Here is a 57,671-nt window from a genome sequence, read left to right as displayed (position 1 = left end):
GCTGTACGAGGACGAAGGCGCCCAGCAGCACGACGGCCGCGCCGAGCGCCCCGAGGATGACCGGGGAGTCCCAGCCCTCCGAACCGCCCTCGCCGAGGCCGTAGATGAGCGACAGCATGCCCGTCGTGGCGAGGATCGCGCCCGGGACGTCGAGCTTGGTGTCCGCGTTGCGCTCGGGGTTGACCAGGGCGAGGTAGCCGCCGATCAGGATCGCCGCGGCGAAGACGATGTTGATGTAGAAGCACCAGCGCCAGTCGAGGTAGTCGGTGAGCGCGCCGCCCAGGATGAGGCCGGTGGCGCCGCCGGACATCGAGATGGCGGTGAAGATGCCGAAGGCCTTGGCGCGTTCGGCGGGGACGGTGAAGGTGCTGCTGATGAGGGAGAGGGTGGACGGGGCGATCAGGGCGGCGAAGACGCCCTGTGCGGCGCGGGCGCCGATCAGCATCTCCGGCGTGGTCGACGCGCCGCCGAGGGCGGAGGCGAGCGAGAAGCCGATGACGCCGATCATGAGGGAGCGCTTGAGGCCCAGTACGTCGCCGATGCGCCCGCCGAGGAGCAGCAGGCCGCCGAAGGTGAGGGCGTAGGCCGTCACCGTCCACTGGCGGGAGGAGTCGGTGAGGCCGACGGCCTCCTGGGCGGAGGGCAGCGCGACGGCGACGATCGTGGCGTCCAGCCAGACCATCAGCTGGGCGAGCGAGATGATCACCAGCCCCCACCAGCGGGTGTCGCGCGCGCCGGACTTGGCGGCCGGGGCGCCGGCCAGGGTGTCGGTCACGTCTCGCTCGTCTCGGTGTAGGTGATGGCCCGCGAGGGGCACAGGTAGGACGCCTCGCGCAGGAGTGCGCGCTGGTCCGCGGGGACCTCGTCCTCCAGGACGATGACGGTGCCGTGGTCCTCCTGGTCGAAGAGGTCGGGTGCGGTCATGACGCACTGGCCGGCGCCGATGCAGACGGCGGTGTTCGCCGTGATGTGAAGGGTCATGGTGGGCTCCGTCACCAGGCCACGGGCAGTTCGGCGAGACCGAAGACCAGGCCCTGCTTGACCTCGATCTCCTCCATGGGGGAGGCGAGGCGCAGGGTGGGAATGCGGTCGAACAGCGTGCGCAGGGCGACGTCGAGTTCGACGCGGGCCAGGTTCTGGCCGATGCACTGGTGGATGCCGAAGCCGAAGCTGAGGTGGTTGCGGACGTTGCGGTGGATGTCGAGCTCGTTGGCGCGCTCGAACTGGGCCTCGTCGCGGTTGGCGGCCGGGTTGAGGAAGAGGATGCCGTCGCCCTCGCGGATGGTGACTCCGGCGATCTCGATGTCGGCGGTGGAGACGCGGGACAGCCCGCCGGTGAGGGACAGGAAGCGCAGCAGCTCCTCGACCGCGTTGCGCCACAGCTCCCCGTCGGCCTTGAGCTCGGCGAGCTGCTCGGGGTGTTCGAGGAGGGTGAGGACGCTGAGGGCGACGGTGTTGGCGGTGGTCTCCTGGCCGGCGATGACCAGTACCAGGGCGTAGCGGACGAGTTCGTCGCGCTCCAGGGTGCCTTCGAGGACCTGGGTGACGAGGTCGTCGAGGAGGCCCTGGCCGGGCTCGGTCTCCTTGGCGATCAGGAGCTTGCCGAGGTAGTCGGCGAGGTCGCTCATCGCGTCGACGACCTGCTCGGGGTCGAAGCGGCGGTAGGTGAGGTCCTCGAAGTAGTCGCGGTCCTCGTACGGGATGCCGAGGAGCTGCGAGAGCACCATGGCGATGAGCGGCTTGACGTAGACCTCGAGGAGGTCGGCTGAATTGCCGGAGGCAACCATCTCGTCGACGAGGGCGGCCGCGGTCCGCTCGATCTCGGGCTTGATGCCGGCGATCTTCTTGAGGGTGAAACTGGGCAGGACGTCGCGCCGCTGCTTGGTGTGCTGGGGCGGGTCGGTCCTGATGAGCGCTCCGATGGCCGCCGAGCGCGGGGTCTGGAGCTGGGTGAGCGCCGGGATCGGCATGGGGAAGTTGGGGTGGAACCGGTCGACCGACATGGCCGGGTGCGACATGAGTTCGCGGGTCTCGGCGTGTCCGGTCACGGCCCACAGCGGGCGGCCGTCCCACTGGCGCACGCGGGTGACCGGACCGATGGCGCGCAGGTCCTCGTACTCGGCCGGCGGGTGGTACGGGCACTTGCGGGTCATGGGCAGTTCGGGCAGCGCTTCCGTCGATTCGGACGCGAGCGTCTCCGTCATCGGGGGTTGTCTCCAGTCTGGGTGGGTCGGGGTCGGGTCGAGGGCGCGCGGCTCAGGGGGCCGGGGTCAGGAAGTGGCCGTCGACGCGGACGAGTTCGCCGGTGACGTTGCTGTTGGCCGCGGAGCCGAGGAAGACCACGGTGTTGGCGACGTCCTCCGGGGAGGTGTTCCGCTTGGTGGCGGCGGCTTCGGCCGTGAAGTTGAGCAGGCCCGGCGACATGGGCTTGTCGCCCGGGGTGAAGCCGGGCAGGACGGCGTTGGTGAGGATGCCGGCGCGGCCCAGTTCGCGGGACATGACGCGGGTCAGGCCGTGCAGGCCGGCCTTGGCGGCGGCGTAGGCGGAGCGGCCCGGGTAGCCGTCCTCGGCGAAGGTGGAGGAGATGTGCACGATGCGCCCCCACTCGTTGCGCCGCATGCCGCCGACGACGGCGCGGCTCAGCAGGTACGGACCGAGCAGGTTGGCCTGGAGGGAGGCCGCGAAACGCTCGGCGGGCTCGGTCTCGAAGAGTTCGCCGTGCCCGGGGAAGCCGGGCATGGCGACGGCGTTGTTGACGAGCACGTCGACGCTGCCCCACCGGTTTCCGACGGCGGTCAGGAAGCGCGTGATGGAGGCCTGGTCGCCCTGGTCGAGCTGCTCGGCGACGACCTCGCCGCCGGCGAGTCCGGCACGGCGCACGGTCTCCTGGGCCCCGCCGGGGTTGCTGTGGTAGGTCGCGACGACACGGGCGCCCTCGGCGGCGAAGGCCACGGCCGCGGCCCGGCCGATCCCGCCGCTCGCACCGGTGATCACGACGACCTTGTCCTTGAGTCCGAAATCCATGATTCTCCTTGTATTTGTACTTTTTGTTCTTTTAATCGGGACATGCGTGAGCCGCCGCGAAGGTCGCGGCGGCTCACGCCCGGGTTCAGCCCAGCCGGGAGCGGAGCTCCTGGCGGTCGGCGAGCTGGAGTTTGCGGTAGGTGCGGGTCAGGTGCTGCTCGACGGTGCTCACCGTCACCGACAGCTCGCGGGCGATCTTCTGGTTGGACACGCCCTTGGCGGCCAGCACGGCCACGCGCCGTTCGGAGGGGCTGAGCTGCTGGAGGCACACCGTGTTGCGGTCGTAGATCTTGTACCGCGGTACGTCGGCGTCCATCCCGGAGAGCAGTCCGCCGCTCTGCAGTCCTGCGGCGACCGCGGCCAGCCCCGGGGTGCCGATGGCCTCCCGCAGCTGCTCGAAGATCGCCTCGCGCGCGTCGAAGCGGCTCTCCCCCGCGTCGAGTCCGGCGATGAGCAGCCCGGGCCGGTCCAGCGCCTGCACGATGTACTCGACGGACTTGCTGTAGTCCCCCATGGCCATGTAGGCCGCGGCCACCGAGAGCCGCCAGGGAATCCGCCGGTCCTGGTCGAAGCCCCAGTCGGCCAGGATCCGCCCGCAGCGCAGGAAGTCCGCGAGGCCGAGCAGGTGGTCCCCGGTCGCCAGGTGGTGGTGGCCGCGCGCGTACAGGTAGCCGAGCCCGTACCGGGTCTCGAACATGGACTCCGGCAGCCGGCGCCGCAGCAGCACGGTCCCCTTCGCCGAGGTGCCGGCGAGCGTGTGCGCGTGCAGCAGCGTGCCCAGCGGTCCGCCGATCCGCACGCCCCAGCGGGACGCGGGCAGCATGCGCAGGGCGAGTGCCGCGTCCGTGACGGCCCCGGCGTGGTCGCCCGTACGCAGGGCCGCCTCCGCCCGCAGCGCGGTGAGCGACGCCCTCCACGGCATGGTCTGGCGGTCCGTGGTGTCGGCCAGGAACCGGTCGCACCAGGAGCGGGCCTGCTCGGGCCGTCCGCCGTACACGTGCGCCCAGAGGGCGGCGAGCGTGGCGGGCGCCATCTCGTCGGTGAAGATGCTGCGTTCGAGCGCCTGGTCGGCGAGCTGGGCCGCGTGCCCGGGCTCGGTGCGCCCGGTCAGCGTCCCGGCGAGGGACCAGGCGGCGGCGTACCGGGCCCCCTGGACCGAGGTGGTGTCGATCCGCGGGCGCGGGGCCCGCTCGTCCACGGCCTGGCGCAGCAGCCCGGGGAACTCGGCGGCGACCAGGAGCTTGCCGCCCTCCAGGTCCATCAGGCGCAGGTCCTCGCGGGCCGTCAGGTCGTGGATGCCCTGGTCGATGCTGCCCAGGATGTCGCGGGCGTCCCACAGGGTTTCGAGCCTGCGGCCGGAGATGCGGAAGTCCTCCCCGGCGCTGCGCTGCGGCGGCCGCGGCGGCACGGGGCCGTTGTGGAAGGACTCCAGCCACCGCGCGGCCTCTTCCGCGGAGGCCCCGTCGTCCTTGAGCGCCACGGCGGTCCGCTTGCCCAGGTTCACCCGGCGCCGGAGGGGCATGTCGCCGAGGACGGCGCCGCGCGCCACCTCGTGGCGGAACCCGCCGGCCGCGAGCAGGCCCGCCGCGACGAGTTCGCGCGTGGCCTCCTCGACGACGGCGATCTCGTTGCCCGAGATCACGGCGATCAGGCGCGCCGACTCGTGCTCCCCGGCGGCGGCGATGGCCTCCGCGATCTCCCGTATCTCGGGGTCGAGGCGGTGCAAGGTCTCCAGGACGGCGCGCGCGTACCCCGGGCCGACGGGGACCTGGGCGCTCCCGCCGACGGCCGGGTAGCGGTCCCGGTCCGCCGCGAGGTCGCGGAGCAGGGCGGTGGTGACGAGCATGTTGCCGTTGGAGAGCCGGAGCAGCCGGGAAGCGGTGTCCGCGTCGAGGCCGAGGCCGAACTCGGCCTCCGCCAGGGTGACGAGCTGCTCGGGCAGCAGCGAGGTGAGCGAGATCTTCCGGAACGTCGAACGGCCGGTCAGCTCCTGTGCGAGCCAGTGGTGGCCGTGCGGCGAACCGACCCGGTCCGTGGCCACGACCAGGACCGGACGATCGCCGATGGCCGAGGCCAGCCGCGACAGGAACCCGGCCGAGGCGGGGTGCGCGTGGCGCAGGTCGTCGACGCACACGAGCACGGTGCTCCTGTACGACAGCTCGACGATGTGCGCGATGGCCTCGTCGGCCTCCAGCTCCCGGTCCTCCGGAGCGAGATCGGAGTCGTCCGCGAGCTCGGTCTGCACCCCGAGCAGCTGCCGGGCCAGCCCCAGCGGGCCGGTCGGCGTGAAGCGCGAGCAGTCGGCCCGGAGCACCAGCACACCGCGCTGCGCGGCGTAATCGGCGAAGGAATGCAGAAGCGTCGTCTTGCCCGCGGCGACCGGACCGGTCACCAGAGCGGTTCTGCCGTACCCCGCGGTCGCGTCGGCAAGAATGTCGCGGAGCACTTTCCATCCGAATGCATTGTGGATGGAAGTCATCGTGTATATCCCCCAGTTTGCGTCATACAGGCTGCGACCCAGTGGCCTTCGAAGCGGCCTCGGAAACGACCTTCGAAACGACCTTCGAACCCTCGCGGGATCCACCCCGCGAGCGGGTCGGTTCAGCCCCAGCCCTGGTCGTCCGGGTGCGTGCCGCCCTGGGCCGGCGCGGCGGCGGCGACGGTGGCCGTCCGGTCCGCGGAGTGCTCGGGGCCCGCGCTCACGACGAGGAGCCCGGCGAGGGCCGCGCCGAAGAGAGCGAAGTTGGCGAAAGTACGCATGTTGAAATGCACGAGCGTCATCAGTTCCCCCAGAACAATGAACGGTGAGCATGCAAAGAACGGCGGCGAACTCACTGGTCCGCGGCGTTCCCCCCTATGTCGGCAATCATCACAGCCCTGCGGCGGCGGACCGGCGACTGCGTAGGATCCACTTGGCGACTGGCTGAAAGTGGAGAGGATACAAACAGTGGCAAATATAGACATACCGGATGCCTCTAGTGTCCCCCAGGCCGACACGGTCACCCACCGGGTGTACTCGTACGCGGTCCAGCGCGTGTGCATCGACATGTCCGCCTGCGCCGAGGACCTCAGCCTCCCCCTCTCCCAAGTCGAGTCAGCCGTAAGGGAATTGGCAAAACTGAGGCTGCTCCAGCCCACCGAGGGCGGGCTCGGCCAGTTCGTCGTCGTCGACCCCGCCTCCGCCTCCCTCCAGCTCCTGTCCCCCTACGACGAGGAACTGCGCGCCCGGCAGCACGCGGTGGAACAAGTACGCCAGCAGATGCACAGCCTGCTGCCGCTCTACCGGGCCAGCACCTCCGACGGCTCCCGCAGCTCGGGCATCGAGCGCATCGACGACCTCGACGCGGTGCGCGGGGTCCTGGGCCGGCTGGCGGACGAGTGCCAGTCGGAGGTCATCACCTCCCAGCCCGGCGGCGCCCGGAGCCCGGAGGTCCTGGAGGAGACGGCCCGGCGCGACAGCGTCATCCTGAAGCGCGGAGTGCGGATGCGCACGCTCTACCAACACACCGCCCGGTTCGACCAGCCCACCCGGGACTACGTCACCAAGATCATCAGCAATGGCGCCGAAGTGCGCACCACCGGAAGCGCGTTCGCCCGGGCCATCGTCTACGACCGGACCACGGCCGTCATCACCCTCCCGGACAACCCCAAGGGTGCCGCACTCATCCGCAACCCCGACGTCACCCAGTTCGTGGTCCAATCCTTCGAATACGCCTGGGCGACCTCCGAGCCCTTCAATCCCGAATTCGACCGGAGCGAGATCCGGTCCATTTCGGATTCGCTGAACGAGGCGGTGCTGCGGATGCTCGTCAGCGGCCACGACGACAAGTCGATCGCGCGCCAGCTCGGCATCTCCCCCCGCACCTGCCAGCGTCGCATCTCGGAGGTCATGCAGCGCATCGGCGCCCGCACCCGCCTCCAGGCCGGCTACCTCATCCGCCACAACGACCTGGTCCCGCTCGTCGAGGGCCCGCAGGACGGGACGCTTCCCGGCAGGCCGGCGGGCATTTTCGGGGGCACGCCCACCACCACCCCCTAAAGAACTCTGGGGTCGGCTTCCGTTGCTCGCCCAAATCTCGTTGACTACGGTCACTTTCGGGCCGGTGACCTTCCCCCACGGCCCTTAGGTGCGAGAAAGGCATCCAGATGAGCAAGGTTGTTGTGTTCGGAGCCGGCGGCAAGGCCGGTCGTGCGGTCGTGGCGGAGGCCCTCTCCCGTGGCCACGAGGTGACCGCCGTCGTCCGCGACACCGCCAAGTACGAGGACCTGGCCTCCGACCGGGTCCAGGTCGTCGCCGGTGACATCACCAACGTCCGCAGCGTCGCCGCCGCGGCCGAGGGCCATGACATTGCCATCAGCGCGGTCTACGACGCCTCTTCCGCCCCCGAGCCGTTCTTCGTCGGTGCCGCCCACGCGCTCCTGGAGAGCCTGCCGCAGGCCGGCGTCCGCCGCGCCCTGATCATCGGCCTCGTCTCCAACCTGGAGTTCGCCCCGGGCCAGCGCATCATGGACGGCCCGGACTTCCCGGAGGCCTTCCTCGAGTTCTCGAAGGGCCACGCGGCCGGCCTCGAAGTCTTCCGCTCCGCCACCACGGACCTGGACTGGCTGGTCGTCACCCCGCCGATGCTCCTGGACGAGGCCGAGCGCACGGGCACGTACCGCGTCGGCGGCGACCAGCTGCTGACCAAGGAGGACGGCACCAGCCACCTCTCCTACGCGGACCTCGCCGTCGCCCTCCTGGACGAGGCCGAGACCCCCAAGCACCACAAGACCCGCATCTCCGTCGCCGACTGACGCACGCGGAATACACACAGTGCCTCCCTCGCCGGGTCCGGACCCGGCGCGGGGGGCACTCTGCGTTTTCCTATGTCATTGCCTGTCAATTACCGTCCGATGATTCGGCCGTGGACGCGCGGGGCGGCGAACGGGTCGCCGGGAGCCCCCGGCCGGCGAGCCGGCGCGCGGGCCCGGCCGCGTCCTTGGGCACTGAAATTATCACCGAATGCGAATTGTTCGGCCTTTCCCCGGTAACTGAACACCCTCGCCGTCGATGTTCGGCCGGTTGTCGGCCGACAACCCTCCTACCTCCGGGAGAACACGCTGCCTGCAGGCCCGTACGCCGCTCCTCCCCATCGTCTGCCCACGCCGAGGTAATAGTCGTTATGCCCGGCGGGACAGCTGGATTACCACTGCGTGAGCAGGTTTTAGACGCCCGGCCGGTGAGCCGACGTAAGGTAATTTGGCGAGTTTGTTGATGACTTTGTTCGGGGAGCTGAGATCTCGTGGCCGATGAATCCGACCTTCGTGAGTACCTCAAGCGGGCCATCGCCGATGCCCGGGATGCCAGGAGAAATCTGCGGGACGTCCAGGACAAGGCGCGGGAGCCGATCGCCATCATCGGCATGGCCTGCCGATATCCGGGCGGGGTGTCTTCCCCCGAGGATCTGTGGCGTCTCGTCTCCGACGGGGTGGACGCCGTCAGCGAGTTCCCCGCCAACCGCGGCTGGGACCTGGACGCCATCTACGACGCCGACCCCGGCCGGCCGGGCACCTCGTACACGCGCGAAGGCGGCTTCCTGCACGAGGCCGACCTGTTCGACCCGGAGTTCTTCGGCATGTCCCCGCGTGAGGCGCTCGCCGTCGACCCGCAGCAGCGCCTGCTCCTGGAGACGGCGTGGGAGGCGTTCGAACGCGCGGGCATCACCCCGGACTCGCTGCGCGGAAGCCGTACGGGCGTGTTCACGGGCCTGATGTACAACGACTACGGCTCGCGCCCCCAGCTGCCGCCCGAGGGCAACGAAGGCTATCTCTTCAGCGGCAGCGCGGGCAGCATCGCCTCCGGGCGGCTCGCCTACACGTACGGGCTCGAAGGGCCGGCGGTCACCGTCGACACGGCGTGCTCGTCCTCGCTGGTGGCCATGCACCTCGCGGCGAACGCGCTCCGCAACGGCGAGTGCGATCTGGCGCTGGCCGGCGGGGCCGCGGTGATGTCCACGCCGACCGCGTTCATCGAGTTCTCCAGGCTGCGCGGACTCTCCACCGACGGCCGCTGCCGCTCCTTCTCCGAGCACGCGGACGGCACCGGCTGGTCGGAGGGCGTCGGAATGCTGCTCGTCGAGCGGCTGTCGGACGCCCGGCGCAACGGCCACCGGGTGCTGGCCGTGCTCAGGGGCTCCGCGGTCAACCAGGACGGCGCGAGCAACGGCCTGACCGCCCCCAACGGACCCGCCCAGGAGCGGGTGATCCGGCAGGCGCTGGCGAGCGCCGGGCTCGCCGCGCACGAGGTGGACGTGGTCGAGGCCCACGGCACGGGCACCAGGCTCGGCGACCCCATCGAGGCGCAGGCGCTGCTCGCCACCTACGGCCAGGACCGCCCCGCGGACCGCCCGCTGTACCTGGGCTCGCTGAAGTCGAACATCGGGCACGCCCAGGCGGCGGCGGGCGTCGGCGGCGTCATCAAGATGGTGGAGGCGATGCGCCACGGGGTGCTGCCGCGCACGCTGCACGCACAGGAGCCTTCGAGCCATGTCGACTGGGACGCGGGAGCCGTCGAGCTGCTCACCGAGACCAGGCCGTGGCCCCGGACCGGGGAGCCGCGCCGCGCGGGCGTGTCCTCCTTCGGCTTCGGCGGGACCAACGCGCACGTGGTGATCGAGCAGGCGCCCGCGGCCGAGGCCCCGGAGGACACCGCGCCGGAGCCCGTATCGCTTCCGGTGGTGCCCTGGGTGCTGTCGGCGAAGGACGAGGAGACGCTGCGGCTCCAGGCACGGCGACTGCTGTCGTACGCCGAGAGCGCTCCCGGTGCCGCCCTGATGGAGGTGGGCCGCTCCCTGGCCACCGCCCGTACGCACTTCGACGCGCGTGCGGTCGTGCTCGCGGAGGACCCCGCGGAGTTCCTGGAGCAGCTGAACCGGCTGGCCGAGGGCCGGCCGGGTGCGGGGACGGTGCGCGGTACCCGCACTTCGGGCAGGACCGCCTTCCTGTTCACCGGGCAGGGCGCCCAACGAGTCGGCATGGGACAGGAGTTGTACGCGGCCTTCCCGGCCTTCGCCGCCGCCTTCGACGAGGCGTGCGCGCTGCTCGACCCGGCCCTGCGCGAGGTCATCGCCTCCGGCGAGGGCCTGGACCGTACCGAGTTCGCCCAGCCCACGCTGTTCGCGCTGGAGGTGGCCCTCTTCCGCCTCGTGGAGTCCTGGGGCATCCGCCCCGACTTCCTCGCGGGACACTCCATCGGCGAACTCGCCGCCGCGCACGTCTCCGGAGTGCTCACCCTCCCCGACGCCGCCAAACTCGTCTCCGCCCGCGCCCGCCTCATGCAGGCGCTGCCCGAAGGCGGCGCGATGATCGCGATCCAGGCGACGGAGGACGAGGTCACCCCCCACCTCACCGACACGGTCGGCATCGCCGCCGTCAACGCACCCCGGTCCGTCGTGATCTCCGGCGACGAAGCCGCGGTGCTGCGCGTGCAGGCCCACTTCGACGGTGCGGGGCACAAGTCCCGTCGCCTCAAGGTCTCGCACGCCTTCCACTCGCCGCTGATGGAGCCCATGCTCGCCGAGTTCAGGGCGGTCGCCGAGACCCTCTCGTACCAGGAACCGGCCATCCCGGTGGTCTCCACGGTCACCGGAAAGCTCGCCGCGCAGGAACTGACCTCGCCCGACTACTGGGTGAACCAGGTCCGCCAGGCCGTACGGTTCCACGACGCGCTCCGCACGCTCGACGACGCCGGCGTCACCACCTGCCTGGAACTGGGCCCCGACGGCGTCCTGTCCGCCATGGCCGAAGGCATCACCGCGGTGCCCGCCCTGCGCACCGGCCGTCCCGAGGCCCGCACGGCGCTCGCGGCGCTCGCCACCGCCTTCGCCCACGGCTCCTCCGTCGACTGGGCCGCCCTCTTCCCGCAGGGCGACACCCCGACCGGGGTCGACCTGCCCACCTACGCCTTCCGGCGGCGCCGCCACTGGCTCGAGCCCAGCGCCTCGGCCGGGGCGGCGGGGGCCGGCGCCGGCGGCATCGGGCATCCCGTCCTGAGCGGCCTGGTGCGGGTGGCCGGCTCGGACGAGCTGCTGCTCTCGGGCCGGGTGTCGGCCCGTACGCACCCCTGGCTCGTGGAGCCGGCGGCGTCGGCTTCGGCCTGGGTGGAACTGGCCGTGCGGGCCGGGGACGAGGTCGGCGCCGGGGTCCTCGAAGAGCTGTCGGTGCACGCGCAGTTGGTGCTGCCCGAGCGGGGAGACGTGGAACTGCAGGTGGGCGTCGGGGCGGCGGCCGACGGGGGCCGCCGCGGCGTGACGGTCCACGCGCGCCCCGAAGGGGCCGAGGTCCCGTGGACCCTGCTCGCCGAAGGCACCCTGCTCCCCGGGGACACCGACGTGCCCCCGGGGCCGGGCGGGAGCGAGGAGTTCCGGCTCCCGGACGAGCTCCTGGACGAGGCGGGGAACTACGCGCTCCACCCGGCCCTGCTCGGCGCCGCGCTCCAGGGCGCGGACGCGTCGGCCCCCGCCCGCTGGCGCGGGGTGCGGCTGCACGCCACCGGTGCTGCGGCGGTGCGCGCCCGGCTGACCGGGATCGGCGACCGGACCTTCTCCGTACTGCTGACGGACGAGACGGGCGGGCCGGTGCTGTCCGTGGAGTCACTGGAGTACCAGGAGCTCCCCGACGCGCCGTTCGCCGAGGCCGCTGACAGTCCGCTGTTCCGCGTCGACTGGACACCGGTCTCCGCGGACGCGGCCCCGACGGCCGCCGGCACGGAGCCCTACGAGCTGCTGCGGCACGAGCCGGTTGCGGACCCGACCACGGCGGTCGGGCGGGTGCTGGCCCGGGTCCAGGAACACCTCGCGGACGAATCGCTCACCGAAACCCCGCTCGTCGTCGTGACCCGCGGCGCCGTCGCCATCGCCGACGAAGACATCACCGACCTCGCGGCAGCCGCCGTCTGGGGCCTCCTGCGCTCCGCCCAGGCAGAAGCACCCGACCGCATCACCCTCATCGACACCGACACCGACACCGACCTCGACCCCGACACCCTCGCCGCCGCACTCACCCTCAACGAACCCCAGCTGGCCCTGCGCAACGGCCGCCTCCACACCCCCCGGCTCCACCGCGCCTCCACACCCCACACCCCGTCCACCACGACCTGGAACCCGGACGGCACCACCCTCATCACCGGCGGAACCGGCACCCTGGGCGCCACCATCGCCCGCCACCTCATCACCGAACACGGGGTACGCCACCTCCTGCTCGTCAGCCGCCGCGGCACCCAGGCCCCCGGAGCAGCCGAGCTGGCAACCGAACTCACCGCCCTCGGCGCCCACGTCACCATCACCGCCTGCGACGTGGCGGACCGCGACGCGCTCGCCGCCCTCCTCGCCGCCATCCCCACCGCACACCCCCTCACCGCCGTCGTGCACACCGCCGGAACACTCGACGACGCCCTCATCACCGCCCTCACCCCCGACCGGCTCACCACCGTCATGCGCCCGAAGACCGACGCCGCATGGCACCTCCACGAACTCACCCAGGACCTCGACCTCACCCACTTCGTCCTCTTCTCCTCCATCGCCGGCGTCATCGGCGGACCCGGCCAGGGCAACTACGCGGCCGCCAACGCCCACCTCGACGCCCTCGCCCACCACCGCAACCACCACGGACTCCCCGCCACCTCCCTCGCCTGGGGACTCTGGGAGACCGGCGACCGGCTCGGCGAGAGCGACCTCAGGCGGTTCGCCCGCGAAGGTCTGCGGCCGGTCTCCGAGCAGGAAGGGCTCGCGCTGTTCGACGCGGCGCTCGCCTCGGGCGAGGCCGCACCGGTGGCGACGCCCCTCGACCTCGCCGCGGTACGGGCCTCGGGACACGTCCCCGCGATCCTGCGCGGCCTCGTCACGGGTTCCGCACGCCGCAAGGCCCAGCACTCCGACGGCGACTCGCTGGCCCAGCGGCTCGCCGGACTCACCGACCAGGAACAGCACGAGCTGCTGCTGGCCCTCGTACGGACCGAGGTGGCGGGGGTACTCGGCTACGCCGACGCCGACGCGGTCGATCCCGAACGGGCCTTCCAGGAGCTGGGCTTCGACTCCATGACCGCCGTCGAACTGCGCAACCGGCTCAACACCGCCGCCGGGACCCGGCTGCCCGCCACCCTGGTCTTCGACCACCCGTCGCCGGCCGCCCTCGCGGCCCATCTGCGGATCCGCATCACGCCCGAGGCGCCCGACCTCGCCCAGCCCGTGCTCGCCGAGCTCGGCAGGCTCGAAGCGCTCCTGGAGAGCATCCCGGAGGACGAGGGCCTGCGCGGCACGCTGTCCGGGCGGCTCCAGGCGCTCGCGGCGAAGCTGGGCACCGCCGGGGGTGACGACGAGCTGTCCGACCGCATCGAGTCGGCCTCGACGGACGAGCTCTTCGACTTCATCGACACCGCGCTCGGCCGCGCTGCCCGCTGACCGTCCCGCCCACGTACACACCTCCAGGGGAGATTGATTTCCGCATGGCCATGGCAGAGAAGGAAGAGAAGCTCGTCGAGTACCTGAAGTGGGTGACGGCGGACCTGCAGAAGGCCCGGCAGCGCATCGCCGAGATGGAGGCGGACAGCACCGAGCCCGTCGCCATCGTCGGGATGGCCTGCCGCTTCCCGGGTTCGGTCGACTCGCCCGACGACCTGTGGCGGCTGGTCGAGGAGGGTCGTGACGGGATCACGGAGTTCCCCACCAACCGCGGCTGGGACCTGGAGCGGCTCTACGACCCCGACCCGACCCAGCCCGGGACCTCCTACACCAAGGAGGGCGGCTTCCTGCACGACGCGGACAGGTTCGACGCGGCGTTCTTCGGGATCTCCCCGCGCGAGGCGCAGTCGATGGATCCGCAGCAGCGCCTCCTGCTCGAGGTGGCGTGGGAGACGTTCGAGCAGGCGGGCATCGACCCGGCCACCCTGAAGGGCAGCAGGACCGGCGTGTTCGCCGGAGTGGTGGAGCAGAGCTATCTCGGCCTGGAGGGGCCCGAGGAGTTCGAGGGCTACCTGATGACGGGCAAGCTCAGCAGTGTCGTCTCCGGCCGCGTCGCCTACAGCTTCGGCCTTGAGGGCCCCGCCGTATCGGTGGACACGGCCTGCTCCTCCTCGCTGGTGGCCCTGCACCAGGCGGTGCAGTCGGTGCGCCTGGGCGAGTCGACGCTCGCCTTGGCCGGCGGTGTCACGGTGACCGCGACCCCGGGCGGCTTCGTCGACTTCTCGCGGCAGAACGGCCTGGCCGCCGACGGCCGGATCAAGTCCTTCGCCGCGGCGGCCGACGGCACCGCCTGGTCCGAGGGCGTCGGTCTCGTCCTGGTGGAGAAGCTGTCGGACGCGCGGCGCAACGGGCACACCGTGCTCGCCGTGATCCGCGGCTCCGCGGTGAACCAGGACGGCGCGAGCAACGGTCTGACGGCGCCGAACGGCCCGTCCCAGGAGCGGGTGATCCGGCAGGCGCTCGCCAATGCCCGGCTCGACCCCGCGGACGTGGACGTGGTCGAGGCGCACGGCACGGGCACGCGGCTCGGTGACCCGATCGAGGCGCAGGCGCTGCTCGCCACCTACGGCCAGAACAGGCCGGAGGGCCGGCCGCTGTACCTGGGCTCGCTGAAGTCCAACATCGGCCACACGGTCGCCGCCGCGGGCGTCGGCGGTGTCATCAAGATGGTCCAGGCGATGCGGCACGGGGTCCTGCCGAAGACGCTGCACGTGGACGAGCCCACCCCGATGGTCGACTGGGAGTCGGGGGCGGTCGAACTGCTCACCGAGGCCCGGCCGTGGCCCCGTACGGGCGAGCCGTACCGCGCCGCGGTGTCCGCGTTCGGCGTGAGCGGCACCAATGCCCATGTGGTGCTCGAAGAGCCGCCCGCCCCCGACACCGTGCCGGCCGAGGAGGAGGGCGCCACCCCGGTCCCGCTGTCCGTCGTTCCGTGGGTGCTCTCCGGCAAGTCCCCCGAGGCGCTGGCCGCGCAGGCCGGACGACTGCTGTCCCGGGTCGAGGCCGATCCGGGGCTGTCCCCGGCCGATGTGGCGTACGCGCTGGCCACCAGCCGCTCGGCGATGGACCACCGGGCGGCGGTGACCGGCCGGGACCGCGAGAGCCTGCTGGCGGGCCTGCGCTCGCTGGCCGCGGGGGAGCCGGGGCCCGACACCGTGCGGGGGGTGCGCCGGGACGGCAAGACCGCCTTCCTGTTCACCGGGCAGGGTGCCCAGCGGATGGGCATGGGCCGTGAGCTGTACGAGGCGTACCCGGTCTTCGCCACGGCCTTCGACGCGGTGGCCGCCGAGCTGGATCCGTACCTCGACCAGCCGATCGCGGAGGTGATCCGCACCGGGGAGCAGCTGGACCGCACCGGCTTCACCCAGCCCGCGCTGTTCGCGCTGGAGGTGGCCCTCTTCCGGCTGGTGGAATCCTGGGGAATCCGCCCCGACTTCCTCGCGGGACACTCCATCGGCGAACTCGCCGCCGCGCACGTCTCCGGAGTACTGACCCTCCCCGACGCCGCGAAGCTCGTCTCCGCCCGTGCCCGCCTCATGCAGGCGCTGCCCGAGGGCGGCGCGATGATCGCGATCCAGGCGACGGTGGACGAGGTCACCCCGCACCTCACCGACACGGTCGGCATCGCCGCCGTCAACGCACCCCGGTCCGTCGTGATCTCCGGCGACGCGGAGGCCGCCGCCGAGGTGGCCGCCCGGCTCGCCTCGCAGGGCCGCAAGACCAGGCCGCTCACGGTGAGCCACGCCTTCCACTCGCCGCACATGGACGCCATGCTCGGCGCCTTCCGCGAGGTCGCCGCCGGGCTGACCTACCACGCGCCGGCCATCCCGATCGTCTCCACGCTGTCCGGAGAGCCGGCCACGGCCGAGCAGCTGGGCTCCCCCGACTACTGGGTGAACCAGGTCCGCCGCCCGGTCCTCTTCGCGGATGCCGTGCGCTCCCTGGCCGAGCAGCGGGTGACGAAGTTCGTCGAGATCGGTCCCGATGACGTGCTCACGGCCCTGACGCGGGCCACGCTCGACGGCGAGGGGTACACGGCCGTCCCGCTGCTGCGCCGGAAGAGGCCCGAGACCGACACGCTGGTGGCGGGCCTCGGCGAGCTGTACACGGGCGGCGGTCCCCTCGACTGGGAGGCGTTCTTCGCCGGGACCGGATCCCGACGCATCGATCTGCCGACGTACGCGTTCCAGAGCGAGCGCTTCTGGGTGGACGCGACCGCCCCCAGGGACGCCGCCGGTCTGGGTCTGAGCGAGACCGGTCATCCGCTGCTGGGTGCGGCGGTCTCGGTGGCCGCTGCGGACGAGCTGCTGTTCAGCGGCCGTCTGCTGGCCTCCTCCCACGCCTGGTCCGCGGGGGCGATGGCACCGGAGTCCGTCCTGGTGGAGCTGGCGATCCGCGCCGGGGACGAAGCCGGTACCCCGGTCCTGGACGAGTTGTCGGTACGCGCTCCGCTCGTGCTCCCCGCACAGGGCGGGACGCAGCTGCAGGTCGGCGTCGGCTCGTCCGACGACACCGGCCGCCGTGCCCTGACCGTGCACGCCCGGCCCGACGGCTCGGAGGCGCCCTGGACCCTCATCGCGGAGGGAAGGCTCGGACCCGACGGCGGCCAGGCCCCCTTCGAACCGGGCGACGCCCCCTTCGCGGAGGTGCAGCTGCCCGAGGACATCGCGGCGGACGTGGCGGGATACGGGCTGCATCCGCTCCTGCTCGACGCGGCGGTGCGCACCGCGCCGGAGGCTCAGGCGGACGGCGGCCCGACGCGGCTGGCCGCGGAGTGGAGCGGGGTCCGGCTGCACGCCGCCGGGGCCACGTCGCTGCGGGTGTGGACGGTGCCCGGCGCCGACGGCACGGTCTCGCTGCGACTGGCCGACCAGGCGGGGCAACCGGTGGCGAGCATCGACTCGTTGGCGTTCCGTACGGTCGAGGCGGCGGAGCTCGCCGAGGCGCGCGTACGCAACCACGACTCCCTGTTCCAGGTCGACTGGTCACCGGTGCCGCCGGTGGACGGGCCCCTGAGCGAGCCGGACGCCGTACTGCTGCGGATCGAACCGTCGGCCCCCGGCGCCGCCGCTGTCCACGAGGCGGTCGGGCGGGTGCTGACCCGGGTCCAGGAACACCTCGCGGACGCATCGCTGACCGACACCCCGCTCGTCGTCGTGACCCGCGGCGCCATCGCGACCGCCGACGAAGACATCACCGACCTCGCGGCAGCCGCCGTCTGGGGCCTCCTGCGCTCCGCCCAGGCAGAAGCACCCGACCGCATCACCCTCATCGACACCGACACCGACACCGACCTCGACCCGGATACCCTCGCCGCCGCGCTCACCCTCAACGAACCCCAAATAGCCCTGCGCAACGGCGAACTGCACACCCCCCGGCTCCACCGCACGCCCACACTCCCCTCCACACCCACCGGAACCTGGAACCCGGACGGCACCACGCTCATCACCGGCGGAACCGGCACCCTGGGCGCGACCATCGCCCGCCACCTCATCACCGAGCACGGCGTGCGCCACCTCCTGCTCGTCAGCCGCCGTGGCACCCAGGCCCCCGGAGCAGCCGAGCTGGCGACCGAACTCACCGCCCTCGGCGCCCACGTCACCATCGCCGCCTGCGACGTGGCGGACCGCGACGCGCTCGCCGCGCTGCTCGCCGCGATCCCGGCGGACCAGCCGCTGGCCAACGTCGTCCACACCGCCGGCACGATCGACGACGCGCTCGTCACCGCCCTCACCCCCGAGCGGCTCACCACCGTCATGCGCCCCAAGGTCGACACCGCATGGCACCTGCACGAACTCACCCAGGACCTCGGCCTCTCCGCCTTCGTCCTCTTCTCCTCCATCGCCGGCGTCATCGGCGGACCCGGCCAGGGCAACTACGCGGCCGCCAACGCCTACCTCGACGCCCTCGCCCACCACCGCAACCACCACGGACTCCCCGCCACCTCCCTCGCCTGGGGGCTGTGGGCGCAGTCCAGCGGCATCACCGCGGACCTGACGGAGACGGACCGCCGGCGGATCGCGCGCAGCGGCTTCAAGCCGGTCGAAACGGCTCAGGGGCCGGAGCTGCTCGACGCCGCCCTCGGCCTGGGCAGGCCGGCGCTGGTCGCCACCCCGCTCGACCTGGCCGCCGTACGACGGCAGCGGCAGATCCCCGCGCTGCTCACCTCTCTCGTCCGCTCCCCCGCCCGCCCCGCGGCCCAGAACACCAGCGCCGGCACCGGGTCGCTCGCCGAGCGGCTCGCCGGACTCACGGTGGAGGACCAGCGGCGGGTCACCCTCGACGTGGTGTTCCACGAGATGGCCGGGGTGCTCGGGCACTCCGGCTCGGGCAAGCTGAGCGCCGACCAGCCCCTCGGGGCGCTGGGCTTCGACTCGTTGACCTCCGTCGAGCTGCGCAACCGGCTGGCCGCGGCCACCGGACTGCGGCTCGCCGCGACCCTGGCCTTCGACCACCCCACCCCGGCGGATCTCGCCGCGCACCTGCACTCCGAGGTGCTTTCGGCGGGCAGCGGCGCCACGAACGGCACGGGCGTCGACTTCGAGGCGGAGGTCCGGCTCGCCGACGATGTGCGGCCCGCGCCGGTGACCGTCCGGGTGGCGGTCGATCCGGAGGAGATCCTGCTGACCGGCGCCACCGGATTCCTGGGCGCCTTCCTCCTGCGCGACCTGATGCGGACGACCCGGGCGCGCGTGCACTGCCTCGTCCGCGGCGCGGACGAGGCGGAGGCGTGGGAGCGGCTCCAGGAGAACCTGCTCTGGTACCGGGTGTGGGAGGACATCGATCCCGACCGGCTGGCCATCGTGGTCGGCGACCTCGCCCAGCCGCGCCTCGGCCTGTCGGCCGCGGACTTCGACCGGCTGGCCAGGACCGTCGACGTCGTCTACCACAACGGCGCCCAGGTCCACTGGCTGCATCCGTACACGGCCCTGAAGGCGGCCAATGTGTCCGGTACCGAGGAGGTGCTGCGGCTCGCGGCCCTGCACCGCACGGTCCCGGTGCACTACGTGTCGACGGTCGGTGTCTTCAACGGCGTCGCGGAGGAGGGCGTGCCGCTGAAGGCGACCGATCCGACGGGCCCCGCCGAGACCCTGCCCAGCGGCTACCTGCAGAGCAAGTGGGTGGCGGAGCAGATGATCGGTCTGGCGCGGGACCGCGGGCTGCCGGTCTCCGTCTACCGCGTCGACGTGATCTCCGGCGACCAGGTCAACGGCGCCTGCCAGACCCTGGACTTCGTCTGGCTGAGCCTCAAGGGGCTGATCCAGGCCAAGGGGGTGCCCACGGGTGTGGGGGGCCGCTTCCACCTGCTGCCGGTCGACTACGTCAGCGGTGCCATCACCGGCATCTCCCGGATGCCCGAACGGGCAGGGGGGACGTACCAGCTCTTCAACGGGAGCTCGCTGAGCCTGGGCCAGTGCGCCGAGTACCTGCGGGACCTCGGATACCGGCTGGACGAGCTGGACTGGGAGACGTGGAGCGAGCGGGTCGGGAACGACCGCACGAACGCGGTCCAACCGCTGCTGCACGCCTTCGAGATGATGACGTCGGACACCGACGCCTTCTATCCGCCGATCGACACGACCGAGACGGACTCGGCCTTGGCCGGCAGCGGCGTCGTCTGCCCTCCGCTGAGCCGGGAGCTCTTCGAGAAGTACGTGACCTTCTTCGTCGAGCAGAAGCACTTCCCCGCGGCCGGCTGAGCCGGTCCGACCGGGACCGCGCAGCGCCTTGCGGTCCTGCGCGGTCCCGGTCACCCGCCGCCCATGGCATGACCGCCCAAGACAATGACCCGAGGGTGAACGCGCACTGGAATGCGCGGAAGTCAGGGGCTTTAGGGTGCGTGGGCGAATCAAGAATGCAGCGGAACCGCCGGGCGGCGTTGCCTCACCCGGCCGACAAGGAGGCGACATGAATTCCGCATCCGCCCGGCTCGAACTCGCCGAGCCGTATCTGCGCGAAGTCCTGGCCAGTGCCGGGCTCGACGTCGAATACGTACGTTCCGAAGGAAACACCCTCTACCAGCTGGACGCGCAGGGCCAGGAGATACCGGTGGCGGATTTCGCCGGCGGATACGGCTCGGTGCTGCTCGGGCACAACAACCCGGAGATCGTCGCCTACGCGAAGTCGCTCCTGGACGCCGGGACACCCATTCACGCGCAGTTCTCCCGCCACCCCTACGCCAACGACCTGGCGCGCGCGCTGAACGCCATCGTCCAGCGTGAACTCGGCGACGACGAGCCCTACTTCGCGATCTTCGCCAACAGCGGGGCCGAGGCGGTCGAGGCGGCGGTCAAGCACGCCGAACTCGACCGCGGGATGCGCCTCGCGGCGATCCGGGCGGACATCGCCGCGCACGTCGAGAGCGCGCGGGCCGCGGTGCGCGGCGGCAGCGCGGTCCTGACCGGCACCGAGGGCTTCGAGGAGCAGGCCGCGGAGATCGAGCGGAAGAACGAGGAGCAGTTCTCCCGGCCGCCGCTCTTCCTGGCCCCCGAGGGCTCCTTCCACGGCAAGCTGGTGGGCAGCGTCCAGCTGACGCACAACGAGGGCTACCGGGCCCCGTTCCGCTCGCTGGCCGCGCAGGCCAGGTTCGTCCCGGTCGATCAGCCCGGAGAGCTCAAGAGGATCGTCGACGAGGAACGGGCCACCCTGCTCGACCTGCACGTCGTCGACGGTGCGGTACGGGTCGTGGAGCGGGCCCTGCCGCTCTTCTGCGCCTTCGTCCTGGAGCCCATCCAGGGTGAGGGCGGCATCAAGGTGCTCACCCGTGAGTTCGCGGAGGAGATCCAGGCGGTGTGCGCCGAGATCGACTGCCCGATCGTCGTGGACGAGATCCAGAGCGGCATGGGCAGGTCAGGGGCCTTCCTCGCCAGCTCGTTCATCGGCCTGCGGGGCGACTACTACACCTTGGCCAAGAGCCTCGGCGGCGGCATCGCCAAGACGGCCGTGATGCTGGTCCGCCAGGCCCGCTACCGGCGGGAGTTCGAGATCGTCCACAGCTCCACCTTCGCGAAGGACAGCTTCTCGTCGCTGATCGCCCTCAAGGTGCTGGAGATGCTGGAGGCCGACGGCGGCCGGGTCTACCGGATCGCCGGCGAGCGCGGTGAGCGGCTGGCCGCGACCCTCGAAGCCGTCCGGGCCGAATTCCCCACGGTGGTCAAGGAGGTACGGGGCCGGGGGCTGATGCTCGGGCTGGAGTTCCGGGACCAGTCGGACGCCGAGTCGCCGGTCATCCGGGAGATCGCGCAGGGCGGCTTCTTCGGCTACGTCGTCGCCGGGTACCTGCTGCGGGAGCACCGCCTGCGGACGTTCCCCACGGCCAGCGCCGTGACCACCCTGCGGTTCGAGCCGTCCATCGAGCTCTCCGACGCCGAGATCGACCGGCTGGGGGCGGCCCTGCGCGAGGTGTGCACGATCCTCCGCGACCAGGACGGGGCGCGTCTCGCGCCGCCTGCGTGATCCGAAAGCGGAGAACGGGAAGGGGGGCCGGCGGATTCCGCCGGCCCCCCTTCCCGTTGTCGGGGCCCTCCCCGTGCCGGGACGGTCAGTCGGTGTCGACACCGATCTGCTGGAACTTCCCGTTGAAGAAGAGCAGCGCGGACGAAGCGCGCGAGGTCGCGGCGCGCACCACCCGGCCGATGAAGATGGAGTGGTCGCCGCTGTCGTGGGACTCCTCCAGTTCGCACTCCAGCCAGGCGAGCGCCCCGCGCAGCAGCGGGGCCTGCGTCAGCGGCCCGGGCTCCCAGTCCAGTCCGCTGAACTGCTCGGGCCCCAGGGGCCTCTTCTTGTCGGCGAAGAAGCGGGCCAGCTGCTCCTGCTCGGCGTCCAGCACGGAGATGCCGAAGCGGCCTCCCGCGGTGATCGCCTGGTGCATGACCGCGGTGTGGGACACGGAGCACAGCACGGTGGGCGGGTCGAGGGAGACCGAGCTGAACGCGTTGGCCGTCATCCCGTGGATGTTCTCCCCACCGACGCTGATCACGATGACGCCGGTCGCGAAGCGAGACATCGCCTCGCGCAATTCAACCGAGTCCATCGGGATTCGATTGATGGTTTCCTCAGCGGACGCAGAATTCATGCCGAACCCTTCGAGAGACTCATGTAAACAACATATGCTTCGCAATTCCTTGGCCACTCATCACCGGGTAACCGCTCCCTGTTCCCGGCCGGTGGCCGACAGACGTGTGCCCCCGTACCGAACAGGTCTCATTCGGTACGGGGGCACATGTCTGTATGCGGTGGCCGAGTGGTTACTCGGGGAGCAGGCTGCCGGCGACCGGACGGTCGACCGCCATGAGCCAGCGGCCGTCCTCGACACGGCGCAGGACGTCGGTGCAGTTGCCCTCGATGTGCAGGGGCTTGCCCTCCTCGTCGACGCCGTCGATGGTGAACTCCACACCGATCAGTGCCACGTCGCCGGCGACGTAGGAATGCGTGACCCTCGCCTCCAGGGCCGGCTTCAGGGCGAGGAAGTCCTTGAAGAACTTCAGGCGCGCCGCGCCGGTGAGCGGCGTGCCCGAGAAGTTCGAGATCGCGTCCTCCCGGTACAGCCGGTCGAACAGCTCGCCGTCGCCCGAGTTGAACACCTGGAGGAAGATCTCGTTCTGCTGGTCGGTGTCGTCGGTCAGGTCCGGCTTGTCGTAGTCGATGTCAACGGTGATGGCCATGGAAATGTCCCCTCCACTTGCTTTCTTGGCGGCACGAGATTGACGCGTGGGGCCCGGTGGGGCCGGCGGACTTACTTCTCTTCGCCGTACGGGTCGTCGATGGCGTAGAGCCAGTGGCCATCGGCGTTCAGGCGCAGGACGTCGACGCCGACGCCCTCCAGGCGCTCCGGCTTGCCGTCGGCGTCCTTGGTGTCGATGCTCCAGTCGACGATCAGCAGCGCGGTGTCCCCGGTGACGAAGGACTGCCGCGGCACGGCCGTCATCTTCGGACCACGGGCGAGGAACTCCTTGACCGCGTCGATCCGGTCCTGCCCGGTCAGCGGAACTCCGGGCTCCCAGACCGCGACGGCCTCTTCCGTGTACATCGCGTTGACGGCGTCCGCGTCGCCCCTGTTGAACGCCTCCACATAGAGCGCGGTGTGCTGTGCGACGTCACTGGTGAGTTTCGCCATGATGAGAATTCTCCCTTTTCCCGCCTGCCGGAATACGCACGTCGTTTTGTTGCGAAGGCAACTGCCGGGAGAATATCGGGGCGACGTCCACCGCCCACCCATTACGAAGTAACGCGATATTCGGCCCGTGAAAAATTCAGACCGTTCCCGCCGGGGCCGGCGCCTGCCGCGCCAGCTGCCCCAGCGTTTTGATGACATCGGCGGGCCGGCACTCCTGCGGCCAGGGCGATTCCTCCCCGAGAGCGGCGAGCACGGCGCATCCCATGAGCAGGCTGAGCACCATCGCCTCCTGTTCCGGCGGCAGGCGCCGGGCCACCCGGGCTTCCAGCCGGCCCGCAGGCCGGCCGGCCAGGAGCAGCGCCTGCCCGAGGACCTCGCTGCCGCGGCGCAGCAGCGCCGCGCGCAGCTCCTGGTCGTGCCGTTCGCCGGGGGCGAGTGCGGCCCCGAGGGCCGCCTCGTACCCCGACATCACCTCGGCGGCGAAGGGATCGGACTGTTCGTGCCCGCCGTGCCGCGTTCCGGGCGCCTGCCCCTGGAAGGGCGGACGGGGACGCAGCGCCGCGGATCGGGTCAGGCCCTCGTTGAGCACGTCGACGAATCTGCGCCCGACTTCAGCGGTTTCCCAGAGGTCGGCCTCATCTTCCGTGCTCATTCCCATGCCCATGGTTTCTCCTCATTCGATGGTGAATCAATCGAGGTCATCGAGCAGCGCGAAGAGTTCCTCGTCGCTGGCGGAGTCGAGGTCCGCGTCGCCGTCGGGCCCGTCGGCGCCGTTCTTGTCGCGGCCCTCCGCGAGCTGGAGCAGCTCCCGCAGCCTGGCCGCGACCTGCGCCCGTGCCGATTCGTCCGAAGTCACCGACTGGATCGCCGACTTCATCCGGTCCAGGCCGGCCAGGACCGGATCGGCCGCTGCCGTCCCCTGCTCCTCCTGGATCCGTTCCGAGAGGTACTGGGCGAGGGTGGCGGGGTTCGGGTAGTCGAAGACGAGGGTGGCCGGCAGGCGCAGGCCGATGGCCTGGTTGAGCTGGTTGCGCAGCTCGACCGCGGTCAGCGAGTCGAAGCCCAGGTCCTGGAAGGACCTGTCCGCGTCGACGGCGCCATGATCGGCGTGCCCGAGCACGGCGGCGACCTGTCCCCGGACCAGCCCGGTCAGCGCTTCCTCCCGCCCGGCCCGGTCCATCAGGGCCAACTGCTCCACCAGGCCGGCGCCCCGACCGGATCCCGCACCCGCCGTCTTGCGCCGTGCGGTGGCGGGTGCGAGGTCGCGCAGGATCGGCAGGACCTCCTCGCCCTGCCGGCGCAGCACCTTGGCGTCGAGGTACGTCGCGGCCAGGATGGGCCGGCCGGTCGTGAACGCCGCGTCGAAGAGGCCCAGGGCCTCGTCGGACGGCAGCGGCCGCAGGCCGAGGCGGGCGAGCCGGCGCAGGTCCGTGTCGTTCAGCTGCCCGCTGATCGTGCTGGCCTGCGACCACAGCCCCCAGGCCAGCGAGGTCCCGGGAAGCCCCAGGGCCTGCCGGTGCTGCGCCAGCGCGTCCAGGAACGTGTTGCCCGCCGCGTAGTTCGCCTGGCCCGCGTTACCGATCAGGCCGGCGACCGACGAGTACAGGACGAACGCCGTCAGGGGCAGTTCCCGCGTCAGCTCGTGCAGGTTCCACGCCGCGTCGATCTTCGGCCGTACGACGGCGTCCAGCCGGTCCGCCGTCAACTCGCCGACCACGGTGTCGTCCAGCACGCCCGCGGTGTGCACCACCGCGGAGACCGGGAACTGTGCCGGAACCCCGGCGAGCACCTTCGCGAGGGCCTCCCGGTCCGCCGCGTCGCACGCCGCGAACGCCACCTCGGCGCCCAGACCCTCCAGCTCGGCGCGCAGCTCGCCGGCGCCCGGGGCGGCCTCGCCCCGACGGCTCAGCAGCAGCAGGCGCCGCGCACCGCGCTCCGCGGCCAAGTGCCGGGCCAGGACCTGCCCCAGCGTTCCCGTCGCGCCCGTGATCAGGACCGTGCCCTCGTCCCACCGCGGCAGCTGCGGGCTGTCCGCCGCGCCGCCGCGCGTCAGGCGGGGTGTGAGCACCCTGCCTCCGCGCACGGCCAGTTGGGACTCACCACCGGCCAGTGCCGCGGGCAGCCTGCCGTAGCCCTCCTCGTCGACGTCGACCACGACGATGCGGCCCGGGTTCTCGGTCTGCGCGACGCGCAGCAGGCCCCAGACGCCCGCGTGCTCCAGGTCCGGCACGTCCTCGCCCTCGACCGCGCCCACCGCTCCCCGCGTCACGACCACGAGCCGCGCGGCGGACAGCCGCTCATCGGCAAGGAAGGCCTGCACCCGCTCCAGCACCCGTCCGAGGGCGGCCCGGGCCGCCTCGGCGACGCCGGCGCCGTCGCCGCCGTGTTCGCGGCCGGCGGGTGTCAGCGACCACAGGACGGTGTCCGCACCGGCCTTCGCCGCCTCTTCCAGATCCGCGTACGAGGCCACCGACTCCACCGGCGGCGCACCCAGCGCGGCCCAGCGCGAGGTGTCCGCCGGCCCGTCCGGCCACGGCACCTCCGACCAGACCACCGGGAACAGTCCGTCACGGCCCGCACCGGCCGCGGCCCGTACCGCGTCCTTCGACAGCGGACGCAGCACCAGGGAATCCACCGAGGCCACGGGCACACCCGCGCCGTCGGCCACCAGCAGCGCGGCCTCCAGCGTCTCCGCCCGCGGGTCCGACAGGGCCAGGCGCACCCGCAGTACCGACGCCCCGACCGCGTGCACCTGCGCGCCGGTCCAGGAGAAGGGAAGGCGGGCCTGCCCGGTCGCTCCGGTCACTCCCGGAAGGAGCGTGTGCAGCGCCGCGTCCAGCAGGGCCGGGTGCAGCAGGAACCGTCCGGCATCGTCCCGCGGCCCGTCCGGCAGGGCGACCTCGGCGAAGACCTCGTCCTCGCCGGCGCCGCGCCACACCCGACGCAGCCCCTGGAAGGCCGCACCGTACGCGTACCCCTGATCCGCGAGCCGCCCGTAGGCGCCCTCCAGATCGACCTCGACGGCGCCCGTGGGCGGCCACACCACCAGGCTCTCGCCCGCAGCGTCCGGCTCGGCGGGTGCCAGGGTTCCGTGGGCGTTGAGCAGCCACCCCTGTTCCTCGTCCTCGCCGGCCCGCGAGTGGATCTCGATCGTGCGGGCTCCGCCGTCGTCGGCGGCGCCGATGGCCACCTGCACCTGGACGCTGCCGTGCTCGGGCAGGACCAGCGGCGCGGCGAGCGTCAGATCCTCGATCCGCTCGCTGCCCGCCCGCTCGCCCGCCAGGGCGGCGAGCTCCAGGAGCCCGGTGGCGGGAAGGAGGACCGTCCCGGCCACGGCGTGGTCCGCGAGCCACGGGTGCGTCCGCAGGGACAGGCGCCCGGTGAAGACGTACTCGTCCCGGCCCGCCATGCTCACGGAGGCTCCGATGAACGGGTGTTCCACCGCCATCAGGCCGAGGCCCGCGGCGTCGGCGTCCGCGGCGGGGGCGTCGAGCCAGTAGCGCTGGTGCTGGAAGGCGTAGACGGGCAGCGGCACCGCGACGGCGCCGGGGAAGGCCGCCGCCCAGTCGGGTGCGGCGCCCTGCATCCGCATCAGGGCGAGCGCCGCCATGACGGTCTCGTCCTCCGGCCTGCCCCGGCGCAGGGCCGGGGTGAGCACTCCTGCCTCACCGGTGAGCGAGTTCTCGACCAGGGCGGTCAGTACGCCGTCCGGACCCAGCTCGACGAACCGGGTGACGCCCTGCTCCTCCAGATGGCGCACGCCGTCGTGGAAGCGGACCGCCTGCCGGATGTGCCGGGCCCAGTACTCGGGCGAGGTGAGCTCCTCGTCCGTGGCGAGCGTGCCCGTCACGTTGGAGACGATCGGGATGCGCGGCGCACGGAAAGTGAACTTCCCGGCCACGTCCCGGAATTCGTCCAGCACGCCCTCCATGTGCGGCGAGTGGAAGGCGTGGCTGACCGTGAGCCTCTTGGTCCGGACGCCCTGCTCCTTCCAGAAGGCCGCCAGTTCCTCGACGGCCGGGGCGTCCCCGGAGATCACCACGGCCCGGGGCCCGTTGACCCCGGCGATGGCCACGACGCCGGCGTCCTCGCCACGGGCGTCCAGGACCTGCCGTACCTCGTCCTCGCTCGCCTCCACGGCCGCCATGGCGCCCCCGGCGGGAGCTGCCTCCATCAGCCGGCCCCGCGCCGCCACCAGCGCCGCGGCATCGGGCAGGTCCAGCACACCGGCGACGTGCGCGGCACTGACCTCGCCGATGGAGTGGCCCAGGAGGAAGTCGGGTGTCAGGCCGTGGTGCTCGAACCAGCGGAACAGCGCCACCTCGACCGCGAACAGCGCCGCCTGCGTGAAGACCGTCCGGTCGAGGAGCGCGGCCTCGGCGGATCCCTCCGCGGCGAAGAGCACGTCCTTGAGCGGGCGGGTCAGGGCGGTGTCGAGGTGGGTGCACACCTCGTCCAGGGCCCGGGCGAAGACCGGCGAGGACGCGTACAGCTCGCGCCCCATGCCGAGGCGCTGGCTGCCCTGTCCGGTGAAGAGGAAGGCCGTCTTGCCGGGCCTGTCGCCGCGTCCGCGTACGACGGCGGGCGCGGACCCGCCGTCGGCCAGGACCCGCAGCCCCTCCAGGAGCGCGGTCCGGCCGGCGGCGACGACGGCCGCGCTGTGCTCCATGAGGGCGCGTCCGGCCGCGAGCGAGTAGCCGATGCCGGCCGGTGTGAGGTCCGGGTGCTCGGTCACGTAGGCGTGCAGCCGGGCGGCCTGGTCGCGCAGCGCGTCCTCGCTGCGGGCCGACACGATCCACGGCACCGTGCCCCCCTCGGGGGCGGTGCGCGCGGGAGCCGGCGCGGCCGGTGCCTGCTCGATGACGACGTGGGCGTTGGTGCCGCTGATGCCGAAGGACGAGATGCCGGCGCGACGCGGACGGTCCACGGCGGGCCACTCCCGCGCCTCGGTCAGCAGCGAGATCGCGCCCGGCTCCCAGTCGACGTGCCCCGAGGGCTCCTCGGCGTGCAGCGTGCGCGGCAGCACACCGTGCTCCATCGCCCGGACCATCTTGATGATGCCGCCGACACCGGCCGCCGCCTGGGAGTGCCCGATGTTCGACTTCAACGAGCCGAGCCACAGCGGCTGTCCGTCGCGGCGCTCCTGCCCGTACGTGTTCAGCAGCGCCTGCGCCTCGATCGGGTCGCCCAGCGTCGTGCCGGTGCCGTGCGCCTCCACCGCGTCCACGTCCGCCGCGCTGAGCCCGGCGTTCGCCAGGGCCTGACGGATCACCCGCTCCTGCGAGGGGCCGTTCGGCGCCGTCAGACCGTTGCTGGCGCCGTCCTGGTTGATCGCCGTGCCCCGCACCACCGCGAGGACCTGGTGACCGTTGCGCCGGGCGTCCGACAGCCGCTCGACCAGCAGCAGGCCCACGCCCTCCGACCAGCCGGTGCCGTCCGCCGAAGCGGAGAACGCCTTGCACCGGCCGTCGGCCGACAGGCCCCGCTGGCGCGAGAACTCCACGAACGTCGTCGGCTGCGACATCACGGTCACACCGCCCACCAGCGCCAGGTCGCAGTCGCCCGAGCGCAGGGCGTTGGCCGCCAGGTGCAGGGCGACGAGCGACGAGGAGCAGGCGGTGTCGACCGTGACGGCCGGACCCTCCAGGCCGTAGGTGTAGGCGACGCGGCCGGAGATGACGCTGGAGAGGTTGCCCGCGAGCAGGAAGCCCTCGTACTCGCCCGCCGAGGCGATCGAGCGGGCCGCGTAGTCGTCGTACATGGCGCCCACGTAGACGCCCGTGGCGCTGCCGCGCACCGAGGCGGGGTCGATGCCCGCGCTCTCGAAGGTCTCCCAGGCGGTCTCCAGGAGGAGCCGCTGCTGCGGGTCCGCGGCGGTCGCCTCGCGCGGCGACATTCCGAAGAACTCCGGGTCGAACAGGTCGGCGTCGTGCAGGAACCCGCCGTGCCGCGTGTAGCTGGTGCCCGCGTTCTCCGGGTCCGGGTCGTACAGCGCCTCCAGGTCCCAGCCGCGGTTCGACGGGAATTCGCTCACGGCGTCCACGCCGTTCGCGACGAGCCGCCACAGGTCCTCCGGTGAGGACACCCCGCCCGGATAGCGGCACGCCATCCCGACGATCGCCATCGGCTCGTCCGCCCGCACCTTGCGCCGGGACACGGCGGCCGCGGGGGCCTTCTCCGTGACGACCCGGGTCAGCAGGAAGGCGGCGAGCGCGGCGGGCGCCGGGTGGTCGAAGACGAGGGTGGCGGGCAGCTTCAGGCCGGTGGCCTGGGTCAGCTGGTTGCGCAGCTCGACGCTGCTCATCGAGTCGAACCCGATGTCGTTGAACGCCCGGTCGGGGGCGACGGCAGCGGCGCCGGCGTAGCCGAGGACGGCGGCGGCCTTGGCGCGGACGAGGTCGAGCGCCGCCTCCTTGCGCTTGTCCTCGGGGAGCGCGGTGATCTGCCGTGCCCAGGCGGAGCCCTGGCCGCCGTCCCGCGCCGTCTGTGCGGCGCGGCGGACCCGGGCGGGGGCGAGGCCCTTCAGGAGCGGGTGCGGCTCGTCGAGCCCGGTCCTGGACAGCTTGAGCGGTACGGGCACCAGCAGCGCGGCGTCCGTGGTGAGCGCCCGGTCGAAGAGGGCGAGGCCCTGTTCGGCGGCGAGCGGCGGCATCCCGGCCCGCTCCCAGCGGGCGGTCTCGGCTGCGGTGAGCGTGCCGCCCATGCCGCCGGCCACGTCCCACAGCCCCCAGGCCAGCGAGGTCGCCGGGAGGCCCTGGGCGCGGCGGTGCTGGGCCAGCGCGTCCAGGTAGGTGTTGGCGGCCGCGTAGTTCGCCTGGCCCGCGGTGCCCATGAGGCCGGAGACCGAGGAGAACAGGACGAAGGCCCGCAGGTCGAGCCCACCGGTCAGCTCGTGGAGGTGCCGGGCCGCGTCCGCCTTCGGACGGAGCACGGCGTGCAGGCGCTCGGGGGTCAGCGACAGGACGGTCGCGTCGTCCAGGACACCGGCGGTGTGGAGGACCGCGGTCAGCGGGTGGGCGTCGGAGACGGAGCCCAGGAGCGCGGCGACGGCCTCCCGGTCGGAGACGTCGACCGCCTCGATGCGCACCTCGGCGCCCGACTCGGCGAGTTCGGCGGCCAGTTCGCGTGCACCGGGGGCGTCGGGGCCCCTGCGGCTGGTCAGCAGCAGGTGCTTGACGCCGTGTGCGGCCACCAGGTGGCGGGCGAAGAGCGCGCCCAGTCCGCCGGTGCCTCCGGTGACGAGGACGGTGCCCTCGGGGTCGAAGCCGGCGGGGGCGAGCCCGACCGGGTCGCCGTCCGCGCGGCCGGAGTCCGCGGCGGCGAGCAGGGGCGCCCTCAGCTCTCCGGCCCGCACGGCCAGCTGGTGCTCCCCGGTGGCGACGGCCGCGGTCAGCAGGTCGTCGGCGCCCAGCGGATCGGCCACGGCGTCGGCGTCGAGGTCGATGAGGACGAGGCGGTCCGGGTGCTCGGACTGCACCGAGCGGATCAGTCCCCACACCGGGGCGGCGTCGAGGTCGGTGACGTCCTCGGCGGGCAGGGCGGCGACCGCGCCCGAGGTGACCACGGCCATCCGGGAGTCGGCGAACCGCCCGTCGGAGAGGAACTCCTGGACCAGGCGCAGCACGCGCAGGGTCGCCGCGTACCGTCCGTCGGCCGAGGTGGCGGTGTGCGTGCCGTACTCGCGGACGATGATCACATCGGCTGCGTCCACACCGGTCAGGCTGTCCCCGGCCTCCGCGAGGGTGGGGGCGGAGTCCTGCCGCGGCGCGGCGACGACCGGCCACCGGAGTGCGTACAGCGCGTCGGGCGCGGCGCCGTGGCCCGCCGTGGCCAGCTTCTCCTTGGCGACCGGGCGCAGGGTCAGCGATTCCACGTCGGCGACGGGCGCACCGGTCCCGTCGGTCAGGGTGATGCCGACGGTGTCCGTGCCCCGCGGGCTGATCCGGACCCGGAGCTCGGTGGCTCCGGAGGCGTGCAGGGTGATGCCGGACCAGGCGAACGGCAGCCGGATGCTGTCCTGCTCGCCCGGGGCGGCCGCGGCGAGGACCAGCGGGTGCAGGGCCGCGTCGAGCAGTGCGGGGTGCAGGCCGAAGCGGGCGCCGTCCTCGCCGGCCGCCGCGGGCAGCCGCAGCTCGGCGTAGAGCTCGTCGCCGTCGCGCCAGGCCCGCGTGAGCCCCTGGAAGGCGGGGCCGTAGGCGTAGCCGAGGGCGGACAGGCGGTCGTACGCGTCCTCGACCGGCTCCGGCTCGGCGCCGGCGGGCGGCCACACGGCCGGCTCACCGGCGTCCGCCGCGGCGGGCGCCGACGCGCTGAGGGTGCCCGAGGTGTGCCGGGTCCATCGGCGCGCCCGGTCGTCGGCGAGGTCCGGGCCGGCGTGGATGGTGAACGCCCGGGCGCCGGTGCCGTCGGGTGCGCCGACGGCCACCTGGATGCGCACCGCCGCGTCCGCCGGGAGGGTGAGCGGCGCCTCGAGGGTGAGGTCCTCGACGTACGGGACACCGAGGTGGCTGCCCGCGGCGAGGGCCAGTTCGAGGAACGCGGTGGCGGGCAGCAGCACGGTGCCCGCGATGGTGTGGTCGGCCAGCCACGGGTGGCTGCGCAGCGAGATGCGGCTGGTGAGGACCGTGTCCTCGCGCTCCGCGAGCTCGACCGCGGTGGCGAGCAGCGGGTGGTCGGCGGTGTCGAGGCCCAGGCTCCGCACGTCCGTTGCCGGCTGCGGGGCCAGCCAGTAGTGCTCCCGCTGGAAGGCGTAGGTCGGTACGGGGACGGGGGTGGCGCCGGGGAAGAAGCTCGCCCCGTCCAGGGGGGCGCCCGCCGTGTGGGCGCGGGCGATGCCCCGGGCGAACGTGTCGGGCTCGGGGCGGCCCGCGCGCATCAGCGCCACGGCGGTGACGTCCTCGACGGCGCTCTGCGCGAGGGCGGTGAGGACGGCGTCGGGGCCGACCTCGACGAAGAGGGTGGCGCCCTGGCGTTCCAGCTCCCGGACGGCGTCCAGGAAGCGGACGGTGGCGCGGATCTGTCCGCTCCAGTAGTCGGGGGAGGTCAGTTCGCCGACGGTGGCGAGCTCGCCGGTCACCGTGGAGACGAGGGGAATGGCCGGCGGGTTGAACCGCAGGGAGGCCGCGACCTCGCGGAACTCGTCGAGGATGCCGTCCATGTGCGGCGAGTGGAAGGCGTGGCTCACCTTGAGCCTGCTGGTCTTGCGCCCCTGGGCGCGCCAGCCGGCGGCGATCTCCTCCGCCACGGACTCGTCGCCCGAAATGACCACTGCGCGCGGGCCGTTGACCGCGGCGATGCTCACGGCTGCCTCGTGGCCCGCCAGCGACCGGCGGACCTCGTCCTCCTCGCCCTGTACGGCGATCATGGCGCCGCCGGGGCGGGCGGCCTGCATCAGCCGGGCGCGGGCGGCGACCAGCGTCGCCGCGTCCTCGAGCGAGAGCACGCCCGCGACGTGTGCCGCGGCCAGCTCGCCGATCGAGTGCCCGGCGAGCAGGTCGGGGGTCGTGCCGTGGTGGGCGAGCAGCCGGAACAGCGCGACCTCGACGGCGAAGAGGGCGGGCTGGGCGTACCTGGTCAGGTGGAGCAGCTCGGCGTGGGGGCCGTCCGGCTGGGCGAACATCACGTCGCGCAGCGGGCGTTCCAGCGTGCCGTCGAACGCGGCGAACACGGCGTCGAGCGCGGCGGCGAACACGGGCGAGGAGGCGTACAGCTCGCGGCCCATGCCCAGGCGCTGGGCACCCTGTCCGGTGAAGAGGAAGGCGGTGCGGCCCGCGGTGGCGGCGCTCCCGGCGACCGCGTCGGGGATCTCACCGTACGGGGCGCTCCCGGCCAGCGCGTCCAGCGCGGCGAGGCGGTCGGCCATGCTGCCGCCGAAGATCGCGGCCCGCTCCTCGAAGCCGGTGCGGTGGGTGGCGAGCGAGAGGCCCACGGACGCCACGGAGGCGGCGGCGCCGCCTTCGGTGCCGGCCTCGGCGAGGTGGGCACGCAGCCGTGCCGCCTGGGCGCGCAGGGCCTTCTCGTCCCGGCCCGACAGCAGCCAGGGCGCGGGCACGCAGGCCTCGGCCTCCGGTGCCTCGGCCGCGGGCGCGACCTCGGCCGTGGCGGGGTCGTACTCCAGCACCACATGGGCATTGGTGCCGCTGATGCCGAACGACGAGACCGCGGAGCGCCGCAGCCCCGCGTCCGCGGGCCAGTCCCGGGACTCGGTGAGCAGCTCCACGGCGCCCGCGGACCAGTCCACGTGCGGGGACGGCGCGTCGACGTGCAGCGTCCTGGGCAGGACGCCGTGGCGCATCGCCTGCACCATCTTGATGACGCCGCCCACGCCCGCTGCGGCCTGCGCGTGCCCGATGTTGGACTTGAGCGAGCCCAGGTACACCGGCTCCGCGCCCTCGCGGCCGCTGCCGTAGGTGGCGATGATCGCCTCGGCCTCGATGGGGTCGCCGAGCTTGGTGCCGGTGCCGTGCGCCTCCACCGCGTCGACGTCCGCAGCGGTCAGCCGGGAGTCGGCGAGGGCCTGGCGGATGACGCGCTGCTGCGCGAGGCCGCTCGGCGCGGTGAGGCCGTTGCTCGCGCCGTCCTGGTTGATAGCGGAGCCGCGGATGACCGCGAGCACCTCGTGCCCGTTGCGGCGGGCGTCCGAGAGGCGCTCCACGAGCAGCATGCCGACGCCCTCGCCCCAGCCGGTGCCGTCGGCGCCGGCCGCGAACGACTTGCAGCGCCCGTCCGGGGAGAGCCCCCGCTGGCGGGAGAACTCGACGAACATGCCGGGCGAGGACATCACGGCCGCGCCGCCCGCGAGGGCCAGGTTCGTCTCGCCGGACCGCAGGGAGCGGATGGCCAGGTGCAGGGCGACGAGGGAGGAGGAGCAGGCGGTGTCCGCCGTCACGGCGGGCCCGATGAGGCCGAGCTGGTAGGCGATGCGCCCCGACATCACGCTGGCGGTGGAGCCGGTGAGCACGTTGCCCTGCACGCTCGGCGGCGCGTCCTGCATCCGGGGCCCGTACTCCAGGCTGGTGGCCCCGACGAAGACTCCGGTACGGCTGCCGCGCAGCGTCTCGGGGAGCACGTCGGCACGCTCGATGGCCTCCCAGGACGTTTCGAGGAGCAGCCGCTGCTGGGGGTCCATGGCGAGGGCCTCGCGGGGCGAGATCCCGAAGAAGGCGGCGTCGAACTCGCCGGCCTCGTGCAGGAATCCGCCGTGCCGCACCGAGCTCGTACCCTGCCGGTCGGGGTCGGGGTCGTACAGGTCCTCGCCCCAGCCGCGGTTGTCCGGGAAGGCGGAGACTGCGTCGGTTCCCTCGGTCACCAGGCGCCACAGGTCCTCGGGGGACGAGACGCCTCCCGGGTAGCGGCAGGCCATGCCGATGATGGCGATCGGCTCGCCGTCCTGGGTCGTGGTGGCGCCGGCGTCGAACCCCGCGCCGTCGTCGCCGAGCAGCGCGGCCTCCACGAACTCGGTGAGGGCCCGCGGGGTCGGATGGTCGAAGAGCAGCCCGACCGACAGGCTCAGCCCGGTCGCCCGGGCGAGGGCGGAGCGGAGCTCGGTGGTCATCAGGGAGCTGAAGCCCAGCTCCTGGAAGGTCGTGTGCGGGTCGACGCGATCGCCCCGCTGGTATTCGAGGACCGCGGCGATGTGCTCGTCGACCAGCTCCGCCACGGCCTGCTTGCGGGCCGCGTCGGACAGGCCCGCGAGGCGCGCGCCCAGCTCACCGCGCGGTGACGCGGAGGAGGGCTCGTCCATGGCGTACGGGGCTTCGGCGGCGGCCGAGTCCGGGGCGTACGGCCGCGCGGCAGCCGTGCCGGCCGTGGTGCGCGCCGTGCCTTCGAGCCAGTGGCGCCTGCGCTGGAAGGCGTAGGTGGGCAGGTCGACGCGCCGGGCGCCGAGGCCCGCGTAGAGCGCGGCCCAGTCCACCTCGGTGCCCCGGGTGAACGCCGTCGCCAGGGCGTTGAGCAGCGACTGCGTTTCGGGCCGCCCGCGCCGCAGCGCGGGTACGGCCGCCGCCGCGTCGGGGTCCGCCAGCGTGTCCCCGACCAGCGCGGACAGCACCCCGTCGGGGCCGACTTCGAGGAAGGTGGTGACGCCCTGGGCCTCCAGGTGACGCACGCTGTCGGTGAAGCGGACCGCCTCGCGGATGTGGCGCGCCCAGTAGTCGGGGGAGGTCAGCTGCTCGTCCGTGGCGAGGGTGCCCGTCACGTCGGAGAGGACCGGGATGCTCGCCGGGTGGTAGGTGAGCCCGGCCGCCACCTGGCGGAACTCTTCGAGCACCTCGTCCATGTGCGGCGAGTGGAAGGCGTGGCTGACGGTGAGCCGCTTGGTCTTCCGGCCCTGCTGCCGCAGCTGCTCCGCCACCTCTTCGGCCGCGTCCGCGTCGCCCGAGATCACCGTGGAGTGCGGCGAGTTGAGGGCGGCTATGGTCACCTGCCGCTCCCGGCCGGCGAGCAGTGCGGCGACCTCGTCCTCCCCGGCCTGTACCGCGATCATGGCTCCGTCGGCGCGGGCCGACTGCATGAGGCGGCCCCGGGCCGCCACCAGGGACGCCGCGTCCGACAGGTCGATGACCCCGGCGACGTGGGCGGCGGCCAGCTCGCCGATGGAGTGCCCGGCCAGGACGTCGGGACGCACCCCGAAGGATTCGAGCAGCCGGAAGAGGGCCACTTCCACGGCGAACAGCGCCGGCTGGGTGCGCACGGTGTCGTCAAGGCCGTCGCCGGTGGCGATGGTCTGGGCGAGCGGCCGGTCCAGATACGGGTCGAGGGCCGCCGCCACCGCGTCGAAAGCGGCCGCGTAGACGGGGAACGCCTCGTACAGCTCCTGTCCCATGCCCAGGCGTTGGGCGCCCTGACCGGTGAACAGGAAGGCGGTGCGGCCGGGCTTCGCCACGGCGCCCGTCACCACGCCGGAAGCGGCACGGCCCGAGGCGAGCGCGTCGACCCCGTCGAGCAGCCCCGAGAGGTCCGGTGCCAGTACGACGGCCCGGTGCCGGAAGGCGGTCCGGTGCGCGGCCAGGGACCAGCCGACGTCCACCGCGGACGGCGGGGTGCCTTCGGCGAGGCGGGCGTGCAGGCGCTGGGCCTGCCCCCGCAGCGCCGCCTCGCCCGCTCCGGAGAGCACCCACGGGAGCACGGCGGGGGCGGGGGCCGCTTCCTCCGCGGGAGCGGCCTCGGCCGGCACCGGCGCCTCGGCGAGCACGACATGGCAGTTGGTGCCGCCCATGCCGAAGGAGCTGACGCCCGCGACCAGCGGGCGGTCCGGGCGGGGCCACTCGGTCAGCTCGCGCTGCACGGCGAGCCCGAGCTCCGTGAACGGGATGGCCGGGTTCGGCGTCTCGAAGTTGAGCGTGGCGGGCAACTGCCGGTGGTGGATGCTGAGGAGGGTCTTGATGAGGCCGGCGATGCCCGCCGCGCCCTCCAGGTGACCGATGTTGGTCTTGACCGACCCGACGCGCAGCGGCTCGCCCGCCGGACGCCCGGCGCCGAGCGCGGCTCCGAGGGCGGCGGCCTCGATGGGGTCGCCGACGGGTGTCCCCGTACCGTGCAGTTCCACGTACTGGACCGCGCCGGCGTCGATCCCGGCCCGCTCGTAGGCGGTCCGCAGGACCTGCTCCTGCGCCTGGGCGCTGGGCACGGTGAGCCCGTCCGTGGCACCGTCGTTGTTCACCGCGCTGCCGCGGATGACGCCGTAGACGCGGTCCCCGTCGGCGACGGCCCGCCGCAGCGGCTTGAGGATGACGACACCGCTGCCCTCGCCGGGTACGAAGCCGTTGGCGCGGGCGTCGAAGGTGTAGGTGACCCCGTCGGGGGAGAGCGCGCCGAACCGCTCCTCGGTCACGGTGTTCTCGGCGAGGAGGTTGAGGTTCACACCGGCGGCGATCGCGGCGGTGGACTCCCCGTTGCGCAGGCTCTCGCAGGCCAGGTGCACGGCCACGAGCGAGGAGGACTGGGCGGCGTCGACGGTCATGCTGGGGCCGCGCAGGCCCAGGTGGTACGAGACGCGGTTGGCGATGACGCCCCGGTTCACGCCGGTCATCGTGTGCTGGGTGACGGCTTCGGCGCCCTGCTGGTAGAGCAGGTTGGTGTAGTCGTCCCGCAGCGTGCCCACGAACACCGAGGTGGGGGTGGACCGCAGGGACGCCGGGACGATGCCCGCGTCCTCGAGCGCCTCCCAGGCGAGTTCGAGGATGAGGCGCTGCTGGGGGTCCATGGTGGCCGCTTCGCGGGGCGAGACCGCGAAGAAGGACGCGTCGAAGTCGCCCACGGCGTCGAGGAATCCGCCGCGCGCGATGGCGGCCGGGGCATCGGCGCCCCAGCGGTCCTCCGGCACGTCGGTGATGGCACTCGTACCGCCGCTGAGCAGCTCCCAGAAGGCCGATGGGCTCTCCGCTCCGGGAAGCCGGCAGGCCAGCCCGACGACGGCGATCGGCTCATACTGTTCGGTACGGCTGTCGGCCGCCGGAGCGTGCTCACTCATCATGAATTTCCGCTGCCCTTTCGTAACCGGGTTCCCCATGGCACAAGCCCCATTCACCGTCGCATCGCGCGCATCTATCACGTTTCCGCGCGCGCTCTTTCCTGAGGGGAATGTGACGCAATCCCAGAAATCCGACCCTACGCGGCACCCGGGAACCCATTCCCCAATGCCCAGCCATGGGTCAGTAACTGGAAAAGACCCGGCGCACACCGCCCCGGAGCAGCACACTGCCCGGCCCGCGCGGGGCGCGGACCGGGCAGTGGGTCGTGCCGGCATTCCGATCCCGGAATTCCGGTGGGCGATCACGAGGGCGCGGTACACCCGCCCCGTAGTGGCAACCCGTCGAGGGTGGACTGGAAATTACCCGCAGGTGAGTGGCCGGCTCCTCCGTGCGGACCGGGCACACGGCATTCCCGCGCCATCGGTCATCCGGTGAAGCTTTCCGTGCCCTCGCTGCGCGTGGCCGAGAGCAGGAGCTCCACGAGCTGCTCGTTGCTGACCCGCTCCGGCCGGCCCAGGGTGACCGTGGTGGCGTGGCTCTTGCCGCCGGACCAGCTCGGGCGGCGCAGCAGCAGCTCGGGGCCGGCTCCGGCGACCACCAGCAGCGGCCCGGATCCGGCGGTCTCCGCGAGTTCCTCGACGGCGTCGAGGACCACGTCGTCGGCGCGGTGCAGATCGTCGATGCACAGCACGAGGGGCTCCTGCCGCGCGGCCTCCTGGAGGAGCTGCCCCCAGGCGTCGAGCACCTCGGTCGGGCACATCTCCCCGTAGTGGATGTCGAGGCCGGTGTCGCCCTTGGCCACCAACGGGCGGAGCCGGGAGATCAACAGCTCCGAGGTCCGTTCGCTCTGGAACAACGAGCGCACCGCGCGGGTGAGGGCGGCCTGCGCCGTCGCCTCGTCGTCGCCGGCCCTGATGCCGCAGTAGGCCTCCAGGATCTGGGCCGGGGCCACCAGGAAGCAGACGCCCTCCGCGGGCGTCGGGACGCGCGCGGTGAGGACCCGGGATCCGCCGGCCCGTACGGTGACCCAGCGCTCGAAGTCCCGCAGCAGCCTGCTCTTGCCCGTCCCCGCCTCGCCGAGGACCGTCACCAGGTGGGGCACGCCCCGGTGCTGGCCGCGCTTCACCAGCCCGCGCAGGATGTCGAGTTCGTACGCCTCGGTGCCGCCGGCCTCGGTGTGCTCCTCGTCCCGCCCGCCCAGCGCCTGCCAGCCGGCGGACGCGGGGTCGGAGAGCCAGTAGAGCACGGCGTCCTCGCTCGCCCTGCGGACGGCGTCACTGACCCGGACCGCACCGGCGGGCACTTCGGACAGCAGCGCCTGGGATTCGTCGAGCACCGTGCCGACCACGGTCGGGGCGTCCTCCGGTCCCCTGCGGCGCAGCAGCACCTCGCCGTTGGTCACCGCGCACTGCACGGTCAACTGGGCCGCCTCGGGGCCGGAGCCCGCGGAGACGTCGAGGACGTCGCGGATGGCGAGCGCCGCGAGGACGGCCCGTCGGGCGTCGTCGTCACCGGGCTCGTCGAGCCCGAACAGGGCGAGGGAGACGGAGCCGATCGTGGCCATCACCGTGCCGCCGAACCGCTCGACCTGCTCCCTGACCAGCTGGCCCGCGCCCTCCAGCAGGGCGTCGAGGTCCTGGGCCGCACCGCCGACGAGCGAGGGGGCGAGCCGGGTGCGTACGGAGACCACGCTGACCCTGCGGCGTTCGGAGGCGGCACGCTGCTCGGGCACGGCGGAGCCGGTGCGCTGCTCGGGCACCGTGGAGCCGCCGCCCTGCGAGGAGCCGACCGGTCCGCCGAAGGAACGCCTCTCCTGCGCGGCCGGCGGGGCCTCGGCCGCCACGACGATCGGGCCGCGCGTCCCCGACTCGGCCAGGGTGAGGGCGGGGTCCTGGATGAGGATCGCCTGTTGCAACTGCTGCAGGGCGTGGCCCGGTTCCAGGCCCAGGCTCTCGACCAGGACGGACCTGACCCTGCTGTAGACGTTGAGCGCGTCCGCCTGCCGCCCGTACCGGTACAGGGCGAGCATCAGCTGGCCGCAAGAGCGCTCTCGGAGCGGCTCGGCCTGCACCATCGTCTCCAGCTCCACCAGGACCGAGTGGTGACGGCCGCAGGCCAGCTGCGCGTCGAAGTAGTCCTCCATCACCTCGAGCCGGGTGTTCTCGACCGCGGCCAGCTCGGGCCACTGGATCCCCGCCTCCACCAGGTCGGCGAGGGCGGGCCCGCGCCACAGTGCGAGCGCGTCGCTCAACAGCGAGGAGGCGGACTCCGGAGCCCCGCCCGCCAGTTGCTCGCGGCCCTGGCTCACCCACTTCTGGAACAAGTACAGGTCGACCTGGTCAGGGTCCACCCGCATCATGTAGCCCGGCGGTTGGGTCAGCAGTGCCGCGGCCCCCGGATCACGCTCCGCCTGCCCTAAGAACAGAGAGCCGCGCAGGCCGTAGACCGCGTTCTGTAAAATCTTGCGCGCCGTCGTGGGGGCGTCGTCGACCCCCCACAGCGCGTTCATCAGCTGGCTCGTGGCCACCACCTTGTTCGCCTGAAGCAACAGGAAGCCGAGTGTGGCCCGCTGCTTCGTACCCCCCAGTCCGACCGCTTTCCCCTGGTCTAAGACTTCCATTGGACCCAGCATCCGAAACTGCATCAAATCCCCCAACTCGATACACGAGCAAATGAACGGACTCCCGAGCGGCAGGCGGTGCGCGCCGGCGCGCGCCACCTGCCCTATCGGCCAAGATCCAGTCACCATGGTGCACGGAGGCGGTCCAAGCACGAACAAACCCCAGGTACGAAAGGTGCGGCCACCTGCGACGTTGCCTCAGAGAGGCCCTTTCGGCCGCTGCGCCGCGACCGCTTACCGACGGTAGTCCGGCCAACGAGTGGCCATCGGGCATCGGGCTCTCGACGTCAAGGGGTCGCGGATCCGGACCTTCGAGAGGGGACGGACCCCGGGGGGAGGAGACCCGTCCGAACCGCCCTCAGGTCCGCGCGGGAATCCGCACCCCCAGGGCCTCGGTGACGGTCCTCGCGACGTCGCCGATCTGCCCGTCGAGGTAGAAGTGCCCGCCGACGAAGACCTTCCTCCGAGTGGGGGCGGTGGTGAAGTCCCGCCAGGCGTCGGCCTCTCCCACGCCGACCACCGGATCGCTGTCGCCGATCAGCACGGTGAACGGTATGTCGAGCGGCTCGCCCGGCTCCCACGCGTACGCTCCGATCGCCCGGTAGTCGGCGCGCAGGGCGGGCATGACCATGGCCCGCAGCTCGGGGTCCTCGAGGGCCTTGGGTGCGGTTCCGCCGAGGCCGCGTACGGCGGTGATGATGTCGGCGTCCGTCCGCATCCGGTCGCGCGGGTTGGGCGCCGCACCCGGCGCGCCCCTGCCGGAGAGGAACAGCCGTACGGGTCCGTCCGCCCGGCGCCCCGCGATGCGGCGGGCGGTCTCGTAGGCGAGCACCGCGCCCATGCTGTGCCCGAAGAAGGCGTACGGCTCCTCCTCGGCCTGCCCGAGCACCGCGTCGGCGAGGGCGTCGGCCAGCCGGCCGATGTCCGCCACGGGCTCCTCGCGCCGGCGGTCCTGCCGGCCCGGGTACTGCGCGGCCAGTACGTCGACGCTCCCCGACAGCTCCCTGGACAGGGGTATGAAGGTGCTGGCCGCGCCACCCGCGTGCGGGAAGCAGAACAGCCGCACACCTCCCCGCCCCGCCCCGCGCTCCCCACCCGCCGGACCGAACCTGCGGAACCACTCGCTGCCCATGCCACTCCCCGTTCGACGTCACGCCGTGCGGCCGGCCCGGGCCGCCACCACGCTCCATGCTGCGGGCTGCCCGGCAACACCCGCACCACCACCCGTCCACCACTCGCCCACCATCGGACGACCACAGGGCATCCCGGGCAGGCCCGGGGGGCGGGCGTGCGGACGGTTCAGTTGGCGCAGGCGGCGGGGTGGGCGGGCGAAACGTAGGGGTAGTCCACGAGCCTGAGGGGTTCGTCACACCCGTTGGGGTTGAGGATCTCGGACTGGAGGCGCTGCAGGTCCTCCGAGGGTTCGAGGCCCAGTTCCCGCTTGAGGATCTGGTAGAGCGTGCTGTACGCCTGCAGGGCCTCGCTTCGGCGTCCCGCGTGGTAAAGCGCCAGGATGAGCTGCCCGTGGAACCGCTCGTGGAGGGGGAACTCCTCCACGAGGCACCGCAGATCGGGCAGCAGCTCACGCAGCCTGCCGAGCCAGCTCTCGACCTCGATGCGCAGCTCCAGCGCGCTGATCCGCAGCTCCTCCAGCCGCCCGATGCGGCCGGCGAGCACCGTGCCGACCGGTACGCCGCTCAGCACGGGGCCGCGCCACAGGGTGAGGGCACGCCTCAACTGGCGGGCCGCGCTCTCCAGCTGTCCGGCCTCGACCTCCCGGCGGGCCTGCCGGACCAGCCGCTCGAACCTCCTGACGTCGACCTCGTCGTCGTTCACCCGGAACTCGTAGCCGGGCGCCTTGGTCACCAGCAGATCCCGCCCCGGAGAGGTGACCTTCTCGTCCTCCAGCATCTTGCGCGCGTGGTAGACGTGCGTCTGCAGCGTCTTGCGCGCGCTGCGCGGCGGAGGCCCCTCCCCCCACAGCTCCTGGATCAACAGATCGGCCGGTACCAGCGCACGCGGCTGTAAAGCGAGAACCGCAAGCATTTGGCAGATTTTGGGAGCGTTGGGCATGTGCGCTCTGCCGTCGTCAGTGATGATTTCGAACGGACCTATGAGGTTGAACTGCATGGCCCACACACTCCAGTTCCCAGAGCTCGATATTTCGTGTACCACACAGTCAACACTGTCGTCGCGACCTGGCCAAACACGTTGTGAGCGGGGGCTCCGGCCCGGCGAAAGCGTGCCGAGCGACCGACGGAAACTGCGCATCGAAGGCGACAGGATCCGGCCGAATCCCAACTGGCGTGCGGGAAAAGGGAACTTCACGGTGATGATGGTGGCAGTGATGCTGGTGTGAACACACAACATACCTATCCGAGGTTGAGTGGCTCGAACCGTTGTCTGCGCGCGGGACCGTCGCGCCCGGCCGTAGCCCTGCCCGGCAGGTGAGAGGAAGAGGACTGTCGATGGCCGCACCCCTGTCGCCCTTACGGCGGCCCTCGTGATCGAAGCGATCCTTCCGCGGGCCGCGTCGTTCGCCGAGGCGTTCGGTGACCCGCCGGAGGCCGTGCTCTACCCGGGCGAGGAGGGGATGGTCGCCAGGGCCGTCGAGAGCCGGCGCCGCGAATACACCACGACCCGGCACTGCGCCCGGGTGGCGTTACGGGATCTGGGCTACGAGCCCGTCGCGATCCCGACCGGCGAAAAGGGCGAACCCGTATGGCCCGCGGGCGTCGTCGGAACACTGACGCACTGCCCCGGCTACCGCGCGGCGGCACTGGCCCGCGCCGAGGACCTCGTCTCCTTCGGCATCGACGCCGAGCCCCATCTTCCCCTGCCGGACGGCATTCTGGAGGCGGTGGCCCGCCCCGAGGAGCAGTCGCACCTCGCGGCCCTGAAGGCGTCGGCTCCCGAAGTGCACTGGGACCGCCTGCTCTTCAGCGCGAAGGAGTCCGTCTACAAGGCGTGGTTCCCCTTGGCGCGCCGCCGGCTCGATTTCGTCGAGGCGACCTTGGAGTTCGACCGGGCCGCCCGGAGCTTCCACGCGACGCTCCATCAGACAGGGCCCGAGGTCCACGGACGGCCGCTGACGTCGATGAGCGGCCGCTGGCTCGTCGCGAAGGGCCTGGTCACCACTTCGGTCGTCATCGACCACTGACACCTTGTGTGAAGTCACAGCCGTCAACAGGCGACGGAATGGGAGGCTTCGGGGCTCGGGTGACAGACATCAGAACATCAGGGGGCCGGGGCGGGAGCGGCTGCGGCCACCGGTGTTCGCTGGGCGCCGGATGGCGCGGTCGGTCATTCCGACGCCCAACGTGCGGGGTATTCAGTCGTGTTCGTGGATGTTCACCTAGTGGTGCGGTGCCGGACGGTTCCGGGATCCACAGTGATCTGGCGTGCTTCGGTTCACTCGACGACAGGCGCAGTGAACCGGTTCTCAGTAGTCGATACGGTCGGTCTTGGCCAGCCACGCGTCGAACGGCGCCGTACGGTTCGGCAGGTCCAGCTGCTCGACCGCCATCGGCCACTTCGACGCGGGCTGCTTCTCGAAGAGGTCGTAGAACCTGCGGTCGTCGAAGCCGGCCACCGCGGCATCGTGCCGATCGGCGGCGAAGACGATCCGGTCGACTCGCGCCCACAGCGCCGAGGAAAGGCACATCGGACACGGCTCACACGAGGTGACCAGGACGCAGCCCTCGAGCGAGAAGGTGTCCAGCTGCTTGCAGGCGGCCCGCATCGCGCTCACCTCGGCGTGCGCCGTCGGGTCCAGGTTCGCGGTGACCTGGTTGTTCCCGATCGCCACGACGTCGCCGCCCTTGGCGACCAGCGCGCCGAACGGACCGCCCCCGTTCGCCACGCTGTTGGTCGCCAGTCTGATCGCCTCGTCCAGCCAGACGCGCTCGAGGTTCTGGACGCTTGCTTCTTGGGTGTACGCGGTCACGATCACTCCTTGTCGGAGACGGGTGGGGATTGACCGGACGCTCTGCCGTGGGACACAGCGCCCGGGACAACACATGGGGGTTCTGCGGGTGCCGCCTTGGGATCAGCTCGGTGGGCGACACGCGCGGGAGAGCATCACGGCTGGAGGCCGGCGATGTGCTCCGGCGCGGCGGCAGGGGGTGCTGTTCGAGCCGTTCCGGCGGCTCGGCGATCGGAGCGGGGGAATCCGGCACCTGCCCGGTGGGCATGGTCGAGCTCTGCTCGACGGCGTTGATCGAGCGCATCGCGCCGATCGGCCAACACGGGGTTGCGATCGTCGAGTTCGGCGATAGTGCTCATACCCGACTCGGGCCAGACCGTCTCGACAAGCCGACCGGACGACGTCTCGATCGATCCGAATAACGTCCCGGTCAAGGCTTCCTCCCTCGTTCAGCGAAACGTGGGGAGGATCAGAGCCCTGGCCGGCAACCCGGCACCGCACGAACACCCTTGAACGTGGTGGCCGTACGGACACAGCAAGCGCAATCCCCCGGTGCAACTTCTGTCAAGGAGTACACAGCCAACCGAATGAAGTCAGCCAGGGACGGAAGACATGAAAGCAGCCGCTGGCCGAGACCGGCTCTTCGTAGACTCCTCCAAGATCCGGTTGGCCCCTGATGTCACTCTGGTGAACACTCCCGCCGTAGTTCATGATCAAGCGAGCGCAGGGGCATAAAATCCCGCCGGATCAGAGCACGCGAGCCGAACTTCTCCGTGCTGCACGGGCATTGACGCCCTGCCACCGGACCGACCGTCACCGGCTGACTTTCGGACAGTCAACACCCCGCCCACGACACGCAAAAGTCCGGAGCATGTCGTGCGGGTTCTCGCTCATCAGGTCATGACCTCCTGGGGAGCAGTGGCGGTAGGGGCTTGGCTGGTGCTGACCGCGTGTGCCGGCAGCGACCGCTCGGCGCACAGGAGGATCGCCGCGCCGGTCAGGACCAACAGAGCGAGAACCGTCCACAGTTGCCATGGCCCGGCATCGAGCAGGAATCCCAGCAGCATGGGCGCGATGGTGCGGCAGACCGACCAGGACAGCTGGTAGACGGACAGGTACCGTCCCCGCAGGTGATCGGGGGCAGCCTGGACCGACAGGCCCTGCGAGGGTGCGGAGTGGACGAGTTCGCCGGCGGTGTAGAGCACCGCGACCGCCAGGACGGCGACGGTGGCGTCCGGGCCGCTGACGAACCGGGGAATGACGGCGAAGGCGGCGAAGGACAGGGCGAAGATCGCCGCACCGAGCGCGGCCGCACGTGGACGTCTGCCGCGCAAGGCCAGGCGGGCGGCGGGGACGCCGAGCGCGGCGACCAGAGCGGTGTTGACCGCGAAGACGGCCCCGGCCAGGGCATCGGGCATGCCGACATCGCGGGTGAGGAAGACCGGCAGGGCCATGGCCTGGGTGGTGTAGCCGAAGGCGATCAGGAAATTGGCCGCCGTGATGAGCAGGTACGGCCGGTCGGCGAGCACCTGCCGGTAACCGTCCCGTGTTCTCTCCGGCCGCTTGACGTCGCCGCGGACGTTCGGGATCCGGGCCACCAGTACCGCGGCAACAGCGAAGACCGCGGCCAGGACTTCAGCGGCGGCGATGAAGCCGGCGCTGCCGTTCAGCATCAGCATGCCCGCTGCCGCCAGGCTGCCGCATCCCATCCCGGCGTTGCGCAGGCTGCGGTCCCACGCCAGGAGACGGTCCCGCTCGGCGCCTTCGGCGATCTCACCGATGAGCGCGTGCTGGCTTGGCGATGAGGCCCACATACCGACCGCGACCACCAGGGCGATCGCCAGGAATGCGGGGTAGGAGTCGGCGAACGGGTAGGCGGCGAACCCGATCGCGCGCAGCGCGAGCACGCCGATGAGCACCCGTCGGCCGCCGAACCGGTCGATGAGGATGCCTGCGGCCGGCATGAACACCAACGCGCAGAGCCCGGCGACCGTGAGTCCCGCGCCGATCGACGTCAGGGACAGGCCGGTGAGCGAGTGGACGAACAGCATCGTCAGCGGCACGTAGATGCCGTCGCCGATCGAGCTGACCAGGCTCGCGGCGATGAGGCGGCGGCGGGTGCGAACGCCGGGTTCAGCGGACGTCGAGCGCACCGAGTCCCCGCTTCAGCTCGGCGAACGCTCCCGTCCCGGCCAGGGTACGAGTGGCCTGGAACAGCCGGATCGCCTCCTCGCCTTTGGGTATGGAGGTGAGGACGGGGCCGAAGAAACCTGCGCCATCCACGGTGACGACGGGTGTCCCGGCCTCTTCGCCGACCGCTTCCTGCCCGGCCTTGTGGCCGGCGCGCAGGGTCGCGTCGAATGCGTCGGTGTGAGCGGCCTTGGCCAGGGACGCGCGCAGCCCCGGCTCGTCGAGGGACTCGCTGATGACTGCGTCGTAGTCCTTGTTGCGCTCCACGTGGACGCGGCTGCCGGGCGCGGTGTAGAGGTCGCGCAGGACCGCGTTGCCGTGGAGGGCTTCGCCGGCCGCGCAGACACCCGCCGAGGCGGCTTGAGGAGCAATAGTATCTTCCATGGAAGATAAATTATCATCCGCGGAAGATATAGTGGAAGCCATGCAGCCCGACTCCATCGCCGCCATCGTCGAACAGTGGAAACGCGAGAGGCCCGATCTCGACGCGACGCCGATGCTCGTCACCGGCCGGCTCTTCCGGCTCACCGACGCGCTGGACCAACGACTGCGCCCGCCCTTCGCCGCCGCGGATCTGGGAAGCGGCGACTTCGACGTACTTGCGGCGCTTCGACGTTCCGGGGCGCCCTTCGCCCTGTCCGCGGGCGAGCTCAGCCGCACCGTCCTGGTCACCACCGGCGCGATCACCAAGCGGGTCGACCGACTCGAAGCCCGTGGCCTGGTCAGCAGGTCCGTCGCCGAGACCGATTCGCGCGGACGTCTCATCACCCTCACCACCGAGGGCGTCGAACTGACCGACGAGCTCATCGCCGTCCACCTGGACAACCAGCGCCGACTCCTCGCCGGGCTCAGCGGGGACGAGCAAACTCAGCTCGCCCGCCTGCTCGAACGACTTGCCTCAACTCTGGCCACCGGTGATTGATCACCCGCAGGCAATGTCGCAGGATCCGCTTTCGGGGAGCTCCTCATGGGCTCGCAGATGTCCGTGCTTCGTGGAGCCGAGTCAACAGGGCCATCAGCTGGTTCTGCTCATCCGGGTTGAGTGGTGACAGCAGCTCGGCGTTGGCGGCTTCGGCGAGAGCCGCGCAGCGGCCGAGGAGGGCCGCGCCCTCCGGCGTGACGGTGACGGCGTTCTTGCGGCGATCGGCGGGGTCCGGGGTGCGCAGGACGAGGCCCGCCTCCTGGAGGTGGTTGAGGATGCCGACCATGTCCTTGGGGTCGACGGCGAGTCTGCGACCCAGGTCGGCCTGGGCGACGGGGCCGTACTCGGCGGTCGCGGCCAGCACCGCGTGGTGCATGAGCTTGAGCCCCTCCCCCGCGATCGCGTCGGAAACCAGGCCCCGGCCGCGCGCCGCGACGCGGCCGACGAGCCAGGTCGGCAGGGACTGGATGTGCTGAAGGGCTGAGGTCATGCAGTCAGCCTAACCAAAATTCATTGGACTCCCCCACGACTTTCTGCCTATCGTTGGGATGCCCAATAAAATAAATCGGGGAGGTCCTGTGCTGCGCATCCGCCATGAGGTCAACGGTGGACCCGAGGTGCTGTTCGCCGAGGAGGTCGACCGACCCGAGGCGGGAGCCGGGGAGGTGCTGATCCGGGTCGAGGCCGCCGGGGTGACCCTGCCCACCGTGCGCAAGGTGCGGGAAGGCAGCGAGCCGATCTCGTTCGGCGGCGAGGTCGCCGGGGAGATCGTCGCCGCGGGTGCGGGCGTCACTGCCTTCGGCGTCGGAGATCGCGTCACCGGGCTGTGCTTCGCCGATGCCTACGCCGAGTTCGCGGTCTTGACCACCGCCATGACTTCCCGGATCCCGACCGGTGCGAGTGCCGTGGAGGCGGTCGCGCTGGTCCGCAGCGGGCTGGTGGCGCGCGGTGCCTACGAGGCCGCGCGCATGGAGCCCGGCGAGTCGGTGCTGGTCACGGCGGCGGCCGGCGCAGTGGGCACGCTCGCCCTCCAGTACGCGAAGGCCGGTGGGGCAGCACGCGTCGTCACCGCCGTCAGCAGCGCCGACAAGGCCGACTTCGTCCGAGGGCTGGGCGCCGACGAGGTCGTCCTGTACGAGGACGTCGACTGGGGCGCCCCGTACGACGTGATTCTCGACGGCGTCGGCGGCGACCTGCTGGGCCCGGCCGTGCGGGCTCTGGCGACGGGTGGCCGGCTGGTGGCCTTCAGCTCCGGCGGCGGCACGGTGGAGGCGTACGAACTCCTGGTCCGCGGCGCCTCGATGATCGGCTTCCAGATGCGGGCCATCGCCGTCGGCAAACCTGAACTCTACGACCGCTGGCTTCGCGAGCTCTGGCAGATGCGCGACGCGGGCACCCTGCGCACCGCCGTACACGAGGAGATCCCCCTCGGTGAAGCGGCCCGAGCCCACACCCTCATCGAGCAGCGCCGCAACCTCGGCAAGGTCGTCCTCATCCCCTAGATGGCTGCTTCAGGAAGCACGGCCCGCCGGCCATCCATCGCCGAGGAGATCGGCGTAAACGCCGGCCTGGGTGCGGGAGCGTGCCGCCCGGGCCTCCGTCCCCAGGCGGCCAACCCCGAATGACGTCACGCCGGAAACCGCGTCAGTCGTGCGTCAAACGTGCGTCACGTGCGTCGAACAGGCGTCAAGACATCGCCTGCAACGCACGTGGCGCACCTAACGCACACTCGTCGAACTCACAGGTCAGCGACCCTTTTCGACAGGCTCCAGGATCGCCACGCACTCCACGTGGTGCGTCATCGGGAACAGGTCGAAGACGCGCAGCGTGCGGACCTTGTAGCCGTTCTCCTTGAAGTAGCCCAGGTCGCGGGCGAGGGCCGCCGGGTCGCAGGCGACGTACGCGATGCGGCGGGCGGAGAGGCCCGCGATGTGGCGGACCGTCTGCTTGCCGGCGCCCGCGCGGGGCGGGTCCAGGACGACCAGGTCGCACTCGGTGATGCCGGTCTTCGGGAGGATCTGCTCGACCTTGCCCTGCTCGATGCGGACCCGGGGGAAGTCCGCCAGGTTGTGGCGGGCGTCCTCCACGGCGCGCTTCGTCGTCTCGATGCCGAGCACCGCGCCCGTGTCGCCGAGGCGCTCCGCCAGTGCGCCCGCGAAGATGCCGACGCCGCAGTAGAGGTCGAGGGCCATCTCGCCCTTGCGCGGCATCAGGCCCTGCATGACGGCCTTGATCAGGGTGTCGGCGGCCTGCGGGTGGACCTGCCAGAAGCCGCCCATGCCGACGCGGTACGTACGGCCGTCCGCGCGCTCGCGGACGAAGGGCCGGCCGTGGACGCGGTGGACGCCGCCGTCCTTCTCCTCGACTCGGAGGACCGAGACCGGCTTGTCGAGCTCCACGAGCGGGAGGCGGCCGCCGGGACGCGGGGTCAGGACGACCTGGCGGTCGCCCGAGCCGGAGGCGGCGATGGCCTCGACGGTGGCCATCTGGGGCCAGTCCTGCTGCTCGATGCCCAGTTCGGAGACGCCGGGAGCGGCGATCATGCAGTGGTCGATCAGCTCGATGTCGTGCGAGCGGTGCTTGCGCAGGCCGACGCGGCCGTCCTCGTCGATGGCGAACTGGACCCGGGTGCGCCACTGCGGAACCTCGCCCGCCGGCAGCTTGTCGCCCTCGGCCGGCATGACGGTGCCGTCCCAGCCGGCCTCCTCCGGGGTGAGCCCGGCGAGCCGCTTCAGCTGCTCGGCGACGACCTCGCCCTTGAGCCGGCGCTGGGCACCGGGCTTGGCGTGCTGCCAGTCGCAGCCGCCGCACTTGCCGGGACCGGCGTACGGGCAGGGGGCCGGCACGCGGTCCTTGGAGGCCTCCAGGACCGTGATCGCGTCGGCGCGCAGGAAGCGGGAGTCGATCTCGCCCTCCGTGACCTTGGCGACGACCTTCTCGCCGGGCAGGGTGTGGCGGACGAACAGGACCCGGCCGTCGGCGGTGCGGGCGATGCAGTGCCCGCCGTGTGCGACGGGGCCGACCTCGACCTCGTACTCCTCCCCGACCAGTGACTGCTTCTCGTTCTGCTCGGTCATGGTGGGGAGACTCCAGATGAAATGGGAGAGAAAAGGGGACGGCCGGACGACCGACCCACCAGTTTACGTGGATCTCGTCCGGCCGTTCACCAAGCGGCTCAGCCCTTGGCCGCGGGGTCCTTCGGGGGGCGCGGGGTGTTCACCGGACCGCGGCGCACCGCGCCCGGGGCGTTCCACTCCTGGCGCTTCTTGGCCCGCTTCTTCGCGATCTCCGAGGACTCCAGCTGGTAGGGCACCGAGGTGACCATCACACCGGGCGTGAAGAGCAGCCGGCCCTTGAGCCGCAGCGCGCTCTGGTTGTGCAGGACGTGCTCGTACCAGCGTCCGACGACGTACTCGGGGATGTAGACGCTGACCGCGTCGCGCGGGTTCTCGCTGCGCAGGCCCTTGACGTACTCCACCACCGGGCGGGTGATCTCGCGGTACGGCGAGTCGAGGATCTTGAGCGGAACGTTGATCCCGCGCCGCTCCCACTCGTCCCTCAGGGCCTTGGTCTCGACCGGGTCGACGCTGATGCTCAGCGCCTCCAGGGTGTCCGAGCGGGTCAGCTTGGCGAAGGCCAGGGCCCGCAGGGTGGGCTTGTGGACCTTGGACACCAGGACGATGGAGTGGACCCGCGAGGGCCGGATGCTGTCCTCGGAGGGGCCCTCGGCGGCGGCGATCTCGGAGGCGACCCGGTCGTAGTGCTTCCGGATCGCGCTCATCGTTCCGTAGAAGATCACCATGCCGAGCAGGGCGACCCACGCGCCGTGCGTGAACTTGGTGGCGAGGACGACGACCAGGACCAGGCCGGTGAAGAAGGCGCCGAAGGTGTTGATCGCCCGGGAGCGGATCATCTTGCGGCGCACCGCCGGGTCCCGCTCGGCCTTCAGGTGCCGGTTCCAGTGCCGGACCATGCCGATCTGGCTCAGGGTGAAGGAGACGAACACGCCGACGATGTAGAGCTGGATCAGCTTGGTCGAGTCCGCGTCGTAGATCCAGACCAGCAGGATGGCCGCGCCCGCCAGCAGCACGATGCCGTTGGAGAAGGCGAGCCGGTCGCCGCGGGTGTGCAGCTGGCGCGGCAGGTAGCGGTCCTGGGCGAGGATCGAGCCGAGCAGCGGGAAGCCGTTGTACGCCGTGTTGGCGGCCAGGAACAGCACGAGTGCGGTGGCGGTCGCCAGGACCACGAAGAGGAAGCTGCCGTTGCCGAAGACGGCCTCGGCCACCTGCGAGATCACCGGGTTCTGGACGTATCCGGCACCGACCGGGGTGCCGTCCTGCAGCAGGTCGGTGGCCGGCTTCTCGGCCATCCGCACGTTGGTGGCCATGGCCAGGCCGATGATCCCGCAGAACATGGTGACGGCCAGGCCGCCCATGAGGGCGAGGGTGGTCGCCGCGTTCTTGCTCTTGGGCTTGCGGAACGCCGGGACGCCGTTGCTGATCGCCTCGACGCCGGTGAGTGCGGCACAGCCCGAGGAGAACGCCCTGAGCAGCAGGAAGACCAGCGCGAAGCCGGCCAGGCCCTGGTGCTCGGCCTTGATCTCCAAATCGGCCGTGGGGGCCTTCATGGTGTCGTCGAGGACGATTCCCCGCCAGGCACCCCAGGCGATCATGATGAACACGCCCGCGACGAACACGTACGTTGGAATGGCGAAGAGCTTTCCGGACTCCTTCACGCCGCGCAGATTCATCAGCGTCAGGAGAAGGATCATGGCGATGGCCGAGAGCACCTTGTGCTCCACGACGAAGTCCACCGCCGAGCCGAGGTTCTCGACTCCGGAGGAGATCGAGACGGCGACGGTCAGGACGTAGTCGACGAGCAGGGCGCTCGCCACGGTGAGACCGGCCTTGGGCCCGAGGTTGGTGTTGGCGACCTCGTAGTCACCGCCGCCGCTCGGGTAGGCGTGGACGTTCTGCCGGTAGGAGGCGACCACGGTGAACATCAGCACGACGACCGCGAGGGCGATCCAGGGGCTGAAGTGGTACGCCGACACACCCGCGATCGACAGGACCAGCAGGACCTCGCCAGGGGCATATGCCACGGAGGAGAGCGGGTCGGAGGCGAAGACGGGAAGGGCGATCCGCTTGGGGAGGAGTGTTTCTCCGAGGCGGTCGCTGCGCAGCGCCCGGCCGATCAGGATCCGTTTGGGCACGTCGGTCAGTTTGGACACGCAGAGGATCGTAAGCGTTCGAAATGAGGCTGACGAACCCCCCACCCCTTCACACTGCAATCCCGCCGCAATTCCTCCCCGACTAGACCCCGACTGGACCCCGAGTGCAGCACAAGAGGTCACACTGGTGACCGCCCGTGTGTAGCTTGGGCCATGGTCTGAGACCCTGTTAAGCCAGAGCATGCAATGAGGCTGGGAACCAGCGAGCGCTGACAGCCGGAAGGACGGCCGTGCACATCGTCATCATGGGCTGCGGAAGAGTGGGCTCCGCCCTCGCCCAGACCCTGGAACAGCAGGGGCATACAGTCGCCGTCGTCGACCAGGACCCCACCGCATTCCGCCGGCTGGGAGCCGGATTCGGCGGTCGCCGCGTCACCGGGGTCGGCTTCGACCAGGACACCCTCCGGGAAGCCGGAATCGAGGACGCGGGCGCCTTCGCCGCCGTCAGCAGTGGTGACAATTCCAACATCATCGCCGCCCGCGTGGCCCGCGAGATGTTCGGAGTCGAGAACGTCGCCGCCCGCATCTACGACCCCAAGCGCGCCGAGGTCTACCAGCGCCTCGGCATCCCGACGGTCGCCACCGTGCGCTGGACCGCCGACCAGATGCTGCGCCGGCTGCTGCCCTCGGGCGCCGAGCCGCTGTGGCGCGACCCGAGCGGCGGCGTCCAGCTCGCCGAGGTGCACGCCTCCGCCGCCTGGATCGGCCACAAGGTCAGCCAGCTGCAGGAGGAGACGGGGGTGCGCGTCGCGTTCCTCACCCGCCTGGGCGAGGCCACGCTGCCCACGTCGGCGACGGTCCTCCAGGAGGGCGACCTCGTCCACGTGATGATGCGCACGGACGAGATCGACAAGGTAGAGGCGGCCTTCGCCGAGGGGCCTGAGGAGGCACACGCATGAGGGTCGCGATCGCCGGGGCAGGCGCGGTGGGACGTTCCATCGCGGGCGAACTGCTCGAGAACGGCCACGAGGTGCTCCTGGTCGACAAGGCCCCGACCGCCATCTCGGTGGAGCGGGTGCCGCAGGCCGAGTGGCTGCTGGCCGACGCCTGCGAGATCACCTCGCTGGACGAGGCGGCGCTGCAGCGCTGCAACGTGGTCATCGCGGCCACCGGCGACGACAAGGTCAACCTGGTCGTCTCCCTGCTGGCCAAGACCGAGTACGGGGTCCCGCGCGTGGTGGCCCGCGTCAACAACCCGAAGAACGAGTGGCTCTTCAACGAGTCCTGGGGCGTCGACGTCGCGGTCTCCACGCCGCGCCTGATGTCGGCCCTGGTCGAGGAGGCCGTCAGCGTCGGCGACCTGGTCCGGCTGCTGCGCTTCAGCCACGGCGACGCCAACCTGGTCGAGCTGACGCTCCCGGCCGACTCCTCGGTCGCGGGCACCCAGATCAGCGAGATCACCTGGCCCGAGGACACCTCCCTGGTCACCATCATCCGCGGCAACCGGGTCCTCACCCCGCACGCGGAGGAAACCCTGGAGCCGGGCGACGAGCTCCTCTTCGTGGCCGCCCAGGCCCGCGAGGAACAACTGGAGGACCTCCTCCAGGCCCGTCGGTAGGGGTTCAGCCCCGCCGGCGTTTGAGGCGCGGGGTCTGGGGCGGAGCCCCAGCGGCGGCGCCGCACCCGCACAACGCGAGGGGCGGGGGTGACCAGCCGGTCACCCCCGCCCCTCCGTCACTCCGAGGTCAGGCCTTCCGCTCCCCGGAGGCGGCAGCCTCGGCGGCCTCCTTGGCCTCCCACTCCGCGATCACATCGATCGGCGGCGGCGCCTTCGCCAGGAACACCCACGTGAAGTACACCGCCAGCACCATCGGCGGCAGCTTCAGCGCGATCAGCACCCAGCCCAGCTGCGTGTCGTCGCCCCACCAGTACAGCGGGAAGAGGATCGCGTACTTCGCGAGGAAGATGATCCCCCAGGCCAGGCTGGCCTTGGTGTAGGCCTTCTTGCGCCCGGGATTGCGCGTCCGCCAGGACAGGTTCTCCTTGAACACCGGCCCCAGGATCACGCCCAGCAGCGGGAAGCCCACCAGCGCCGAGACCGTGAAGGCCACGCCCAGGCCGGCGCCGTAGATCATGCCCGGCAGGTAGAACCCCTTGGCGGTGCCCGTGAAGAGGGCGAAGGCCACGCCCACGCCCACGCCGAAGACCCCGCTGAAGGCGTGCTTCACCGTGTCCCTGCGCAGCAGCCGCACGATCACCAGCAGGATCGCGACCGCGCCCGCCGCGATGGCGGACATCTGCACGTTCTTGTTGATCGTGTAGATCATGACGAAGAGCAGCCCGGGGAGCATCGTCTCCACGGTGCCCCGGACGCCCCCGAAGGCATCGAACAGCGCCGCCTGCGTCACCGCCTTCTGGTCCTCGGAGGGACCCGCGGCGGGGTCGTGCGGGGTGGTCGGTTTGTCGAATGACGTCACCGGTCAGTGCTCCTGTCCGAGCGGGCGGAGTTCGTACTTCGGGTTGAAGAGCACCCGACGGCCGTGGGTCATGGAGATCCGCCCGGAGGCGATCATGCGGCGACCGGGTTCGATTCCCACGATCGAGCGACGCCCGAGCCAGACCACGTCCAGCGCGGCGGAGCCGTCGAACAGCTCCGCCTCCAGAGCGGGTACGCCCGCCCGCGGCCGCAGGGTCACGGTACGCAGGGTCCCGGTCACCTTGACTATCTGGCGGTCGTGGCAGTCGCAGATCCGCGTGCACCCCGCGGCTTCTGCGTCCTCCTGCAGCTCCGCCGAATGCAGCTCCTCCTGAGAGGTGGACAGCCGCTCAATCATCCGGCGGAACCGGCCCGCCGGCCGGGCCGGCTTCGCGGGCTTCTCGGGACGCGGTTCAGCACTCATAACAGGAAGCGTACCGGCGCGCCCGCTACCTCTCGAAGCGGTATCCCATGCCCGGTTCGGTGATGAAGTGCCGCGGATGCGAGGGGTCCGCCTCCAGCTTGCGGCGCAGCTGCGCCATGTAGACCCGCAGGTAATTGGTCTCGGTGCCGTACGAGGGCCCCCACACCTCCTGGAGCAGCTGCTTCTGGCTGACCAGCTTGCCGCCGTTGCGGACCAGGACCTCCAGGAGGTGCCATTCGGTGGGCGTGAGCCGTACGTCGCGCCCCTCGCGTACGGCCTTCTTGGCGGCCAGGTCCACCGAGAAGTCCTCGGTCTCCACGATCACCTCGCCCTCGCCCGAGCCGGCGGCCGGCTCGGCGCGGCGGACGGCGGCGCGCAGCCGGGCCAGCAGCTCGTCCATGCCGAAGGGCTTGGTGACGTAGTCGTCGGCGCCCGCGTCCAGGGCCTCGACCTTCTCGTCGGAGGTGTGCCGGGCGGAGAGGACCAGGATCGGCACGCGGGTCCAGCCGCGCAGGCCCTTGATCACCTCGATCCCGTCCATGTCGGGGAGGCCCAGGTCCAGGACGACGACGTCGGGGTGGCGGGCGGCGGCCAGCTCCAGGGCGCCCGCTCCGTCGGCGGCCGCGTCGACCTCGTACTTGCGTGCCTTCAGATTGATCACGAGGGCTCGGACGATCTGCGGCTCGTCTTCCACCACGAGCACCCGGGTCATTGAGGTCCTGCCTTCTGTCGCGTCTTCTGGTCGAGATCGAAATCTACGGGGCCGGTACCGGCGGTGCCGCGGCCTTCGCCGTCCACCGTGACGGGGGGCGGCGCCCCGCCCCGGGCCGCCGCGCGCAGCGTGAGGACCATGGTCAGACCTCCGCCGGGGGTGTCCTCGGCGGCCAGGGTGCCGTCCATGGCCTCGGCGAAGCCGCGGGCCACCGCGAGCCCGAGGCCCACCCCGGCTCCGCGCGGCGCGTCGCCGTGCCGCTGGAAGGGGGCGAAGATCCGCTCCTTGGCCTCGTCGGGCACGCCCGGCCCGCGGTCGACGACCCGCACCTCGACGCGGTCGCCGAGGAAGCTGGCCGCGACCAGCACCCGCTCCCCGAGCGGGCTGTACTTGACGGCGTTCTCCACCACGTTGGCCACGGTCCGCTCCAGCAGCCCCGGGTCCACCGACACCATCGGCAGCGACTCGGGCACGTCCATGGTCACGCTGTTCTCCGGTACGCCGCCCAGCGCCATCGGGATCACCTCGTCGAGGTCGATCTCGCGGATCAGCGGGGTGACGGTGCCGGTCTGGAGCCGGGACATGTCCAGCAGGTTGCCCACCAGGTGGTCGAGGCGGTCGGCGCCGTCCTCGATGCCTTCGAGCAGCTCGGCCCGGTCCTCCTCGGACCAGTCCACGTCGTCGGAGCGCAGGGAGCTGACGGAGGCCTTGATGGAGGCCAGCGGCGTACGGAGGTCATGGCTGACGGCGGCCAGCAGCGCGGTCCGGATCCGGTTGCCCTCGGCCATCCGGCGGGCCTCCTCGGCCTCCCCGACCAGCCGCTGCCGGTCCAGGACCACGGCGGCCTGGGCGGCGAAGGCGCCGAGCACCCGGCGGTCCTCCGCGGGCAGCACCCGCCCGGAGAGGGCGAGCGCCATGTGGTCGCCGATCGGCATGTCCACGTCGGCGTCCTCGGGCCGGTCGACGGGCCGGGGGCCGACGCTGCCCGCCGGCTTCCACGGCTCGACGTCGCTCGCGCGCTCCAGCAGGGCCACGGACTCCATGGCGAAGGTCTCGCGCACCCGCTCCAGCAGCGCGTCCAGCGTGGTCTCCCCGCGCAGCACGCTGCCCGCCAGGAAGGAGAGGATCTCGGACTCGGCGCGCAGCCGCGCGGCCTGGTGGGTGCGCCGGGCGGCCAGGTCCACCACCGAGGCCACGGAGACGGCGACCCAGAAGAAGATCGCGATGGCGACGATGTTCTTGGGGTCGGAGACGGTGAACCGGTGCAGGGGCGGGGCGAAGAAGTAGTTCAGCAGCAGTGAGCCGAAGGCCGCGGAGGCCAGGGCGGGCCAGAGCCCGCCGAGCAGCGCGGCCGCCACGGTCAGCGCCAGGAAGAGCAGCATGTCGTTGGCGAGGCCGGGGTCCGCTTCGATGTGCGTGAGCAGCAGGCACAGCAGCATCGGGAAGACCACGCCCACGAGCCAGCCGGCCACGATGCGGGGCCGCCCGAGCCGGGCCGCCGAGCGGACCACGGGCAGGCCGCGCCCGCGGGCGACCTCCTCGTGCGTGACGATGTGGACGTCGAGGTCGGGCCCGGAGTCGCGGGCCACGGTCGCGCCGACCCCGGGGCCGAAGACGTACTGCCA

33 protein-coding genes and 1 pseudogene (2 of these 34 cut by a window edge) are annotated in these 57,671 nt (G+C 71.9%); 10 read left to right on the top strand and 24 right to left on the bottom strand.

Annotated elements, in window-relative coordinates:
• The 6 genes from ACFWBN_RS10070 to ACFWBN_RS10045 all read right to left on the bottom strand — a co-directional run.
• A protein-coding gene (locus ACFWBN_RS10070; RefSeq protein ID WP_385173436.1) for an MFS transporter crosses the window boundary here: on the bottom strand, positions 1-775 show its 5' portion. It extends 695 nt beyond the left edge of the window; 775 of the gene's 1,470 nt are visible here — the first part of the coding sequence; it begins with the start codon at positions 773-775; its stop codon lies off the left edge, out of view.
• Positions 772-981: a ferredoxin gene (locus ACFWBN_RS10065; protein ID WP_385173433.1), complete on the bottom strand. Its 210-nt coding sequence runs from the start codon at positions 979-981 to the stop codon at positions 772-774. Before ACFWBN_RS10065 ends, ACFWBN_RS10070 begins: the two co-directional genes overlap by 4 nt.
• A gap of 11 nt (positions 982-992) precedes the next feature.
• Positions 993-2,204, bottom strand: a complete 1,212-nt coding sequence (locus ACFWBN_RS10060; RefSeq protein WP_385173430.1) for a cytochrome P450 — start codon at positions 2,202-2,204, stop codon at positions 993-995.
• Between the two features lie 52 nt (positions 2,205-2,256).
• Positions 2,257-3,024, bottom strand: a complete 768-nt coding sequence (locus tag ACFWBN_RS10055) for an SDR family NAD(P)-dependent oxidoreductase (RefSeq protein ID WP_385173427.1) — start codon at positions 3,022-3,024, stop codon at positions 2,257-2,259.
• An 85-nt stretch (positions 3,025-3,109) separates the two neighbouring features.
• Positions 3,110-5,503 carry an AAA family ATPase gene (locus ACFWBN_RS10050; protein WP_385173424.1) on the bottom strand — a complete coding sequence of 798 codons (2,394 nt, stop codon included), beginning with the start codon at positions 5,501-5,503 and terminating at the stop codon, positions 3,110-3,112.
• 122 nt (positions 5,504-5,625) lie between these two features.
• Entirely contained in the window at positions 5,626-5,805 is a 180-nt protein-coding gene (locus ACFWBN_RS10045; protein ID WP_385173421.1) for a hypothetical protein, read from the bottom strand.
• A gap of 166 nt (positions 5,806-5,971) precedes the next feature.
• Here ACFWBN_RS10045 and ACFWBN_RS10040 point away from each other — a divergent pair, with 166 nt between their 5' ends.
• The 5 genes and pseudogenes from ACFWBN_RS10040 to ACFWBN_RS10020 all read left to right on the top strand — a co-directional run bounded on the left by ACFWBN_RS10040 (position 5,972) and on the right by ACFWBN_RS10020 (position 21,476).
• Positions 5,972-7,063, top strand: coding sequence for a LuxR C-terminal-related transcriptional regulator (locus ACFWBN_RS10040; protein WP_385173418.1), 1,092 nt, complete (start codon positions 5,972-5,974; stop codon positions 7,061-7,063).
• A 107-nt stretch (positions 7,064-7,170) separates the two neighbouring features.
• Positions 7,171-7,818 (top strand): NAD(P)-dependent oxidoreductase, encoded by a 648-nt coding sequence (locus ACFWBN_RS10035; RefSeq protein ID WP_385173414.1) that lies wholly within the window; start codon positions 7,171-7,173, stop codon positions 7,816-7,818.
• A gap of 497 nt (positions 7,819-8,315) precedes the next feature.
• A pseudogene (locus ACFWBN_RS10030) lies at positions 8,316-13,460 on the top strand (SDR family NAD(P)-dependent oxidoreductase); the annotation flags it as partial.
• Between the two features lie 92 nt (positions 13,461-13,552).
• Entirely contained in the window at positions 13,553-19,720 is a 6,168-nt protein-coding gene (locus ACFWBN_RS10025) for a thioester reductase domain-containing protein (RefSeq protein ID WP_385173499.1), read from the top strand.
• A 208-nt stretch (positions 19,721-19,928) separates the two neighbouring features.
• A complete protein-coding gene (locus tag ACFWBN_RS10020) occupies positions 19,929-21,476 on the top strand; it encodes an aspartate aminotransferase family protein (RefSeq protein ID WP_385173411.1) in 1,548 nt (515 codons plus the stop codon).
• An 85-nt stretch (positions 21,477-21,561) separates the two neighbouring features.
• Here ACFWBN_RS10020 and ACFWBN_RS10015 read toward each other — a convergent pair whose 3' ends face one another.
• The 8 genes from ACFWBN_RS10015 to ACFWBN_RS09980 all read right to left on the bottom strand — a co-directional run bounded on the left by ACFWBN_RS10015 (position 21,562) and on the right by ACFWBN_RS09980 (position 42,300).
• Positions 21,562-22,053 carry a flavin reductase family protein gene (locus tag ACFWBN_RS10015; RefSeq protein ID WP_385173408.1) on the bottom strand — a complete coding sequence of 164 codons (492 nt, stop codon included), beginning with the start codon at positions 22,051-22,053 and terminating at the stop codon, positions 21,562-21,564.
• 214 nt (positions 22,054-22,267) lie between these two features.
• Entirely contained in the window at positions 22,268-22,684 is a 417-nt protein-coding gene (locus ACFWBN_RS10010) for a YybH family protein (RefSeq protein ID WP_385173405.1), read from the bottom strand.
• Positions 22,685-22,755: 71 nt separating this feature from the next.
• The gene (locus ACFWBN_RS10005; RefSeq protein WP_385173401.1) at positions 22,756-23,136 is read right to left on the bottom strand and encodes a YybH family protein; all 381 of its coding nucleotides are present in this window, start codon (positions 23,134-23,136) and stop codon (positions 22,756-22,758) included.
• A 136-nt stretch (positions 23,137-23,272) separates the two neighbouring features.
• Positions 23,273-23,788 (bottom strand): hypothetical protein, encoded by a 516-nt coding sequence (locus ACFWBN_RS10000; protein WP_385173398.1) that lies wholly within the window; start codon positions 23,786-23,788, stop codon positions 23,273-23,275.
• Positions 23,789-23,824: 36 nt separating this feature from the next.
• Positions 23,825-37,606, bottom strand: a complete 13,782-nt coding sequence (locus ACFWBN_RS09995) for a type I polyketide synthase (RefSeq protein WP_385173395.1) — start codon at positions 37,604-37,606, stop codon at positions 23,825-23,827.
• Positions 37,607-38,031: 425 nt separating this feature from the next.
• Complete coding sequence (locus tag ACFWBN_RS09990; RefSeq protein ID WP_385173392.1) at positions 38,032-40,227, bottom strand: BTAD domain-containing putative transcriptional regulator; 2,196 nt, start codon at positions 40,225-40,227, stop codon at positions 38,032-38,034.
• Positions 40,228-40,585: 358 nt separating this feature from the next.
• On the bottom strand, positions 40,586-41,359 hold the full coding sequence (locus ACFWBN_RS09985; RefSeq protein WP_385173389.1) for a thioesterase II family protein: 774 nt from the start codon (positions 41,357-41,359) through the stop codon (positions 40,586-40,588).
• A gap of 167 nt (positions 41,360-41,526) precedes the next feature.
• Complete coding sequence (locus tag ACFWBN_RS09980; RefSeq protein ID WP_385173386.1) at positions 41,527-42,300, bottom strand: BTAD domain-containing putative transcriptional regulator; 774 nt, start codon at positions 42,298-42,300, stop codon at positions 41,527-41,529.
• Between the two features lie 430 nt (positions 42,301-42,730).
• Here ACFWBN_RS09980 and ACFWBN_RS09975 point away from each other — a divergent pair, with 430 nt between their 5' ends.
• Entirely contained in the window at positions 42,731-43,387 is a 657-nt protein-coding gene (locus ACFWBN_RS09975; protein ID WP_385173383.1) for a 4'-phosphopantetheinyl transferase, read from the top strand.
• Between the two features lie 282 nt (positions 43,388-43,669).
• Here the strand turns inward: ACFWBN_RS09975 and ACFWBN_RS09970 are convergent, their stop codons facing one another.
• The 3 genes from ACFWBN_RS09970 to ACFWBN_RS09960 all read right to left on the bottom strand — a co-directional run bounded on the left by ACFWBN_RS09970 (position 43,670) and on the right by ACFWBN_RS09960 (position 46,726).
• Positions 43,670-44,173 (bottom strand): nucleoside deaminase, encoded by a 504-nt coding sequence (locus tag ACFWBN_RS09970; protein WP_385173380.1) that lies wholly within the window; start codon positions 44,171-44,173, stop codon positions 43,670-43,672.
• Positions 44,174-45,045: 872 nt separating this feature from the next.
• Positions 45,046-46,305, bottom strand: a complete 1,260-nt coding sequence (locus ACFWBN_RS09965; RefSeq protein WP_385173377.1) for an MFS transporter — start codon at positions 46,303-46,305, stop codon at positions 45,046-45,048.
• A complete protein-coding gene (locus ACFWBN_RS09960; protein WP_385173375.1) occupies positions 46,286-46,726 on the bottom strand; it encodes a hypothetical protein in 441 nt (146 codons plus the stop codon). Before ACFWBN_RS09960 ends, ACFWBN_RS09965 begins: the two co-directional genes overlap by 20 nt.
• 40 nt (positions 46,727-46,766) lie before the next feature.
• Here ACFWBN_RS09960 and ACFWBN_RS09955 point away from each other — a divergent pair, with 40 nt between their 5' ends.
• Complete coding sequence (locus ACFWBN_RS09955) at positions 46,767-47,264, top strand: MarR family winged helix-turn-helix transcriptional regulator (RefSeq protein ID WP_385173372.1); 498 nt, start codon at positions 46,767-46,769, stop codon at positions 47,262-47,264.
• A 43-nt stretch (positions 47,265-47,307) separates the two neighbouring features.
• Here ACFWBN_RS09955 and ACFWBN_RS09950 read toward each other — a convergent pair whose 3' ends face one another.
• Complete coding sequence (locus ACFWBN_RS09950; RefSeq protein ID WP_385173369.1) at positions 47,308-47,754, bottom strand: MarR family winged helix-turn-helix transcriptional regulator; 447 nt, start codon at positions 47,752-47,754, stop codon at positions 47,308-47,310.
• An 88-nt stretch (positions 47,755-47,842) separates the two neighbouring features.
• On the opposite strand from ACFWBN_RS09950, the gene ACFWBN_RS09945 reads away from it, so the two are divergent.
• Entirely contained in the window at positions 47,843-48,766 is a 924-nt protein-coding gene (locus ACFWBN_RS09945) for a zinc-binding alcohol dehydrogenase family protein (RefSeq protein WP_385173366.1), read from the top strand.
• 243 nt (positions 48,767-49,009) lie between these two features.
• Here the strand turns inward: ACFWBN_RS09945 and ACFWBN_RS09940 are convergent, their stop codons facing one another.
• Together ACFWBN_RS09940 and ACFWBN_RS09935 are read right to left on the bottom strand one after the other, a co-directional pair.
• Complete coding sequence (locus ACFWBN_RS09940; protein WP_385173363.1) at positions 49,010-50,341, bottom strand: class I SAM-dependent RNA methyltransferase; 1,332 nt, start codon at positions 50,339-50,341, stop codon at positions 49,010-49,012.
• 98 nt (positions 50,342-50,439) lie between these two features.
• The gene (locus ACFWBN_RS09935) at positions 50,440-52,494 is read right to left on the bottom strand and encodes an APC family permease (RefSeq protein WP_385173360.1); all 2,055 of its coding nucleotides are present in this window, start codon (positions 52,492-52,494) and stop codon (positions 50,440-50,442) included.
• 230 nt (positions 52,495-52,724) lie between these two features.
• On the opposite strand from ACFWBN_RS09935, the gene ACFWBN_RS09930 reads away from it, so the two are divergent.
• Entirely contained in the window at positions 52,725-53,393 is a 669-nt protein-coding gene (locus ACFWBN_RS09930; RefSeq protein ID WP_385173357.1) for a potassium channel family protein, read from the top strand.
• Entirely contained in the window at positions 53,390-54,052 is a 663-nt protein-coding gene (locus ACFWBN_RS09925; protein ID WP_328928088.1) for a TrkA family potassium uptake protein, read from the top strand. The genes ACFWBN_RS09930 and ACFWBN_RS09925 overlap by 4 nt, the downstream gene beginning before the upstream one ends.
• 127 nt (positions 54,053-54,179) lie before the next feature.
• Here the strand turns inward: ACFWBN_RS09925 and ACFWBN_RS09920 are convergent, their stop codons facing one another.
• The 4 genes in view from ACFWBN_RS09920 to ACFWBN_RS09905 are tightly spaced (at most 25 nt apart) and all read right to left on the bottom strand, a layout consistent with a single transcriptional unit that may run on beyond the window.
• On the bottom strand, positions 54,180-54,911 hold the full coding sequence (locus tag ACFWBN_RS09920) for a DUF3159 domain-containing protein (protein WP_385173353.1): 732 nt from the start codon (positions 54,909-54,911) through the stop codon (positions 54,180-54,182).
• A 3-nt stretch (positions 54,912-54,914) separates the two neighbouring features.
• A complete protein-coding gene (locus ACFWBN_RS09915) occupies positions 54,915-55,334 on the bottom strand; it encodes an OB-fold nucleic acid binding domain-containing protein (protein ID WP_078626234.1) in 420 nt (139 codons plus the stop codon).
• 25 nt (positions 55,335-55,359) lie between these two features.
• Positions 55,360-56,046 (bottom strand): response regulator, encoded by a 687-nt coding sequence (locus ACFWBN_RS09910; RefSeq protein WP_385173350.1) that lies wholly within the window; start codon positions 56,044-56,046, stop codon positions 55,360-55,362.
• Positions 56,043-57,671 carry the 3' portion of a DUF4118 domain-containing protein gene (locus tag ACFWBN_RS09905; protein ID WP_385173347.1) on the bottom strand. It continues 987 nt past the right edge of the window, so only the last 1,629 of its 2,616 coding nucleotides appear in the window; its start codon lies beyond the right edge, outside the window; it ends in the stop codon at positions 56,043-56,045. The genes ACFWBN_RS09910 and ACFWBN_RS09905 overlap by 4 nt, the downstream gene beginning before the upstream one ends.

Origin of the sequence: Streptomyces sp. NPDC059989, from assembly GCF_042736975.1 — a bacterium.
In the GTDB taxonomy this organism is placed as follows: Bacteria; Actinomycetota; Actinomycetes; order Streptomycetales; family Streptomycetaceae; genus Streptomyces.
This window is presented reverse-complemented; position numbering and strand designations above follow the sequence as displayed.

What these genes read in the sequence shown, in the direction of transcription:
- ACFWBN_RS10065 (WP_385173433.1), bottom strand. Translation starts at nt 981, where the DNA reads ATGACCCTTCACATCACGGCGAACACCGCCGTCTGCATCGGCGCCGGC.
- ACFWBN_RS10060 (WP_385173430.1), bottom strand. Translation starts at nt 2,204, where the DNA reads ATGACGGAGACGCTCGCGTCCGAATCGACGGAAGCGCTGCCCGAACTG.
- ACFWBN_RS10055 (WP_385173427.1), bottom strand. Translation starts at nt 3,024, where the DNA reads ATGGATTTCGGACTCAAGGACAAGGTCGTCGTGATCACCGGTGCGAGC.
- ACFWBN_RS10050 (WP_385173424.1), bottom strand. Translation starts at nt 5,503, where the DNA reads ATGACTTCCATCCACAATGCATTCGGATGGAAAGTGCTCCGCGACATT.
- ACFWBN_RS10045 (WP_385173421.1), bottom strand. Translation starts at nt 5,805, where the DNA reads ATGACGCTCGTGCATTTCAACATGCGTACTTTCGCCAACTTCGCTCTC.
- ACFWBN_RS10035 (WP_385173414.1), top strand. Translation starts at nt 7,171, where the DNA reads ATGAGCAAGGTTGTTGTGTTCGGAGCCGGCGGCAAGGCCGGTCGTGCG.
- ACFWBN_RS10020 (WP_385173411.1), top strand. Translation starts at nt 19,929, where the DNA reads ATGAATTCCGCATCCGCCCGGCTCGAACTCGCCGAGCCGTATCTGCGC.
- ACFWBN_RS10015 (WP_385173408.1), bottom strand. Translation starts at nt 22,053, where the DNA reads ATGGACTCGGTTGAATTGCGCGAGGCGATGTCTCGCTTCGCGACCGGC.
- ACFWBN_RS10010 (WP_385173405.1), bottom strand. Translation starts at nt 22,684, where the DNA reads ATGGCCATCACCGTTGACATCGACTACGACAAGCCGGACCTGACCGAC.
- ACFWBN_RS10005 (WP_385173401.1), bottom strand. Translation starts at nt 23,136, where the DNA reads ATGGCGAAACTCACCAGTGACGTCGCACAGCACACCGCGCTCTATGTG.
- ACFWBN_RS10000 (WP_385173398.1), bottom strand. Translation starts at nt 23,788, where the DNA reads ATGAGCACGGAAGATGAGGCCGACCTCTGGGAAACCGCTGAAGTCGGG.
- ACFWBN_RS09995 (WP_385173395.1), bottom strand. Translation starts at nt 37,606, where the DNA reads ATGAGTGAGCACGCTCCGGCGGCCGACAGCCGTACCGAACAGTATGAG.
- ACFWBN_RS09990 (WP_385173392.1), bottom strand. Translation starts at nt 40,227, where the DNA reads ATGGAAGTCTTAGACCAGGGGAAAGCGGTCGGACTGGGGGGTACGAAG.
- ACFWBN_RS09985 (WP_385173389.1), bottom strand. Translation starts at nt 41,359, where the DNA reads ATGGGCAGCGAGTGGTTCCGCAGGTTCGGTCCGGCGGGTGGGGAGCGC.
- ACFWBN_RS09980 (WP_385173386.1), bottom strand. Translation starts at nt 42,300, where the DNA reads ATGCCCAACGCTCCCAAAATCTGCCAAATGCTTGCGGTTCTCGCTTTA.
- ACFWBN_RS09960 (WP_385173375.1), bottom strand. Translation starts at nt 46,726, where the DNA reads ATGGAAGATACTATTGCTCCTCAAGCCGCCTCGGCGGGTGTCTGCGCG.
- ACFWBN_RS09955 (WP_385173372.1), top strand. Translation starts at nt 46,767, where the DNA reads ATGCAGCCCGACTCCATCGCCGCCATCGTCGAACAGTGGAAACGCGAG.
- ACFWBN_RS09950 (WP_385173369.1), bottom strand. Translation starts at nt 47,754, where the DNA reads ATGACCTCAGCCCTTCAGCACATCCAGTCCCTGCCGACCTGGCTCGTC.
- ACFWBN_RS09940 (WP_385173363.1), bottom strand. Translation starts at nt 50,341, where the DNA reads ATGACCGAGCAGAACGAGAAGCAGTCACTGGTCGGGGAGGAGTACGAG.
- ACFWBN_RS09925 (WP_328928088.1), top strand. Translation starts at nt 53,390, where the DNA reads ATGAGGGTCGCGATCGCCGGGGCAGGCGCGGTGGGACGTTCCATCGCG.
- ACFWBN_RS09915 (WP_078626234.1), bottom strand. Translation starts at nt 55,334, where the DNA reads ATGAGTGCTGAACCGCGTCCCGAGAAGCCCGCGAAGCCGGCCCGGCCG.
- ACFWBN_RS09910 (WP_385173350.1), bottom strand. Translation starts at nt 56,046, where the DNA reads ATGACCCGGGTGCTCGTGGTGGAAGACGAGCCGCAGATCGTCCGAGCC.